Annotated in this window: 52 protein-coding genes, 2 tRNA genes and 1 pseudogene (1 of these 55 running past the window's edge); 29 read left to right on the forward strand and 26 right to left on the reverse strand. The window is 52.7% G+C overall.

Annotated elements, in window-relative coordinates:
• Positions 1–249: 249 nt before the first annotated feature.
• The 6 genes from H5T67_02560 to H5T67_02585 all read right to left on the reverse strand — a co-directional run bounded on the left by H5T67_02560 (position 250) and on the right by H5T67_02585 (position 8,603).
• The gene (locus tag H5T67_02560) at positions 250–660 is read right to left on the reverse strand and encodes a hypothetical protein (GenBank protein MBC7244203.1); all 411 of its coding nucleotides are present in this window, start codon (positions 658–660) and stop codon (positions 250–252) included.
• Positions 661–679: 19 nt separating this feature from the next.
• The gene (locus H5T67_02565) at positions 680–2,125 is read right to left on the reverse strand and encodes a pre-peptidase C-terminal domain-containing protein (protein ID MBC7244204.1); all 1,446 of its coding nucleotides are present in this window, start codon (positions 2,123–2,125) and stop codon (positions 680–682) included.
• 68 nt (positions 2,126–2,193) lie between these two features.
• Complete coding sequence (locus H5T67_02570; GenBank protein ID MBC7244205.1) at positions 2,194–3,873, reverse strand: serine/threonine protein kinase; 1,680 nt, start codon at positions 3,871–3,873, stop codon at positions 2,194–2,196.
• A gap of 63 nt (positions 3,874–3,936) precedes the next feature.
• On the reverse strand, positions 3,937–5,688 hold the full coding sequence (locus H5T67_02575; protein ID MBC7244206.1) for a serine/threonine-protein phosphatase: 1,752 nt from the start codon (positions 5,686–5,688) through the stop codon (positions 3,937–3,939).
• 128 nt (positions 5,689–5,816) lie between these two features.
• Complete coding sequence (locus H5T67_02580) at positions 5,817–7,400, reverse strand: VWA domain-containing protein (protein ID MBC7244207.1); 1,584 nt, start codon at positions 7,398–7,400, stop codon at positions 5,817–5,819.
• 669 nt (positions 7,401–8,069) lie between these two features.
• Positions 8,070–8,603, reverse strand: a complete 534-nt coding sequence (locus H5T67_02585) for an isoprenylcysteine carboxylmethyltransferase family protein (GenBank protein ID MBC7244208.1) — start codon at positions 8,601–8,603, stop codon at positions 8,070–8,072.
• Between the two features lie 385 nt (positions 8,604–8,988).
• On the opposite strand from H5T67_02585, the gene H5T67_02590 reads away from it, so the two are divergent.
• Positions 8,989–9,981 carry an integron integrase gene (locus tag H5T67_02590; protein MBC7244209.1) on the forward strand — a complete coding sequence of 331 codons (993 nt, stop codon included), beginning with the start codon at positions 8,989–8,991 and terminating at the stop codon, positions 9,979–9,981.
• Here H5T67_02590 and nadB read toward each other — a convergent pair.
• From nadB to nadC, 3 genes and pseudogenes are all read right to left on the reverse strand, one after another.
• A complete protein-coding gene (gene nadB, locus H5T67_02595; GenBank protein ID MBC7244210.1) occupies positions 9,978–11,549 on the reverse strand; it encodes an L-aspartate oxidase in 1,572 nt (523 codons plus the stop codon). The genes H5T67_02590 and nadB overlap by 4 nt on opposite strands.
• A gap of 1 nt (position 11,550) precedes the next feature.
• Positions 11,551–12,618, reverse strand: a complete 1,068-nt coding sequence (gene nadA / locus H5T67_02600; protein ID MBC7244211.1) for a quinolinate synthase NadA — start codon at positions 12,616–12,618, stop codon at positions 11,551–11,553.
• Between the two features lie 12 nt (positions 12,619–12,630).
• Positions 12,631–13,473: pseudogene (gene nadC, locus H5T67_02605) on the reverse strand (carboxylating nicotinate-nucleotide diphosphorylase).
• 361 nt (positions 13,474–13,834) lie between these two features.
• Between nadC and H5T67_02610 the strand changes: the two are divergent.
• The 6 genes from H5T67_02610 to H5T67_02635 all read left to right on the forward strand — a co-directional run bounded on the left by H5T67_02610 (position 13,835) and on the right by H5T67_02635 (position 22,127).
• Positions 13,835–15,217, forward strand: coding sequence for an amidohydrolase (locus tag H5T67_02610; GenBank protein MBC7244212.1), 1,383 nt, complete (start codon positions 13,835–13,837; stop codon positions 15,215–15,217).
• Positions 15,218–15,360: 143 nt separating this feature from the next.
• Entirely contained in the window at positions 15,361–15,753 is a 393-nt protein-coding gene (ssb, locus tag H5T67_02615) for a single-stranded DNA-binding protein (protein MBC7244213.1), read from the forward strand.
• A gap of 221 nt (positions 15,754–15,974) precedes the next feature.
• Entirely contained in the window at positions 15,975–16,913 is a 939-nt protein-coding gene (locus H5T67_02620) for a MoxR family ATPase (protein MBC7244214.1), read from the forward strand.
• Entirely contained in the window at positions 16,913–18,133 is a 1,221-nt protein-coding gene (locus H5T67_02625) for a DUF58 domain-containing protein (protein MBC7244215.1), read from the forward strand. Before H5T67_02620 ends, H5T67_02625 begins: the two co-directional genes overlap by 1 nt.
• Positions 18,130–19,659 (forward strand): DUF4129 domain-containing protein, encoded by a 1,530-nt coding sequence (locus tag H5T67_02630; protein ID MBC7244216.1) that lies wholly within the window; start codon positions 18,130–18,132, stop codon positions 19,657–19,659. Before H5T67_02625 ends, H5T67_02630 begins: the two co-directional genes overlap by 4 nt.
• Before the next feature lie 59 nt (positions 19,660–19,718).
• Complete coding sequence (locus H5T67_02635) at positions 19,719–22,127, forward strand: hypothetical protein (protein ID MBC7244217.1); 2,409 nt, start codon at positions 19,719–19,721, stop codon at positions 22,125–22,127.
• Positions 22,128–22,196: 69 nt separating this feature from the next.
• Here H5T67_02635 and H5T67_02640 read toward each other — a convergent pair whose 3' ends face one another.
• Complete coding sequence (locus tag H5T67_02640) at positions 22,197–22,475, reverse strand: 30S ribosomal protein S20 (protein MBC7244218.1); 279 nt, start codon at positions 22,473–22,475, stop codon at positions 22,197–22,199.
• A gap of 247 nt (positions 22,476–22,722) precedes the next feature.
• On the opposite strand from H5T67_02640, the gene H5T67_02645 reads away from it, so the two are divergent.
• The 5 genes from H5T67_02645 to H5T67_02665 all read left to right on the forward strand — a co-directional run bounded on the left by H5T67_02645 (position 22,723) and on the right by H5T67_02665 (position 26,390).
• Complete coding sequence (locus tag H5T67_02645) at positions 22,723–23,628, forward strand: methyltransferase domain-containing protein (GenBank protein ID MBC7244219.1); 906 nt, start codon at positions 22,723–22,725, stop codon at positions 23,626–23,628.
• 9 nt (positions 23,629–23,637) lie between these two features.
• Entirely contained in the window at positions 23,638–24,720 is a 1,083-nt protein-coding gene (locus H5T67_02650; GenBank protein ID MBC7244220.1) for a phosphoesterase, read from the forward strand.
• Positions 24,717–25,499, forward strand: a complete 783-nt coding sequence (locus H5T67_02655; protein MBC7244221.1) for a DUF429 domain-containing protein — start codon at positions 24,717–24,719, stop codon at positions 25,497–25,499. Before H5T67_02650 ends, H5T67_02655 begins: the two co-directional genes overlap by 4 nt.
• A 301-nt stretch (positions 25,500–25,800) precedes the next feature.
• Positions 25,801–25,897 (forward strand) — tRNA-Sec (locus H5T67_02660).
• Between the two features lie 154 nt (positions 25,898–26,051).
• Positions 26,052–26,390, forward strand: coding sequence for a hypothetical protein (locus tag H5T67_02665; protein MBC7244222.1), 339 nt, complete (start codon positions 26,052–26,054; stop codon positions 26,388–26,390).
• Between the two features lie 55 nt (positions 26,391–26,445).
• Here H5T67_02665 and H5T67_02670 read toward each other — a convergent pair whose 3' ends face one another.
• The 5 genes from H5T67_02670 to H5T67_02690 all read right to left on the reverse strand — a co-directional run bounded on the left by H5T67_02670 (position 26,446) and on the right by H5T67_02690 (position 29,664).
• Entirely contained in the window at positions 26,446–26,811 is a 366-nt protein-coding gene (locus H5T67_02670) for a hypothetical protein (GenBank protein MBC7244223.1), read from the reverse strand.
• Positions 26,812–26,875: 64 nt separating this feature from the next.
• Positions 26,876–27,346 (reverse strand): 50S ribosomal protein L9, encoded by a 471-nt coding sequence (locus H5T67_02675; GenBank protein ID MBC7244224.1) that lies wholly within the window; start codon positions 27,344–27,346, stop codon positions 26,876–26,878.
• Between the two features lie 20 nt (positions 27,347–27,366).
• Entirely contained in the window at positions 27,367–28,416 is a 1,050-nt protein-coding gene (locus H5T67_02680; protein ID MBC7244225.1) for an SPFH domain-containing protein, read from the reverse strand.
• 94 nt (positions 28,417–28,510) lie between these two features.
• Positions 28,511–29,038 (reverse strand): hypothetical protein, encoded by a 528-nt coding sequence (locus H5T67_02685; GenBank protein ID MBC7244226.1) that lies wholly within the window; start codon positions 29,036–29,038, stop codon positions 28,511–28,513.
• Between the two features lie 110 nt (positions 29,039–29,148).
• Positions 29,149–29,664, reverse strand: a complete 516-nt coding sequence (locus H5T67_02690) for a hypothetical protein (GenBank protein ID MBC7244227.1) — start codon at positions 29,662–29,664, stop codon at positions 29,149–29,151.
• 153 nt (positions 29,665–29,817) lie between these two features.
• Between H5T67_02690 and H5T67_02695 the strand changes: the two genes are divergently transcribed.
• Positions 29,818–30,261, forward strand: a complete 444-nt coding sequence (locus H5T67_02695) for a CoA-binding protein (GenBank protein ID MBC7244228.1) — start codon at positions 29,818–29,820, stop codon at positions 30,259–30,261.
• On the forward strand, positions 30,258–30,920 hold the full coding sequence (locus H5T67_02700) for a DUF2085 domain-containing protein (GenBank protein MBC7244229.1): 663 nt from the start codon (positions 30,258–30,260) through the stop codon (positions 30,918–30,920). The genes H5T67_02695 and H5T67_02700 overlap by 4 nt, the downstream gene beginning before the upstream one ends.
• A gap of 121 nt (positions 30,921–31,041) precedes the next feature.
• On the opposite strand, the gene H5T67_02705 is transcribed toward H5T67_02700, so the two are convergent.
• The 7 genes from H5T67_02705 to groES all read right to left on the reverse strand — a co-directional run bounded on the left by H5T67_02705 (position 31,042) and on the right by groES (position 37,006).
• Entirely contained in the window at positions 31,042–31,422 is a 381-nt protein-coding gene (locus H5T67_02705; protein MBC7244230.1) for a hypothetical protein, read from the reverse strand.
• A gap of 2 nt (positions 31,423–31,424) precedes the next feature.
• Positions 31,425–31,739, reverse strand: coding sequence for a hypothetical protein (locus H5T67_02710; GenBank protein MBC7244231.1), 315 nt, complete (start codon positions 31,737–31,739; stop codon positions 31,425–31,427).
• A 192-nt stretch (positions 31,740–31,931) separates the two neighbouring features.
• A complete protein-coding gene (locus H5T67_02715; GenBank protein ID MBC7244232.1) occupies positions 31,932–32,096 on the reverse strand; it encodes a nucleotidyltransferase domain-containing protein in 165 nt (54 codons plus the stop codon).
• Positions 32,097–33,162: 1,066 nt separating this feature from the next.
• Positions 33,163–33,996: a CPBP family intramembrane metalloprotease gene (locus H5T67_02720; protein ID MBC7244233.1), complete on the reverse strand. Its 834-nt coding sequence runs from the start codon at positions 33,994–33,996 to the stop codon at positions 33,163–33,165.
• 177 nt (positions 33,997–34,173) lie between these two features.
• The gene (locus tag H5T67_02725; GenBank protein ID MBC7244234.1) at positions 34,174–34,536 is read right to left on the reverse strand and encodes a hypothetical protein; all 363 of its coding nucleotides are present in this window, start codon (positions 34,534–34,536) and stop codon (positions 34,174–34,176) included.
• 500 nt (positions 34,537–35,036) lie between these two features.
• The gene (gene groL, locus H5T67_02730; GenBank protein ID MBC7244235.1) at positions 35,037–36,665 is read right to left on the reverse strand and encodes a chaperonin GroEL; all 1,629 of its coding nucleotides are present in this window, start codon (positions 36,663–36,665) and stop codon (positions 35,037–35,039) included.
• Between the two features lie 38 nt (positions 36,666–36,703).
• Complete coding sequence (gene groES / locus H5T67_02735) at positions 36,704–37,006, reverse strand: co-chaperone GroES (GenBank protein MBC7244236.1); 303 nt, start codon at positions 37,004–37,006, stop codon at positions 36,704–36,706.
• A 229-nt stretch (positions 37,007–37,235) separates the two neighbouring features.
• Here groES and H5T67_02740 point away from each other — a divergent pair, with 229 nt between their 5' ends.
• From H5T67_02740 to H5T67_02800, 13 genes are all read left to right on the forward strand, one after another.
• Complete coding sequence (locus H5T67_02740; protein MBC7244237.1) at positions 37,236–38,249, forward strand: peptidylprolyl isomerase; 1,014 nt, start codon at positions 37,236–37,238, stop codon at positions 38,247–38,249.
• Positions 38,250–38,260: 11 nt separating this feature from the next.
• Complete coding sequence (locus H5T67_02745) at positions 38,261–39,034, forward strand: AAA family ATPase (GenBank protein ID MBC7244238.1); 774 nt, start codon at positions 38,261–38,263, stop codon at positions 39,032–39,034.
• Positions 39,035–39,180: 146 nt separating this feature from the next.
• Positions 39,181–39,819, forward strand: a complete 639-nt coding sequence (locus H5T67_02750; protein ID MBC7244239.1) for an MBL fold metallo-hydrolase — start codon at positions 39,181–39,183, stop codon at positions 39,817–39,819.
• Positions 39,820–39,859: 40 nt separating this feature from the next.
• Positions 39,860–40,861, forward strand: a complete 1,002-nt coding sequence (locus H5T67_02755) for a tetratricopeptide repeat protein (protein MBC7244240.1) — start codon at positions 39,860–39,862, stop codon at positions 40,859–40,861.
• 44 nt (positions 40,862–40,905) lie between these two features.
• Positions 40,906–42,174: an insulinase family protein gene (locus H5T67_02760; GenBank protein MBC7244241.1), complete on the forward strand. Its 1,269-nt coding sequence runs from the start codon at positions 40,906–40,908 to the stop codon at positions 42,172–42,174.
• Between the two features lie 127 nt (positions 42,175–42,301).
• Positions 42,302–42,375, forward strand: a tRNA-Val gene (locus tag H5T67_02765).
• Positions 42,376–42,541: 166 nt separating this feature from the next.
• The gene (locus H5T67_02770) at positions 42,542–44,194 is read left to right on the forward strand and encodes a cyclic nucleotide-binding domain-containing protein (GenBank protein MBC7244242.1); all 1,653 of its coding nucleotides are present in this window, start codon (positions 42,542–42,544) and stop codon (positions 44,192–44,194) included.
• A gap of 316 nt (positions 44,195–44,510) precedes the next feature.
• A complete protein-coding gene (locus H5T67_02775; protein ID MBC7244243.1) occupies positions 44,511–45,659 on the forward strand; it encodes a BMP family ABC transporter substrate-binding protein in 1,149 nt (382 codons plus the stop codon).
• A gap of 125 nt (positions 45,660–45,784) precedes the next feature.
• Positions 45,785–47,287 (forward strand): ABC transporter ATP-binding protein, encoded by a 1,503-nt coding sequence (locus tag H5T67_02780; protein MBC7244244.1) that lies wholly within the window; start codon positions 45,785–45,787, stop codon positions 47,285–47,287.
• Positions 47,284–48,372: an ABC transporter permease gene (locus tag H5T67_02785; GenBank protein MBC7244245.1), complete on the forward strand. Its 1,089-nt coding sequence runs from the start codon at positions 47,284–47,286 to the stop codon at positions 48,370–48,372. The genes H5T67_02780 and H5T67_02785 overlap by 4 nt, the downstream gene beginning before the upstream one ends.
• Positions 48,373–48,380: 8 nt before the next feature.
• Positions 48,381–49,292 (forward strand): ABC transporter permease, encoded by a 912-nt coding sequence (locus H5T67_02790; GenBank protein ID MBC7244246.1) that lies wholly within the window; start codon positions 48,381–48,383, stop codon positions 49,290–49,292.
• A gap of 291 nt (positions 49,293–49,583) precedes the next feature.
• On the forward strand, positions 49,584–49,889 hold the full coding sequence (locus tag H5T67_02795; GenBank protein ID MBC7244247.1) for a hypothetical protein: 306 nt from the start codon (positions 49,584–49,586) through the stop codon (positions 49,887–49,889).
• Positions 49,886–50,074, forward strand: coding sequence for a hypothetical protein (locus H5T67_02800; protein MBC7244248.1), 189 nt, complete (start codon positions 49,886–49,888; stop codon positions 50,072–50,074). Before H5T67_02795 ends, H5T67_02800 begins: the two co-directional genes overlap by 4 nt.
• Here H5T67_02800 and H5T67_02805 read toward each other — a convergent pair.
• Both H5T67_02805 and H5T67_02810 read right to left on the reverse strand, forming a co-directional pair.
• Positions 50,071–50,967, reverse strand: coding sequence for a DUF4349 domain-containing protein (locus H5T67_02805; GenBank protein ID MBC7244249.1), 897 nt, complete (start codon positions 50,965–50,967; stop codon positions 50,071–50,073). The genes H5T67_02800 and H5T67_02805 overlap by 4 nt on opposite strands.
• Before the next feature lie 81 nt (positions 50,968–51,048).
• Positions 51,049–51,777: a metallophosphoesterase family protein gene (locus H5T67_02810; protein ID MBC7244250.1), complete on the reverse strand. Its 729-nt coding sequence runs from the start codon at positions 51,775–51,777 to the stop codon at positions 51,049–51,051.
• Between the two features lie 155 nt (positions 51,778–51,932).
• Here H5T67_02810 and H5T67_02815 point away from each other — a divergent pair, with 155 nt between their 5' ends.
• Positions 51,933–52,823 (forward strand): alpha/beta hydrolase, encoded by an 891-nt coding sequence (locus tag H5T67_02815; protein ID MBC7244251.1) that lies wholly within the window; start codon positions 51,933–51,935, stop codon positions 52,821–52,823.
• Positions 52,820–54,097 carry an MFS transporter gene (locus H5T67_02820; GenBank protein ID MBC7244252.1) on the forward strand — a complete coding sequence of 426 codons (1,278 nt, stop codon included), beginning with the start codon at positions 52,820–52,822 and terminating at the stop codon, positions 54,095–54,097. Before H5T67_02815 ends, H5T67_02820 begins: the two co-directional genes overlap by 4 nt.
• A gap of 181 nt (positions 54,098–54,278) precedes the next feature.
• Here the strand turns inward: H5T67_02820 and H5T67_02825 are convergent, their stop codons facing one another.
• Together H5T67_02825 and H5T67_02830 are read right to left on the reverse strand one after the other, a co-directional pair.
• Positions 54,279–56,963, reverse strand: coding sequence for an ATPase (locus tag H5T67_02825; GenBank protein MBC7244253.1), 2,685 nt, complete (start codon positions 56,961–56,963; stop codon positions 54,279–54,281).
• Between the two features lie 84 nt (positions 56,964–57,047).
• Positions 57,048–57,671, reverse strand: partial view of a hypothetical protein gene (locus H5T67_02830; GenBank protein MBC7244254.1) — the 3' portion only. The gene runs 177 nt beyond the window's last position; 624 of the gene's 801 nt are visible here — the last part of the coding sequence; its start codon lies beyond the right edge, outside the window — the gene reads right to left on this strand; it ends in the stop codon at positions 57,048–57,050.

Here is a 57,671-nt window from a genome sequence, read left to right on the forward strand (position 1 = left end):
AGCTCCTCTTGCAAGGCAGCTACTTGTGCGCGCAAAGTATTGTTCTCAGCACGGAGGGCAACGACTTCTTCTTCCAGTGTCATGTGCTCAGTATACCACAGCTAGCCCTAATCTGAACAATTACAAATTTTCGCACTGAATGGGTGCATTTCAGTTCTGGGGCAAGAAGCACCTGAAGGCGGCCAGAAACCGGGTTTCTTACCCCCGGACATGACCATCCATGTAGCGGGAAGCAGGAATTTCAACGACTTAGAAACCCGGTTTCTTAACCTGCCCCAAAATTGAAATGCACCCCACCGCCACGCCACTGGGATACCAGAACTGCCCGTCGCCAACGCCAAGGGAGCCCCACTTGCCCAGGAAGGCCCCCGTAGCGCTGAAGCGCTGCACGCGGTGGTTGCCCGTGTCCGCCACGTAGAGCGTGCCATCGGGCGCCACCGCCACGCCACTGGGATACCTGAACTGCCCCACGGGCGCCTGCGCACCAATGGCAAACTGGAACTTGTCCGGCAGGGGAGCTTGAGCTCCCACGCCTCGGCCTCGTGGCAGCAAAGCAAGAGCAATGGCGGCCACAAGGATACTCCCAATCCCATGCCGATAGGCGCTTCGGCAAGCAACAAGCAGCAGCTCCTCTATCCCCTTTGCTCTGCTTTGCACCATCCCGCACATCCTCCCCCAACTAGTACTCCACGCGCAGTGCATAGGGCACGTGCGCATGCCAGCCCTCAATGCGTACCACTAACAAGTAATAGCGCCCAGCAGGCAGCGGCCCCCACGAGATGTGCTCATCCTTGTTGCCTGGCTGAGCCGAACTGGTGAGGTGGTTCCCAGTGGGGCCCCGCAGGTACAGGTCATAGTCACAACCAGATGGGATCTCCCTCAGCCACGCCTCAATGGTGTGCGCTACAGGCATGTCGAAGTAGAACCAGTCGCACTCATCGCTGGACGAGGAAATGTAATCGCGATACACCTGCCCAGAAAGCAGCGGCCCACACGCTCCCTCGCGACGATCGTTGTCCGGCTCGCGGCATGCCACTGACGCACGCTTTATCACAGGCAAAAACTCTCGCCATGGCCCCAACTGCGTCCAGCGTAGCTGCAGCGCCGCACTCCCTCCCGCCTCGTAGTACTCCAGCAGCAGCCGATGGTACCCCGCGCTGAGCGAGATCTCTGCCGCGTAGCTGGCCACCTGCTCCTGCCATTGCTCAATCAGCAGTGTGTCATCCACCCACAGACGCACGCCATCATCGGCAAAGACGGTGAAACGATAGCGGCTAGCCGCAAAGGGCACGTAGCGCTGCCAACGCGCCGAGAAGTTGTCCGCAGGCACGCCACTGCCTGGCGAGCCTGTGCCCCACTGGAAGTCTAGCGCAGCGTCCTGGCGGATGAGGATTGGCCGCTCAGCCAACCAGCGGTTGGCAAAGTACTCACCCCGCCAAGTGGTGGGGTAGGCAATGCCAAAGGCTTGGATGCGATCGTTGCCCGTGTCCGCCACGTAGACCGTGCCATCGGGCGCCACCGCCACGCCACAGGGATACCAGAACTGCCCGTCGCCAGCGCCAGGGGAGCCCCACTTGCCCAGGAAGGCCCCCGTAGCGCTGAAGCGCTGCACGCGGTCGTTGTCCGTGTCCGCCACGTAGAGCGTGCCATCGGGCGCCACCGCCACGCCACAGGGAAACCAGAACTGCCCGTCGCCAACGCCAAGGGAGCCCCACCTGGCAAGAAACGTGCCTGGAGGCGTGATATAATCGTAGTACCAAACCCCAGTTAGCAGTGGGCCGCATGCACCCTGACTGGTTTCATTGGCTGGTTCTGCACATTGCCACGGAACTGGCACAGGCACCGTACGAACGCTGCGAAGTGCCACCGGGACAAAGAGCCTGTTCACAGCTGGGGCCGTATCTGCTCCTGACACGGGGCTATGCACTATGAACCCCAGCATGAGGGCCAGCACGGTACCTGTGCAAACGAATCCTTTCCATCTTCCCAAGTCTCCAATATGCGCACTATTGCTCTGCATCGGCTGCTGTATTCTCTGCCACTGCCATGTTACCGCTGTGCCGGCATGGTTTTCATGCCAAGACCTGTTGTGACGAACGGTGCTGGCAGACTGCTCCATCATCATGCAACTCAGCTTGGGTCACCAGGCCAGCCTCTGCATGAAAGGATGCTGCCGCACTTCCTGAGCATACCCTAAATCTTTGGTGTGCGGGTTGGTGTTGGTCGAGGCCCTGGCGCTGGCGCACCAGCCTCGAGCTTCCAGGTGAAGAGGCGCTCTTCGCTGCGCGGGCTGACTGCACTGCCCGTGATCTGGCCTTTGTCGTTCATGCCTGGGTTACGCATGACCACCACATACCAGCCATGCTGCCACCCCAACCCTCGGTCCGCCAGGACATCGCTATCGTACAAGAACGGATTGAGCTGCCCCTGCCAGCGTGTACTCTTCGTCGTAGCTTGCAGATAGGGGTACCTGTGGCCATCGCGGTGCAGGAAGGTGATGACCAGAGCGTAGTACTCATCTGCAGCTAACTGCGGCGCTACCGGTTGCCAGGAAAACTCCATCGTCACGTAGCCAGTGAAAGTAGCGTCCTTGGCTGGAGTCGACAACGGCGGAGCAGGATATTTGTAGGGACTGGGTGTGCGTGTGCTGGTTGGCTGCACCACAGCAGCCTGGGCAGTGGCCGTGTGCATGGCAATAGCAGTACTTGTCGCCTTCGCTGCGGCAGTGCTTGTTTGCTTTGCAATAGCAGTTTGTGTGGCCTGCAAAACGGCTGTCTGCGTAGCTTTGGCCACAGTGGTTTGGGTTGCCTGAGCAGCGGTGGCAAAGGCAGTCCGCACCCTTGTCACTGACATAGTGGGAGTCAAGGTCAACACACGGATGATTGCCGTCAAAGTCGGATGCGCCGCTTCCAACACCGTGGCTGAAGGAGTGCGCATATGAACAAGCATACTAATGGGCAAAGAGCTATTGCAACTTGGCAAGAAATAACTAATGACCAACAGTACAAGCACTATGATTGCCACTGCTAACAATACTAATGGCCAGCGAGAAGTTGGAAAAAGCGCCGCGCGCAGATCCCTCGCCATCTGAGAGGCGCTTGCATAACGCTTTTCTGGCTCCTTGGCCAAAGCTCGTAAAACAACACTATCAACACCCCTGGGCAAGCCTGGACGTTTTTTGCTCGGTGGCGGCGGGAGTTGCGTCAAGTGGGCTTCTTTAATTTCCCTACTGCTGCCACGTTCAAAAGGCACTTTTCCTGTTAACATCTGGTACAAAACAATGCCTAATGAATAGATGTCTGAATAACCATCCAGCTCCTTGCCCTGTACGTGCTCAGGCGACATATACCATGGCGAACCAACTGAGCGCTTTGGTTCTTCTTGACTACGCTTTACCCTTGCTCTCGCACGCGCTATGCCAAAATCAACGAGCTTAACCCGCCCGTCCGTGTCAACGAGGACATTGCTAGGCTTGACATCACAATGGATAATACCCTGTGCATGGGCATAATCCAAAGCTTCTGCTATCTGATCGAACAGCGTGCAGACCTTCTCAGGCGGCAACCAGCCAAATTCCTGAATCATTTTGCGCAAATCCAGTCCCGGTACATATTCCATGACAATATATGGAATGCCATTATGCTCATCTACGTCGCTGATTTTGACAATGTTGGGATGATCCAATCGGGCAGCAAGCCGCGCTTCTCTAACAAAGGCTTCCACAAACTCCCGGTCATTGCATTTCTCGGGTTGGGGCACCTTAATCGCTACTGCCTTGCCAAGCACAGGATGCCAAGCCTTATACACCTTTCCCATGCCCCCTTCGCCGATCTCCCCTTGAATTTCATATTTGCCTAATGTTTGACTAATCATTTCACCCATCCTCGTTGTTCCGAGCGGAAATCTTGGTACATGGTAGACCACGAGACTCGATTCTCAGCTAGCACTGATTGCAGAGATGGTTCCAATGCTTGAATTGGCTGTGACTCTGGGGGCATCCGTTGTGGCGGCCGTTGGCACTGGCGTGGCCGTTGGCACTGGCGTGGCCGTTGGCACTGGCGTGGCTGTTGGCACTGGCGTGGCCGGTGGCACTGGCGTGTCCGGTGGCACTGGCGTGGCTGTTGGCACTGGCGTGTCCGGTGGCACTGGCGTGGCTGTTGGCACTGGCGTGGCCGTTGGCACTGGCGTGTCCGGTGGCACTGGCGTGGCCGTTGGCACTGGCGTGGCCGGTGGCACTGGCGTGGCTGTTGGCACTGGCGTGGCTGTTGCCGGTGGCACTGGCGTGGCCGTTGGCACTGGCGTGGCTGTTGCCGGTGGCACTGGCGTGGCCGTTGGCTCTGGCGTGGCCGTTGAACAAACCTCTTGATAAACAAAACTGCCCGTCTGACTCCATTCGCTGCGCGGCGTCGGCTCCGCCTGCCCTTGCTCCATTTGCACAATGCGCACTTTCCAGCAATAGACTCCTACCCCACCAGGGGGAACAATAAAGCCGTCGCGCGCTTTCCCTTGGAATATCGATAGACGTTGTTCTGCTTTTCCTTGCAGCCACATCCATAGATCAAAGTACTCGTTATCCTGCAGCGTGCCCTCGAAACGCCACCGCACACGAATTTCTTGTCCACACATCGTGGCCCCATTGGCAGGTTCCTGCAAAGCAGGCGCTACGTAAGGTACAAACGTAGCAGTGGGGCCGCGCACCTCTGTCGCTGTTGCGGACGCAGTGGATATCAACGAATAACTTGGGGATGGTACAGGGGGAGCTATAGCTTGCTCAGTGGGTGTCGGTGTCAGCCGAAGTCTATTAATAATAGGGGGTACTAGGGTAGCCATAAGAGCCATGACGGCAATCAGTAACAAAACCTTTGGCAACTGGAGCGATACCCTAGTACTTGGAGTTACATCCACCGTTTTTGTGGGAGATGTTTTGCAGACCTTCACAACGATGACGCTGATGTTATCTATGCCTCCTCGAGCATTGGCCTGCTGCACCAGTTTGTTCGCAGCCTCTTGGGCTGGAAATCGTCTCACGATGCGTTCTATCTCCTTCTGGCTCAGTGGTTCCCAGAGGCCATCTGAACACAGTACCAGCACATCGCCTGGCTGGAGTTTCTCCGGCCGAGCTAGTTCGACTTTCACACCGGGGGCCTTTCCCAGGCGGCGTGTAAGCTTATGGCGATCCGGTGAACGCTGTGCTTCCTCCGCGCTTAGTTTTCCCATACGCACCTGCTCAGCAACAAGGGTGTGATCCACACTTAGTTGGCGAGGTGGTTTACCAGGGCGGAAGAGCAAAGCGCGACTGTCACCAACATTGGCAACATACAACTCATCGCCACGCACCACAGCAGCCACTACTGTCGAGCCCATTCCGCTCCAGATTGGCCTCTCTGCCATGAAGCGAAGGAGCTCAGCATTAGCAGCTTCAATAGCGTAAGTCAGGCTCTCAGCCGGATCAGCCGTCAGCGAATAAGAATAGTAGGCATCAATCACCTTAAACACAGCGCGATGACTAGCAATTGCGCCTGCTTCCTGACCTCCCATGCCATCGGCAACGAGATAAAGACACCCCTGCTGAGCTCGCTGACTTTGATCCTGGGGCTCAGAAACTTCTAATGTATCCTCATTCTCAAGACGTTTGCGTCCGCGATCGGTGGCTTTTCCCACCTCATAATAAAAATTCCCAGCCGCCATGCTCGCTCCTTTTCACTTAGTCACTAACGAGTTATGCCATCTTACTTGTTGTAAATAGCCCCTTATCTCCTTGCTTGTCCTCATTAGTCTGAGCTAAGAAGCCTTAGCATTGAGCCTCCCGATCCTTCCTATGTATCTGTATCTTGAGTTTCCTCCCCAGTTTCGGAAATATCTCCGGTCCCGGAAGTAGTTAAATAATTAAAACGCAATACCGTTTTCGTCCCCAATTGAATAAGGTCACCGTCGTGGAGTTCTCTGCCCTTATCAGTCAACTTCTCATCGTTTATCCTTGTCCCGAAGGTGCTGTCTTCATCATAGAGATACACCCTCCCATGCTCATACTGCAATCTCGCATGATAGCGCGAAACTGGGTTGTCATCTATGATTATATCGTTGTCCTCATGGCGTCCTATGGTCACTTTACCTTTCTGTAATTTATCTCGGGGAATCGTAAGCGATTCACCTTCTCTCATCTTGACGCTCTTAACTACGGTGAATTTAGCCACTTCCTCTGTATCGTCTGTATCGATGGTGATGGTATTGCCTTTTTTATCACGTGACGGCCTCTGTGCCTCGTACGTAGGTTTGTATCGTGCTCGCAGGAGCATCCATAGGGAGAAAATGATGACCACAACCGTGAAGCCTATTGCCAATAGACGCCAATTCTCTATAACCCTCACCATAACACTCGCATGCTCACCAGGGTAAGGAGTTGGAGGAGGAATCAGAGTTGCAGGAGGTGGCTGGGAGCTAGTCGGTTCGGGCGTTGCGGTTGCTACGGGTTGGGGTACAACAAAATTCTCGCTATCAGGCTTTTGTTGACCTTGATAGTTTACCTCAACCACCAAATAATGATTACCCACTGCAGCACTCGTTTCGTACCTAATCACATACTGGCTGCGCAGCAGTTCTGCAATCTGGCGATAAACCTCTGTCAGATCTTCAGGTTCAGGTGCCGACCAATAAGCTCCACCTGTTTTCTGAGCGATGCGCCGGAGCACCGATTCATCCACCTTGCGCCCAAAACCTACCGTATAGACGGGAACTCTATGCTGGTAAGCCAAATTAATAACATCATCTACCGAGACCTTACTACAAGGCCTTCCTGCACGGTCATCTCTGCCATCGGTCATAACAACTACAGCGCGACGCCCTTGAACAACCTGCATAGCTTTTTTCACTGCCGTATCAATGGCATCGTACAGACACGTCCACCTGTCTACTAACTCCAATTTATCTACGGCATTATGTACTTTACCATGATCTTGTTCGAAATCAGATAATAGCCTGGTTTCTTCCTGAAATTCGTACAGTGCTATATAATCTTGTGCGGGCATGCTTCGTATAAACTGCTTAGCCGCGTCTTTAGCCCATGCAAGCCCTGTAGTACCCATGCTTGTCGTAGTGTCCATCAATAAGACGATCCATAACGCCTCGCTGGCTTGCTGCACTTCGAATTGCGCTACCCGCACTCCATCTTCGAAAAGTACAAAAGAACCAGCTTCCAATTGCTTGATGGGGAAACCATCCAGGTCAGTCACTGTGATATACGCTTTGACCACACTTTGCACATCAGAAAGCCGCGATACTTCAATAAAGTTGATATTCACATCCCGAATGAGTTGTTGCGCCTTTGCTGCGAATAACGCAAATGTCATTACAACTGAACAAGTTACCACAACCACTAGAACAAAACGCCATCGGTAATTCATCTTGTTGCCCCTCCATTGTTCGTCAGAACAGAATTTTGGTCCGTTATCGACTGAGCGTTCTCCCCCAACTACAAGGACAAGTAAACAGCGGCCAGCAAGATGCTAGCACGCGCAAATTATTGCAACGAGCATATTGGCGACTTATGCGGTAATAAGAACGAGGTACGAGACTACAAATAGCAGGAATAAGTCCATTACCCGCTAGTAATTGCCCAATAAGCCTCATCGCTGTGAATGATAGTGAGGCAAAAGAAGGGGAAGATACTCGACGGCACAGAGAACCTTGCCTATTAATCATCGTTAAATCGGAAACTCTCGTTTGAGCCATTGTTCTACCCCTTTCACCACGCAAACAACCCTTCGCTCTTTTCACGCCACCTGACTATGGACTAGGTTGAATCCATCAGTATAACTGCCTATATCTTGCACATGCCCATTCATTGATGCAAAAATCGGGCAAATGCTAAATATTGCATCAATTACGGAAACCTTCAGCCTAAACTGCAAGATCTTGACAAGTCAGCCAATGGTGACGTGTAATCATTCTGTAAATATTATAAACATGATTAATGGAAGCTGTCAAGCCTATGACTCAAACGGAAAAGCTCAGCCGCCCCGCGTAGCAAGCGAAGCGGAGCGGCGTCGGGTGCAACGCGGTGTTGGGCGGCACTACCTGGCTTTGCAACGAAAACGAGGTATCCAAGCTGGTACACGCCTAACGTATGCATCCCAATGCTCACCGAATTCCATTGCCAGCGCTTGTTCTTCCCGTTTGGCACGGATGATCAAGGCCAAGAAGTTCACTGTGACAAATACAAACGTCCAGGTGCGATAAAGCAACAATCCCCCAACGGCAGCAACCTGGAGTCCCAGGTACAAAGGATGGCGCACCAAGGCAAAAGGCCCGTGAGTAACTAGTCGGTGCTCGACATTCAACTGCACTCCAAAACCGCTAGAGGCTTTGTACATCTCCCCCAGTGTCCTAGCTCCCCATAAGTACAATGCCAGACCGAGGAAATAGAGCAGTGTACCGAGGCTCAAAGTCGCGACACGAGCAGAGATAGTAAGTGTGACTGGAACTGGTTGCCACAAGATGAAGCACAGACCAATCCAGAGTGCGCCAAATAGCAGTTGGAGTGGCACGTGCAACACCCTGGCTGCTGCGCCTGTTGTCCTCCCGAAGGACGTTGTAATCCTTGCCATACTGCCCGCCACAGCGCGATTGCCAGGGTCACAAATCCCACTACAGCTCCGATCCAGCTTATCCATCTTTCAATGACATCAAGTATCATTTCTGGTGTTGTCCTGTTCGTAGAGTGCCGCATAACGGCGCGGCGGATGGAGTCGCGCCATTAGCGCGGACGCGCAGCGTCCGCGCTAACTATTGAGTAGACCGAACTATTTCGGCCTAGCTACCCCGATTCCTAGACAGAATCAGTTCGGTATAGCATTCTAAAAAGTTGACTTATGCCAGTTTCGGCTATAATACCTGAAGTCTTGACTGGGCAATCGGGTTAACGATGCAGGTCCGACGACGCCTGCATTATGCAAAACAAATCTTTTCTTGTCAAGTTCGAGGAGACAATCTATGGAGGAGCAGCGCCCGAAAAAACTCTTGGACCAAGTCCGCGACGCCATCCACCTCAAGCACTATTCTATCCGCACCGAACAGGCCTACGTCGGCTGGATCAAGCGCTACATCTACTTCCACGGCGTGCGCCACCCGTCCGAAATGGGCGCTCCCGAGGTCGAAGCCTTTCTCACCTACCTGGCCGTCAAGGAAAACGTCGCTGCTTCGACACAGAACCAGGCCCTCAGCGCCCTTCTCTTCCTCTATCGCGAGGTACTCCAACAGGACCTGGGTCCCGTTGACGCCCTGCGCGCCAAGCGACCCAAGCGGCTGCCCACTGTCCTGACCAAAGAAGAAACCCTGCGTCTGATCGGCTGCCTATCGGGCACACACCAGTTGATGGCCAAATTGATCTACGGCAGCGGTCTGCGTCTGATGGAATGTCTACGCTTGCGCGTCAAAGACCTGGATTTCGAACGGCGGGCCATTATCGTCCGCGACGGCAAAGGGGAACAGGACCGGGTGACGGTGCTGCCCGACAGCCTCATCCCGCTGCTCCAGGAACACCTGCAGCGGGTGAAAGCCCTGCACGAGCGGGATCTGGCTCAAGACCTCGGCTCAGCCTATTTGCCCGATGCCCTGGCGCGCAAATATCCCAACGCCGACAAGGAGTGGGGCTGGCAGTACGTCTTCCCCGCCAACCGCCTATCTCAGGATCCTCGCAGCGGCGTCACGCGCCGCCACCACCTGCACGAGAGCAGCCTGCAAAAGGCGATCAAGGAAGCAGCCCGCCTGGCGAGCATCGTCAAGCCGGTCGGCCCCCACACCCTCCGCCATTGTTTCGCTACGCACTTGCTGAAAGGGGGCTATGACATCCGCACTGTGCAAGAACTCCTCGGCCACAAAGACGTGCGCACCACCATGATTTACACCCACGTCCTGCAGCGCGGCGGAATGGCCATACGTAGCCCTCTGGATAAGATGCACAGTTTGACTTCGCAGATTTCCTAATCCTCGCGATAGTGGCAGCCGCGGCTGACCTTGTTCTCCCACGCCGCCTGAGCCACGATGAGTGCGGCTTGCACGGCATTGCGCAGACCAATCAAGCCATCCGAGAGTTTGGTCGTGCTGTAGAAGCGCGTGATGTCTATCTGCAAGTTGCGCAAATCGCTGATGGCGCGATCCAGCCGCCGCGTCGAACGCACCAGCCCCACATAGTTCCACATGATGTGCTGAATGGTAGTCATGTCCTGGCGGATCAGCGCCGGGTCAGCGACTTCCGTCAGTCCGCCGTTATACCACGGCGGGATGTCATCCGGGTCGCAGCCCAGTTCACCCAGGTTTTGTGCGATATCATGCGCCGCGCGGACGCCCCACACCAATCCCTCCAACAACGAGGCACTGCCCAGCCGGTTTGCACCGTGCACCCCTGTACAGGACACTTCGCCAATGGCATACAGGTTGCGGATGCTGGTCCGTCCATATTCATCCACCCATACCCCGCCGCAGTGATAATGCGCGGCGGGCACGACTGGAATCAAGTCTTTGGTGATGTCCACGTCGAATTCTAGACACCTCTGGTAGATAGCCGGAAAGTGGGCTTTGATCTCATCCGCCGGGAGGTAGGACTTGATATCTAGATAGACACATTTGCTTCCTGTAGCCAACATCTCTTGATGGATGCTCCGCGCCACTACATCGCGAGGGGCCAGATCTTTCCATTCCGGCGCGTATTTCTGCATGAATGGTCGTCCACGATCATCTACTAGGCGCCCTCCTGCACCACGAACTGCCTCCGTGATCAGGAATCGTGCCTGGTCGCGGTAGTAGAAGGCAGTAGGATGAAACTGCACGTATTCAGCATTGATGATACGTGCGCCAGCGTTGTAAGCCATAGCCAACCCATCCCCACGCGCCGTGGGTGGGTTAGTGCTGTACAGGAAGATGCGCCCCAAGCCGCCGGTAGCCAGGATAGTCTTTTGGGCCAGGTAGGCATCTACCTCACCCGTGGCCTGGTTGAACACATACGCCCCAACACACGAAAGCGGGTCATATACCGACAGGCGGTTGCGGGAATGGTGGGAAGGTGTCAGCAGATCCACCGCAGTGTGCTGGGTCAAAAGTTTGATATTGGAGCAAGCACGCAGTGCTTCCACCAGTTTTTCTTGGATCGCGCGCCCCGTATAGTCGCCAACATGTAAGATGCGCTCCGTGGAGTGCGCCGCTTCTTTGATGCGCTCCAGTGCATTGTCGGGCATCCGGTCGAAAGGCACACCCAACTCTTCCACCAGGAACTCGCGCACCAGTTGAGGACCTTCTTCGGCTAAGATACGCACAGCGCGGAGATTACTCATGCCCGCGCCGGCGCGCTCGATGTCCTCGCTCAGCAGCTCTGGGGAATCGTCGTCGCCACGGTAGATGATACCACCTTGCGCATAGTATGTGTTCGATTCGCGCGGATCCTCTTCTGAGGTAACGACAGTAATGCGCAAGGCAGGATTCCTAGCCAAATGCAAAGCAGCCGTAGCACCCGAAATGCCACAGCCTATGATGAGGACGTCCGTTTGGATATGAGCCATATTATTTCACCGCCAGCATTTTCTCCAATGCGATATTCGCCCAGCGTGAAATTTCCGGCGGAACTCGCACCACGTTCACCGGGTCACCTGTCCGCAGGTGGTCGAGCGTGTAACTGAGGTTGTACGGATTGATGCGGTACATTGCTCCACACAGCGACCTGGCCAGGGGTACAATAGTTTTATCAGGATTCTCCTTGGCCAGCCTAGCCACTAGATGGAGCTCGGTGCCGATAGCGAAGGCTGAACCTGGTGCGGCTGTCTCCACTGTACGTACGATAAAGGAAGTGGAACCATTTAGGTCAGAGCGGGCAACAACTTCTATAGGGCATTCGGGATGCACAATAACCTGGATGCCAGGATACTGACGGCGCACCTTTTCCACGTGCTTAACGGTGAAGAAGGTGTGCACGAGACAGTAGCCCTTCCAAACCACAACCGTAGCCTGTCGGGCCGCTTCGCGACTGGCCTCAGGATCAGCAGGGTCCCAGACGGCGATCTCTGCCGCCGGGATGCCAATAGCTAGCGCTGAATTGCGCCCCAGGTGCTCATCGGGAAAGAACAGCACATGCCCCTTCTGTTTCAATGCCCAGCGCAGGATAGCCTGGGCATTGGCTGAGGTGCACACAGCGCCACCTTTTTGCCCGCAGAAAGCCTTGAGTGTGGCATACGTATTCTGATACGTCACCGGGAGGAGGTCATCGCCCCACAGCGAGGTCAGGTGTTGCCAGGCCAGTTCTGCCTGCTCTACATCAGCCATTTGCGCCATGGGGCACATGGCAGAATGCGCCGGCAAGCAGACGATTTGTTCAGGCGCGCAGAGCATGGCCGCCGTCTCGGCCATAAAGTCCACGCCGCAAAAGACGATATACTGTGCATTGCTGGCCTGCGCCGCCACGCGTGACAACTCCAAGGAGTCGCCACGGTAGTCCGCAAATTGGATCACCTCATCGCGCTGATAGTGGTGTCCCAGGATCACCAAGTCACCGCCGAGATCCGCCTTTGCTTCGTGTATTCGAGCAAGGATCTCCGCCTCTGGGAAGGTCTGATAATCCGCCAGAGTACCGAGCACTTCCGCTTCAGCTTCCAGGCTGATGTCCAGTGCCGGAGCTGAATGGGTCAACGCCCCTACACTAATGTAATCCACGCCAGTTTTGGCTATCTCCGCAACATTGTCCAGGTTGATGCCGCCCGAAGCCTCCAGCTCAACGCGTCCACCGGTTAAAGCCACTGCCTGGCGCATCTGCTCCAGATCCATATTGTCTAGCATAATGCGGTCTACGCTCAGTTCAAGTGCCTCGCGCAACTCATCCAAATTCTTGACCTCCACTTCGATGGGCAGGGCAGATTGGTTGTGCTCCCGTACCTGTTGCACTGCGGCAGTAATGCTGCCCGCAGCTGCAATATGGTTGTCTTTGATCAGCACCATATCATACAGACCAAAGCGGTGATTCCTGCCACCGCCGAGGCGCACGGCCATCTTGTCCAGTATACGCAAGCCCGGCGCAGTCTTTCTCGTATCCAAAATCACTGCTTTGGTGCCTCTGACTGCCTCGACATAACGATGGGTAAGCGTAGCGATGCCCGACATGCGCTGCAAGAAATTCAGTGCCACTCGCTCAGCGCCCAGTATGCTCCTGGCCGGACCATGCACCGTCGCCAGCACATCGCCGCGCGAGACAGGGGTGCCATCCGCTACACGGCTCTTGAAGGTGATGCGCTCATCCACGGCTGCAAATACCCGGCGCGCGACTTCTAGGCCAGCCACAACGCCAGAGGCTTTGACCACGATCTTGCCGCGCAGACGCAGATCGGCAGGCAAAGTCCAAGAGCTGGTTACATCTCCTGGACCGATGTCTTCTGCCAACGCGCGGCGGATGATTTCCTCAATTTCTGCTGCTTTTGTAGAACTCGTCCATATCTTCATATTCACTTATATCCTGTTGGTTTGTTGAACATAATCCACAAGTACACTAACATGCTTGATAGCGTGGCTAGCTCTTCTTTAACCCAAAGCACTATGCTCTCTGCTCAGTGATTTTACTCCTTACAAGGATATTAGTCAATCTTCTGTCTTCTACAGTGCTGCGGCATAACTGATTCGGGTGTGATTGTGAGCAGAACACAGAGCCACCACATTGTTTGGAGATCCTCCACTCTATTCAAGCTAACCATCCATAGCCTTCAACGGTTCCGACCAAACCTCGTTCGGGTTTTTCACGGAAGCACTCTCGTGTATAATACATCTGAGAACAAGGGCGGTAGACCAAAAGGAGAAGGGATCTATGATGATCTATGAGCACGGAACGCTGATTACTATGGATGCGCAACGACGCATCATCACCGACGGGGCAATGGCCGTAGAAGGCAAGAAATTCGTAGCGATTGACAAAGCCAAAGTACTACGCGAACAATTCCCCACCGAACCACGCACTGATCTAAAAGGCAAAATCGTCATTCCCGGATTAATCAACACCCACGTGCATTTGGCACAAGCCATGATCCGCGGCTGCGCAGATGATATGGAGCTTCTTGATTGGCTTGGCAAACGTGTTTGGGTGCTGCAAGGCAATTATACGGAAGAAGACGGCCGGGCCAGCGCTGAGCTGTGTATCCTTGAGATGCTCAAATCAGGCACCACCGCTTTTGTCGAGTCCATGCTGGCTGAGCGGTACGGTTTCGATGGCATTGCCGAAGTTGTGCTGCGTTCGGGCATCCGCGCCGCCCTGGCCAAGATCGTCATGGACATCGGCACCTATGCCACAAAGGACAGTTGGATGCATCCTGGCATGATCGAAGATCGTGAAACGAGCCTCAGAAACACCTTGGCGATGCACGACAAATGGAACGGCGCTGGCAATGGACGCCTGTTGGTCTGGTTTGGACCACGCACCCCAGGTGGTGTCACGCTAGAACTGTACCGCGAGATCAGCGCGTTGGCCCGCGCGCGAAGCATGGGCATTACCGTGCATCTGGCTGAAGTACAGGCAGACCGCATATTCTTGCAAGAAAAATACGGCAAGACACCCGCACAATTTGCAGAGGATGTGGGGCTCGTTGGCCCTAATGTGCTATTAGTGCATACGGTATGGATGGATGCCAATGACATTGAGATCCTGGCCCGCACGCAGACGCACGTATCACATAACCCCGTGTCCAATGCCAAGTTGGCTTCAGGCATCGCACCTATCCCTGAGATGCTTGCAGCAGGTGTCAATGTGGCTCTGGGCACCGATGGAGGCCCCAGCAACAACACTTACGACATGGTACGCGATATGCGCTGGGCTTCCTATATTCATAAGGCGCGCACGCTCAACCCCTTGGTCATGCCGGCCGAGACAGTGCTGGAAATGGCAACCATCAATGGAGCAAAAGCCATGGGGCTGGAAAAGGAAATCGGCTCGCTCGAAGTGGGTAAACAAGCAGATTTCGTCGTTTTTCATCTGGAGAAGCCGCACTTAACTCCCAGCATGGATCCTGTTTCCATCCTCGTTTGTGCTGCCACCGGCGCAGATGTGGACACTGTCGTGATCAGTGGACAGGTAGTGGTACAGAATGGACATGTGCTCACCATGGATGAGGAGCGCATTCTACGCGAAGCCAGCGAACGAGCAGCGGCCGTATGGAAACGCGCCGGCATCGAAAGAAAACCCCGCTGGCCGGTTCTATAGGCTCAATGTGAGAGAAGTGAGTCGCCGTGTTTGCAGGTCGGGCTGACCACGACCGCATGTTTTGACAATATAACCAGTGTGCGATAGAATGCAATCACTAATCCGCAGTGCCGAATTCAATCCGCGAAAAGGGAGGATATACCATGTATCAAAGTACTGTGGTGGTGGGGCATTTGGGCCGTGATCCTGAGATGCGCTACACCCCAGATGGTACGCCAGTGACAACTTTCAACATCGCTACCACACGCAAATGGGTGAATGCTGACGGTCAGCCCCAGGAAAAAACAACCTGGTTCCGTGTAACTGCATGGCGGAAACTTGCTGAGACCTGTAACCAATTCCTGGCAAAGGGGCGGCTGGTGCTGGTTGAAGGGGATATCGATGTATCCACTTGGAATGACAAGACCACTGGCGAACCCCGTGCCATGCTGGAACTCCGTGCCCGCACCGTGCGCTTCTTAGGCGGTAGAGGTGAAAAGGCTGAGGTTCCTGAAGAAATCGCTCCTGAAGCTGAAGAGGAACTTCCCTTTCTCTAATTCCATACGACTAACGAGAAACAGCGAACGAACTTGGGCGTCTGCAGGATAACGGAACGCATATTCAATGCTGCCATACAGCGACCTCGAGCCGATTTCGGGGTCGCTTTGTTTACCGCTAGAAGCTAACCACCCCAGACCATAGAGGTTTTCAACCAGTTCCCAAGGGCTAAGACCGCGCCAATAAGCCAGCTCAGCGATGAAAGGATACAAAGAAAAAAATGACCATCAAAATGGCCATGGAGCAAGTCATTACCAATATCGAAAAGGTCATCATCGGCAAGAGAGATGTTATTGAATTGACCTTGGTAGCTTTGCTATGCGAAGGACATGTCCTTATCGAAGATGTGCCCGGCACGGGCAAAACCACGCTAGCCAAGGCCATCGCCCGTTCTCTGGGTTGCTCCTTTCAACGCATCCAGTTCACGCCAGACCTACTGCCCTCAGATGTGACCGGCCTTTATTTCTTCAATCAGAAAACGCAAGATTTTGAATTCCGCCCTGGCCCCATCATGGCTCAGATCGTGCTGGCGGATGAGATCAACCGTGCTACGCCACGTACACAAGCAGCCCTGTTGGAAGCTATGCAGGAGCGTCAGGTTAGCATTGATCTGGAAACCAAACCCCTCCCTCGTCCATTTCTCGTCCTGGCCACTCAAAATCCTATCGAACTCGAGGGTACCTTCCCCTTGCCTGAAGCACAGGTTGACCGTTTTCTCATGAAAATCAAGTTAGGCTATCCCAGTGAGAAAGATGAAAACGAGATGCTATTGCGTTATGAGCACGAAGACCCGCTGGAGACGCTACAGCCCGTCCTGTCTAGCGAAACCCTGCTACAGTTTCAGACGCAGGTGCGCTCGATCCAAGTGGAGGAATCCGTACGCCAATACCTGGTGCGCATAACACGTGCCAGTCGAGAACATCCCGCAGTTGAACTGGGTGTCAGCCCGCGTGGGACTCTCGCGTTATACAAGACAGCACAAGCCCTTGCTGCACTACGCGGCCGTGATTATGTCATCCCAGATGACATCAAACACCTGGCGCCATCTGTTTTGACCCACCGCATCATTATCCACCCTCAAACACGGCTACGTGGTCGCACGCCTGAGCAGGTTATCGCTGAAATCGGGGACTCGGTGCCTGTTCCTGTGGAAAGATAATGTTTAACGAGAATTGGGTTGCCCTTGCCATATTCGCTGCCCTGCTTGGTCTGCTGTTCCAGCAGAGTGGCCTGCTGGTCATGGCCATTCTGGTGCTGGTGGCTGCTATAGCAGGAAAGGCTTGGAACCAGTATTCCCTGCAAGGCATCGAATACGAACGGTCCTTCAGCGAACGGCGAGCATTTCTGGGTGAAACAGTGGAACTTACCTTGCAAGTCACCAATCGCAAATTGCTGCCGATCTCCTGGCTAAAGATTGACGATGAATACCCTCTTCCGATCACTGTGATGGATGAAGATATACAGCCCTCCAATAAGCCAGAAGTGGGCTTGCTCAGCAGTGTGATGTCCTTGCGCTGGTTTGAACGAGTCAAGTGGCGCTATCGCCTGCGCTGTGACAAGCGAGGGGTCTATGCCTTTGGTCCTGTTCACCTCCAATCTGGCGACCTTTTCGGCCTTTTCAGTTCCCAACAAGAACGCACCAAACTGGATTGGCTCATTGTTTATCCTGAGGTAAAGCCCATAGAGATTCTGACCCTGCCACTGAAGGAACCCTTTGGCGAAGTAAAGACACGGCAATGGATATTCGAGGATCCAAGCCGTGCGGTAGGCATACGCGACTACGGATCCAAGGATGACCTGAAACGCATCCATTGGAAAGCGACAGCGCGTCAGCAAAAGCTACAGGTCAAAGTCTATGAACCCACTACCACATTCCAATTGGTGATCTTTTTGAACATGGTCACGCTACCCAAACCCTGGCATGGATCGATTCCCGAACTATTGGAACAAGCTATCAGCGTTGCGGCATCCATTGCCAGTTACGCTGTAGAAAAGCGCTTTCAGGTAGGAATTCTAGCAAATGGTTGCTGGCCGCACTCGGATCAGGCTCTGAAAGTTTTGCCTGGCCGCAGCCCGGATCAATTGACGCGTATCCTGGAAGCGCTCGCAGCAGTATCTGCCTTGCCGACCATTTCTATCGAAGCGTTGCTCAACAAAGAAAGCGCCCGCCTGCCATGGGGGGCTACGCTATTGGTGGTAACAGCTGTTGTATCGGAAGAACTTCTTGCCGTTATGGCCCGACTGCAGGCTGCAGGACGGCGCATGGTCCTTGTCCGTTTAGACGACAAACCACTGCCTTGCGAAGCGCCGAAATTCCCAGTGCATCGCGTAGTAGATTTAGGCCACGCATTCGGGATCGAGACAGAGGTGCAGCAATGAGCACCGAAGTAGCTACACCGATGCCAACCCAAAATGGAAAAGAGGCGGCAGACAGCGAGCCCCGGCGCGTGAACTGGCGCAAAGAGATGCTCTACCTGGGCCTAGCAGCAATGGAAAGCTGCTGGTTTGCGCCATGGTTGGCGCTCATTTTGGGCTCCGGTTATCGAGCTACGCATATTCCGTTTGCTGCGATATTCTCCACACTGCTTTTGGGAATGTATGCGACTCGTTTCCTAACCTACCGAGAAATCTCGCTGCGTATGCAGCGCGTAATCACCATATTATTGGCAGTTCTCAATTCCTTGGCGCTGCTTAGGTTGTTTATTTATATAAACTACAAGGGACACGACTTTTCCTGGCTGGGCTATTTTGTATGGCAGGTTGGCAACATCTTCCAGTCCATTCCGCCCGCACTGATCGTTTTCTTAGCCAATCTCCATCTCTGGGCACGAGGGATTAACCTTGCACAGCGCGATCTAAGCGTCGACTCGCTGGGTTTTTCCTTCCGTGTGGGCATTATTGCTTTCTTCTGGTTCTTCCTGGTCAGGATATTTGGAGCCCCAGTGGATGCAATCCCCCACGCATTTCTATACTTCTTCCTTGGATTAATCGTCGTAGGCCTTGGACGCATCGAAACGGTGAGTCGCACCCACCTGGGTATTCGCTCTCCTTTCACTGCTTCGTGGATGGCCATCCTCACCAGTGCAACACTGATGGTTTCTGGGCTGAGCATTGCGCTCGCAACACTGCTCTCGCTGCGTAATATCTCACTCATCCTAAAAAACCTTGGAATGGTCATAGCGGCATGGTTGGGCAAGGTTGTTTCACCCCTTCTGGCCATCCTAGCTTTCCTCCTCGATTTGTTCATTACTTCCTTGATTTATCTCTTCCGCAACATCTTTGGCGCGGAAAGCAAGGAAGTCGCGCCCTTTATTCGCATAGTCGAAGGATTGCAGTTATTCCAGCCAACTGAGCCAGCACAAGGCGTATCGCTGTTGATCCTACAGGTGCTCAAATGGGGTTTCCTCAGCCTCCTCTTTCTCATTGTGCTGGCAATCCTGGCTGTTTCGGTAGGCCGTGCTCGTCAAACACTGCTGGGAGGTCGGTCAGGACAATATGAAACAGTCTGGGATAGAGACAACGTGGCTAAAGAGGTTCATGATGCTGTCGAAAACCGCTGGCGAAAGCTGTTTGCAACATTACAAGCGCATCTCGCCAGGTTTCGTGGCAGGGAATATGCATTGACCACGATCCGCCAGATTTATGGCAGCCTGGTCAAATTGGCTACTGCCACTGGCTTTCCCCGCCGTGAGGCAGAGACTCCTTATGAATATCTTGCGACGTTGCGTAAGGCTTTTCCTTACAGTGAAAAGGAGGTTAGGCTGATTACTGAAGCTTACGTACGTGCACACTATGGTCAAAGGTCTTTCTCCCCGCGGTACGTGCAGCGTGTGCGCGATGCATGGTTGGCCATTCGGGATCGTCAGGAACAAGAGGAAAGCGGGAACCAACACCCCAGGCCATGATGAAAGCAAAGCAGGAAGCAAGGCGCCGTCAGCATCAATGGGTTGCGATAGGAATACTGATGCTTCTCGCACTTTGGGCTACAGGTTGCAAAACCTACGTCCAAGATTTGGATATCACACAGGAGCGTCTGGATGCAGCCACGCCACCACTGGATGGCTCGCACATGCTTGTCCAATCATTTATCAGCCAACATCCGAACCTGTGCGAAATCGAATTGTTGCCCGCTGTCTATCAGACACCGGGCCAAGGTACGCTGACTGTGTGCCTACAGGGAATTGGGCCGAACACCACTCCTTTGGTCAGACAGTGCATTGATGTGACCTCGATTGCGCATAATGTGCCTTTGCGTTTAGCGTTTCTACCGCAAAAGGATTCAGCAGGAAAAGCGTACAAATTGGTACTGGAAGGATCGCCCGGAGTGCGCGTAGGTTTCTGGTATAGCAGCGTGGACGCTTATGGCAATGGAGAGCTGCTACTGGATGGCCAAGTTTCTGGGGATCTCCGCTTCAGTACGCATTACCGCTACGATCTAGCAGCAATGGGGCACGATATCGGTAAAGGACTGCGACAAAGCGGGTGGTTGTTCATTCCCTTTTCTTTGCTACTCTTGCTACCAGGCTATGTGCTGTGGTACAGCCTGGGACTGGCAAAGCCCAACGATCCCATCGCCAATCTGGCTATGTGTCTAGCTATTAGCCTAGGTCTCATACCGATAGCTCTCCTCTGGAGCACGGTCGTAGGTCTGCGTTGGGATCGCATCTCTTGTGTGGCAGCACTTATCGTACTGGCTTTGTGTGCAGCCACGCGTCTGCTCCGCACGAAGTTCAGCGACCTTGTTCCCTGGACCACAGAGAGAAACCGTCCCACTGCCCTGCTCACTGGGGTGTTGTTCGCCCTCACTTTGCTCGTACGCTTTGTACAGATTCGCAACCTGATTGTACCAGCATGGGTAGATTCCCCACAGCATGCACTGATTACGCAATTGTTCGTTTTATATGGTCAGGTGCCACAGTCATACGAGCCGCTATTGCCCATCAAGGACTTTGTCTACCATTTTGGTTTTCACGCCGACACGGCGCTATTCCACTGGCTCTCTGGGCTGGCTATCCCTCAAGCAATGCTCATCCTGGGACAAATCTTGAATGCCGTCAGCATGCTAATGGCCTATCTCGTGACATGGCGCCTTGTCCAACGAAAATTATCCGCGATTACAGCAGCTCTCATCGTGGGTTTGGTTTCCTACATGCCCGCCTACTACGTTTCCTGGGGGCGATATACACAGCTCACTGGCATGTTACTGTTGCCTGCAGCCATGGTAACGGCCTTGGACTGGCTAGAAACCCAAAAGCGCGATTACCGCCTTCTTTTGATGGCGGGGTTGATACAATCTGGGCTATTCCTGACCCATGTCAGAGTAACTGTTTTTGCCATCTGCTTCTTGAGCGCTTTCATGCTATGCGAAAGCATTGGCCAACTACGCGCCAGGAACAAGGACGCACTGCTAGAGCTCTGGAGCCGAGCGGGATTGTGCATCTTAGCAACATTGTGCATCAGCGCGCCATGGTTGGTACGGATGATCACGCACCTCCATGTTTTCCTGCCCGACCCCACTACTCTAAGCACGCATGTTGTCCCATCCTCTAGTTCTCCTTATGGGCTCTTGTTCATTACCCGCAATCGTGAATTGATGTCGTTAGCAGCTATAGGCGGGCTTTGTGGACTGCTAAAACGTAAAAAAGAGAGCATTTGGATTCTGGCCTGGTGCATGCTAGTGGCTCTGTTGACCTACCCGAGATTGGTAGGCTTATTGGCAGCTAATTTACTGAACCCTTCTGCGGCAGTGATCGCGCTTTTTCTGCCCATGGCTATTTGGGGTGGACAGGCTGTCGCTTGTATCTGGGATAGCATCCAGCCAATCTTGAGCGCTTTGCTCCGAAAAGTTGGCGCGCAGCGCAATACAACGATATTGCTACGATCTATTTTAGCCGTATTACTCCTGGGCACTGCACTGTGGAACGGCTGGGGGATAATCCAGATCATCAATCCTATCACTGTTCTGGCCACGCATGAGGATTGGCAGGCAATGGACTGGATTGAGGACAACACGCCTCCTAACGCACTATTCTTAATCAATGCCCGCCACTGGCAATACGGAATTTACACAGGCACGGATGGTGGCTACTGGATTGCGCCTTTGACAGGACGCCGTACTTTGTTGCCCACGCTTCCTTATGCCTATGGTTCGCCCGACTATGTACAACGAGTGAACGAGATGGCCAGGATTGTAGCAGAAACGAAGGATGTCAATGAATTATCTTTTCAGACCCTTTTGGCGCAGGAAAAAGTAACGCATATCTACATCGGTGCAAAAGGCGGACCGCTGACACCCAAGATGTTTCTGGGAAACGCTCGCTATCGGCCTGTTTACAACAGCGGAGCGGTGTGGATCTTTGAGGTAGTCAGGTAGAAAAAATAGGGCATTGTTTGATACTACACACAATGCCCTGTTGATAGATCCGAAGCGGAGTGGTGCAAGCTAAGCTGCTACACCTTGCATGGCTTGGTTCAACTTGTGCATCAAGCGCGATTTGCGTCGTGCAGCATTGTTTTTGTGAATAATGCCCTTTTCTGCAGCCTTATCCAGAGCGCGAATGGCATCAGCGACGCTTTTCTTTGCTTCTTCCAATTGTCCCGCTTCGATCTGCGCCCTGGCCCTTTTGATATACGTGCGAGCTTGCGTTCGGACCCTGCGGTTGCGCAAACGCCTCTTTTCAGAGGAGCGCACGCGCTTGAGAGCTGATTTTGTGTTTGCCAAGAACAACCTCCATCCTTTTCAGAATATTGATGATTGCCAATCAGATGCGATCAACGTATCCTTTGACAGCGATTAATCCATGCTCTACAATTAACTTGAATTAAGAACGAAAATATTGTAATGAATCTTACGCAGAGTGTCAAACGAACCGCTGCGCCCACAAAATGTTTCACGTGGAACATTGCGCCCCTCAAAATCGCGCTAAAAGATGTTCCACGTGAAACGTTGAGTTAATTGAGGAGAGACCTTGGTCAATAATTTCAATAGCCCACAGCCTCGCTTTTGCGACTATGAGGGCAGCGATTACCGCACCGCCTTTTGGGAAGGTCACGGCCGCGAATACGAGGACCTGGCGGAACGGATCGCCTTGCAACAATTGCTTCCTCCTGCGGGAGAACGCATCATTGACATCGGCGGAGGTTTTGGTCGCCTGGTGGACCTGTACCATGGATACAAAGAAATTGTGCTCATGGACTATTCCAAAACCCAACTCGAGGATGCCCAACAGCGCCTGGGGGAAGGCCCCATCATCTACGTGGCGGCAAATCTCTATGAAATGCCCTTTGTTGCCAGAGCATTCGACACTGCGGTCATGGTACGGGTCCTGCACCATCTATCCGATGTACCAAGCGCATTGCGCGCAATACACCGTATTCTGCGGCCAGGAGCCTCCTTTATCCTAGAATACGCCAACAAGCGCCATTTGAAAGCAATTATGCGCTATTTGCTACGTCTCCAGCGGCACAATCCCTTCTCTTACGAACCTTGGGAATTCGCTGAGCTGCACTTTGATTTCCATCCTACGTACATCGAGCGCAATCTGGCAGAAGCAGGCTTCTGCATCGAGCGAGAGCTTTGTGTATCCCACTTTCGCATCCCATTTGTCAAACGCCTTGTCCCTGCGCATATCTTGGCTAAAGTAGATGGCTGGCTGCAACAACCCACAGCACGGCTTAAGTTAACACCGAGCATCTTCCTACACGCCCGAACTTTAGCCCAAGAAAACCAGCCTGTGCCGTTCTCCATTTTTTGCTGTCCGCGTTGTGGCAACAGCGCGTTGACACAAGAAGGTACAGCGCTGTACTGTGCAGTCTGCGGCTCTCGTTGGAGCACGGCTGGTGGAATCTATGACTTCAGATGTTCCCTGAAATAAAGAAGGTAGATGATGAGTACAGAACGACCACCCGGATTTAGCTCTGCACTAGCGGCTTTTAAGGGATTCCTGCAACATTTGGATCTTGCTACCCCCATAACCATTCTCTGTCATAGCGACGCGGATGGCGTGGCTGCCGGCGCTATCCTATATCGTGCTCTGCAACGTCTGGATTTCTCGCTCCTGACCATACTCGTCACAGGCAAAGGAGCAAACGCTTACACCCCACAAACCAAACAACTCGTTGCATCTACACGCCCGAGCGCTCTTTTTGTGCTGGACCTGGGCTGCTTGCAAGCATCTGTCCTCCCCGGCGTCCCTACCTGTTTTATTGACCACCACCGACCACTCGGAGTGCCACCCGAAGGCACTTTGATCAGCAGCTATACTTGGCAGCCCATTCCCAATACTGCATTGCTGGTGTACTGGCTATGTTCTGAATGCGTGTCCTGCGAAGACATGCTGTGGACTGCAGCTATAGGTACGCTCAGCGATCTGGGAGACAAAGCGCCTTTCCCCATTATCGCTCAAGCCAAAGCGGTATACAAAGCGAAATGGCTACATGAAGCCACAGCACTAATTAACGCAGGACGCCGTTCGGCAAGTGGTGATGCCGAAACTGCTTTGCGTGCTATCCTGGCTGCGCAACATCCACGCGAGATCGTGGAAGGGGCCAGTCCAGAAGCCAGAAAGTTGGCTGAATACCGCAGCGAGGTCACCGCCGCTCTGGAAGAGGCGAAAAAAGCGGCGCCAAAATTCAGCGGTCAGGTAGCATTAGTGCGCGTGAACAGTCCTTGTCAGATACACCCTCTGATCGCTCAAATTTGGCGCACACGCTTGCCTAAATACATCGTGTTGGTGGGCAACGAAGGTTACCAGCCAGGCTATGTCGCCTTTTCCATGCGCACCGCCACCGATGTAAACCTGCTGGACTTGCTCTCTGGTGTGGAAGTAGACGTCGCCGAGGGCTACTTTGGCTACGGCCACGACCAAGCCACTGGCGGAGTGCTGCCCATAGCATCCTGGAATCAATTGCTGCACCACCTGGGCTTTTCACAGGAGGTGTGGGCTAAAACGGAGGCAAACCGTTGACGACGCGCTTCATCGGTCTAGATCTGGCTTGGTCGCCCCGGAACAACTCGGCAGCCGTAGCCCTCGAAGCAGAGGATGACTGCGCTTGGTGGGTTGCCTACAGAGAACAATTGGGCAACAATGCCGAAGTGCTGGCCTTTCTACACGAAATCGCAGACAGTGGCCCAGCGTTGATCGCCATAGATGCACCGCTGATTGTACCCAACGAGAAAGGAGCCAGGCCTGTAGACCGCCAGATTACGCGCCTTTTTGGTCGCTATGGCGCTGGTTGCTATCCCGCGTACCGCAACCGACCGGGCAGTTGCACGCGCGGTGAGGAAATCGTGGTTGCATTAGCTCAGTGGGGGTTTGCACAGAACCCTTACATACCTCAAAAAGCAGCCGCTCGCAGCGTCTTCGAGGTGTATCCCCATCCAGCTATGCTCTCTCTTTTTCATCTGGAACGAACCATCCCATATAAGGCTCGTCCCAGTCGCGGTCTGGATTCACGGCGCAGTGCGTTAGCCCGCTTGCGCGACTCTATTGCTAGTTTGGAACAACAGGAACCTGCCATGCGCAGCCCTTCTGGGGTCATGAATCGCGACCTAAATGGGCTACGTGGCATTGCGCTCAAGCATTATGAGGATCTACTAGATGCAGCCATCTGTGCCTATATCGCCTACTATGCCTGGTATTGGGGCCCAACTGGGTACCAGGTCTACGGAGACACCATTCAAGGCTACATCTTGGTACCCATGACCGACTGGATGCGTCAGCGTCTGGCACAGTATACGCTCTAGCTATGGCCTAACATTGTATTTAACATAACATGCAAAGGATTTATTTCTGAGTTTGATAAAACGTTCCTATTTCATATTGAAGTTCTGCCCTGAGCAGAGCACCAGCGAGAAAACTATACATAATCAAGGTTGCTCCTCGAGTTCCACCTGAACTCCTCTGTGGGCTTAGGCAAGGCTCTTCATGTTGTTCAGGATGAGAAAAGAGAGCAGCCCCGCTCTGCGAAAAAGGAATTACACTCGTGCTTCTCTAACTTTTTGTATCTTTACCATATTTGTGGTATCATTTCTGCAATAGGCTTGTGGGGGTGGTTGAGTCCCGGTGGACTCCGCGGTCTTCAAAACCGTCTGAGGGGTGCTGCAAAAGCGGCCCTGGTGGGTTCGACTCCCATCCACTCCCGTAGATAGGCCTTTTTATTTGCTTTCGCTTTTCTCAATTCCGCTCTAAAATTTCGCTAAACATAATAATTATCAGCCGTGAAGCCTCATGATGCGTTCGCAGCTCAAATCAGCCTATGACATCATAGTGAGCAAAACTTAGAAAGAAGTGCTAGCATGAAATCTAAAGCGTCGCTCTATGGAACCTTGAGTGCTGGGTTATTACTGATCGGCATGGGTATCATCTTTCTCTTAAAACAGCCCCTATTTCCTGCTATCCTGGCCGTAGTGGGCGTATCATCCATCATCGCAGGATTGTCCACGGGCCGAGGATGGTACAGCATACAGAGTGGCCTATGGCTGATTGGATTATTTTTCCTCTTCTATTTTGACATCCTCTGGCCGGGCATTTTAATCCTGATTGGCCTCTCTGCACTCATCGGCGCTTTGACCCGTTCCATGCTCACATCGCCCAAATTGCCAGAGGAAGACAAGGAGCAATTGCAAAAGCAATAAACGAAAGGGCCGCCTTAGTAAGGCAGCCCTTTGTCCATTCTCCATTTATGTATGCTCAAGCTTCCCAGTTGCGTTTTCGGAATAATTCTTTCATATCTCCATCAAAATCTTGGAGAAAGCGGTGAAAGTCCAGCACCTCATCGGCACTGATTGGTGCACTCTCTGGAAGCTCTGCCCACTCATCGGGTTCTGCTTGCAATAGATCGTGCAGTTCTTGTGCGTCTTTGCTGCGGATAGCTGCCATAATCAACCCTTGCAATCCACAAGTGCTACAAGTTACGGAAGCCAGCCAAATATCGCCACGGCGTTCGTGGATCTGCACGTCACCGGGCTTGTAGCGTCGCCCACAACCGCTACATTGCGTATGAGCCACCACATATCTGATGATCAACGCCTGGACCGCTTTTTCTTCCTCATCCATGGCCCGTCTCCTATTTCACCTATACACCGTGCTTTATCAGCAGTACCCCAACCAACCTTGACTTCTATTTGGCTACTGACTCCGTGCCTGATAATGGCTCGACCATCACTGTGACTTCTGGCACCAGCGAAGACAGCAACTTGATGGGAACTTTGTGCTTGCCTAACAGCCTAAGCGGCTCCTCCAACAGAATCTTGCGCTTGTCAATGGACTGACCGATTTGCTTCTCGATCGCCTCAGCAATATCCGCTGCCGTAACAGAGCCATACAAACGACCTTTTTCGCTCGCTTTTACCTTGAAAGTCAGCGTCAGTTCGGACAAGCGCTCCGCTAAGGCTGCGCTATCCGTGCGAATGCGTTCCTCTCGTTGCTTTGCGATGGCTTTTTGCACCTCAGTGCGCCGAATCGCACCGGGGGTGGCCAACACTGCCAAGCCACGAGGTATCAAGTAGTTGCGACCGTAGCCATCTGCCACCTTCTTGATCTCGCCAGCTTTCCCTAGCCTCTTGACATCCTTCAGCAACAAAACTTCCACAGTGCTTCTCCCCAGACTGATTATCCGAGTTTCGTCCCGCAATTGTTACAGAATTTGGCACCGGGCGGATTCTCATGCCCACAGTTTGGGCAGGCTGCTGTGGCAGCCAGCTTTGCTCCACAATTATTGCAGAACTTGGCTCCTGCTGGATTGGCTGTACCACACTGAGGGCAAGCAATCGCTGCTGCTGTCGTTGTGGGCTGTTCCCGCGCTCCTTTCATAGCCTCAGTGATCGCACCCGCCATTGCTGCGCCAATACCTACTCCGGCCCCCAGACCGACGCCAGCACCAGCCAAAGTCCCAGCTTCGCCCCCTGCTTTCGCCGCATCGCCCATAGCCTGTGCTGCCTTGAACTGTATGTATGCTTGCATGTTGCCGATAGCGCCCATCGCAGCTCGCTCATCAATAGCCTTGGCTGTTTCTTCTGTTGGGCTAATCGAACTCACATACAGAGTTTTGAGTGCGATACCCGTGTTTGCAAAGTCATCCTGTGCCTTTGCTCTAACGCCGGCACCAATCTCTTCGTACAATCTTGGTAGATCAAACAGGGATGTCTGCGTCTCGCCTAGCAGATCGATCAATTTGGAGACGATGATACTGCGCAAGAAATTAGTAATCTGTGTTGTGTCATACAAGCCTTGCGCACCAACGATCTTGTTCACAAATAATTGTGGATCAGCGACCTGCATCGAGTAGGTACCAAATGCTCTGAGGCGAACCAGTCCCAGTTCCTTGTCCCTAAGCGGGATTGGCTCTGGCGTGCCCCATTTCTGATCCAAGAACTCGGTCATGTTCACAAAATACACTTCGGCCTTGAAGGGCGTCTGCCCGCTGAAGGGAATGCTCAGCAAATTCACTAGCAAAGGGATATTGGCTGTGCTAATAGTATGCCGCCCAGGACCAAAGGTGTCCAACGCCTTGCCATCCCGGAAAAAGACCGCCGCCTGGCTTTCGCGCACGATCAATTGCGAGCCCAGCCGAAAGTCACCAGAGCCATGCTCAGGAATGCGATGCACAATTTCGCGACCTGAGGGGTCCAGATACTCAATCACATCAAAAATTCGCGCCATTTTTCTCCTTTCAGAAATAGAACTATTTTTCAACTATCCCAAAAACCTTGCCGAAAACCTCTCGTACCAAGCACAAACGCAATCACACGGCTCCCTACGCTTTAGGGACCGCCAAGATAACATCCTGGCGCTTGCTAAAGGTATCATTGACCTCCTCCAATGCCTCGAGCAAGGCATTCCCGGTCTGCACCACGTCGTCATCTTTTTCAGCAGAAGCCACGGCATCGATCAATGTTTTGACTTTCTCCACGCTATCCACCATAGCGGCATCGTAATTGTAGAGTGCGTCCAGCTCCGCTTCTCTCACCTTGACTGCAGCAAAAAGGCCAGCATAGCCATAGCTAGCAGTCTTCAAGCGGTCAATCAGGAATTGCAGTCTCATCAGCGCCCGATCCAGAACCATCAGCACTCCCAATCGGCCTGTATTGGCAAGCTGGGCTTCTATACGGTATAGCCGCCGCCTCTGCTCCTCAAAACCGCGCGCTACTTGTAGCCGCACTAATTTGTCTGCCTCGCGTCGTACCTCTTTGTCTTTGTACCCCTTGTACCCAGGGATTTCCTTCGCCATCTCTTCGATCTTGTTGTAGGCGCTCTGAATACGCTCCACCAAATCACCACTCATTCGTCTAGCCTCCTTATGTTTTTATGGATTCACCGCATGCACACAAGTAGCGCCTATAACACCCCCAGACCAAAGAGCCTGGCCTACTGCGCTGCTCAGCGGATGGGTTTCTATAGGAATAGTTCTGAGCCACAATAAGGGCATTTGACAATACCTTTGCCAACCACTTCGCGGATTCCCCCGCAATTGGGGCATTTCGTAGTCCGCATCTCGGCTGCTTCGCGTGCGTACAGGACACCTTCGTTCCAATTGATGTAGCCAGTAAAAAGACCCTTGCCTACCAAATCGTAGATATGTTCTTTGATCTGATCGCGGGTGAGATTCATTTCCACCGCCAATTCTGGGATGTTCACCTGTCCTTTGGTGCGCACAATGTTCAGAATCTTTTTCGCCTGTGCTGCTTTAGCAAATTGCTGTGCTTCGCTACGACTCCTTGCTAATACAAGCATTCCGCCGCTTAGCAACGGCAACGTCAGTATGAGCACCAGTGCGAGTCCCAGCAGAAAGCCAGAAGCCCTCAACCGACCTTCTGCCAGCCCAGAGGCCAGAAAAAGCCCAGCCACCACGAAAATGACCAAGGCCAAAGCCATCAGAATCAAGCCGCCTATTTTCCCCTGTCCTTCCACGAAAGCCTCCTTGTTCCGCTCAACGCGGCAATTCCTATTGTACAGCACTTCTTTATATTTGTGCAAATTCCAGTTTGACCAGGGTGGAGAATTGCACAATAATATGGCCTGACATCTTCCCTGCCCAACTAAACGCTATGAGGCTGAACAAACATGATGACCCCAGAGAATGAACAAGAAACGATTCTGAAGATACTGCAGGATAGCCGCACGATCGCAGTAGTTGGATTATCCAGCGATCCAGAGCGCCCCAGTTATGAGGTTGCTCGCTATCTGCAACAGCACGGCTATCGCATCATACCCGTGAACCCCAATGAGTCTGAAGTGCTGGGGGAACGCGCTTACCCTGATCTTTTGTCCATCCCCGAACCAATCGATGTCGTGGATATCTTCCGGCGTTCTGAAGCAGTCCCACCCATTGTCGAACAAGCGATCCAAATCGGAGCCAAGGTGGTATGGATGCAAAAGGGCGTGCGCAACGAGGAGGCAGCAGCGCAAGCGCAAAAGGCAGGCTTGCTGGTCGTGATGGACCACTGCATGATGGCTGAAGCCAGACGCTTGATTGCTGAAGGGATTTTAGCGGATAGAAGACAGTGACTCAAGTTACGGACTGGGCATCGAGGATAGCCGCATTCCTCATCCGCATCGTGGCTGTGCTGGCCAGGCACTGGCTGTTGGTCATCAATACAGCATTGGCCATACAAGCGGCTCTGCCCATCCTGGCCCCTGTTCTGATGGCCAGCGGACATCCCGCAGTAGCACGCCTTATCTATACCCTCTACGCGCCGTTCTGCCACCAACTGCCCGAGCGCTCATTCTTCCTGTTCGGACCCCAAGCCACCTATACACTACACGAATTGGAGCGCCTGATAGGCACAGATGTACCTCTACGCTACATTGGCAATCCAACCATAGGGTATAAGGTGGCCGTCTGTCAGCGGGATATTGCCACGTACCTGGCCATGCTGGCAACCGGACTGGCGTTCATTCCACTCCGTCGCCGGCTGCGTCCATTGCTCATCAGAGCCTTCATCCTGTTCTGCATCCCGATAGCCATTGACGGACTGGGACAACTGCTGGCGCTATGGGATAGCACCCCGCTCACTCGCGTTGTCAGCGGTGCTCTTTTCGGAATAGCCTGCATCTGGCTGGTTTTCCCGTACATCGAAATGGGTATGCAGGATGTGGCGCAAAGCATAGGAAAGACCAAAATGGGGACCAACTCAGATATAGATGCCAAATGGACCACTTCCTAGTGGTCACGGCTCTAGTTGGCCAACAACCGAGCCCACCTGGCCGCTACGGAGCGTAGTGGCATAGCGGTCCGGTGGAGTGCCTTGTTAGGTGGACAGATATCCAAAATACTCCTCACCGCTCTTAAAATATCCTTTCGAGGTGCAATAACAGGTTCCTAAATTTTGATGAACCATTAATTTCTTCTATAGCCAAAACAAACTCTGATAGTGGAAGAAAACTATCAGCAGGAGAGAAAAAATATTTATAATGAATCCCTCTTTCACAAACAAACTCAACCAAATTAATCCCATGTGTATTAAGAACATGAGCAAAATTGTTGGCTGACTCCAAATCTTTACTGCTTGGCTTTCTACAATCATAGTAATTTGGATTGGTATTTGGGTGATTATGAAAGATAAGTATTGATGTGTAATTTTCTCGCTTAGCAATGTTGGCAATCTTTTCTACTGACAGATATGGGGAAACCCCTGATCGGTCAAATCCTTTGTTTAGCCAAATCAAGTTTATTTTTTCTGATTTTCAAAAGCAATGCTAATCCATTCGTGCTTTTTGTATTTCAAGAGCGCTGCTGCGATTGATGGAAATTCGAAAAGGCCTTCATTTATCCTATAAAATGTTCCATTTGGATTCATCCGCTTCTTAAACTCTCTGTTAACATCGAACTCTCCTGCGGCGAATGAAAAGTATCCACGAATCTGTTTATTCCTTCTTTTTGTTGCCAATTGGTTGATTTCACCTTCATTTAGTGGACGAAGATGTGTAAATACGAAGACAATGGTAATGAGAAAGATGCTAACTAAAATTAAAATCGGTTCCATTTGGCGATGCTCTCACTTTGCGGAAATGACCGCTTGAATGTTGCTCAAGAAGTCGCTATCCTTTCGCTCACACATATAAAATGCTCCCGGCGACATCTCTGGCTATGCGGGCTATCCTGATTCCTTGGTACCTACCGGCATTAGTACATCTACCACGCGGCCAACCTGTCGTTCAAGGCAATTTCAATAAACCTAAAGCCTATCAGGTTGCTCAAATTTTACAAAAATGTGCACATCGCTATCCTTATCGGGTTGTCCTCTGGCATAAGAGCCAAACAAGCTAATCCTTTTTACCCATACTCGGTGGAAAGACTGGATTGGTTTTGTCTGGGTAAATGCTATAATTTGTTCTTTCATCACCACAAGCCCTTCCTCTAAAGACCTCTTAAGCGGCGGTCAATTATTGATTATGCGGACTCCGCTTTGGCCTCTTTCTATGGTCAGCTACAAGGATTCCGTATACCCTGCTAAATAGTTGACTCTTGAATTGACGACAGTAGAGACTGCTTTGAGCGCAATTTATTGTAATGCCAAGTAACAAAATATCACCTTATATGTAACTGTTCAGATTTGAGGTAAAGAATCTTAAGCGAGCACCCTCGTGTCGCAAGATACAGTAGTGCCACGATAGCTAGGCCCGAATAGTAGAAAACGAGCTGTCCTCCAACTCACCGAACCCAGCCCTAATCTGAACACTTACCCTTATATTTATGCACATTCAGCGCCCAACAGACCTAAGATTGAGGGGACAAAACCTTCTCTGAGTTTGGTTTGCTCTACAGCCGGTAGGGGACACCCCCCATATACCGGACTAGGAGTTAGCCAGGCTCAGGTGCCTAATGGATCTTTCCAAGCATTCCGTGCCCTTTCATGGCTCGGCAGATCTTGGCGTACTCACACCCGCTATTTCGCACGCTCTGCGCTGGCTTCCTATCCCTTAACCTTATCCCTGAGCAAAGCGAAAGAATCGTCGCCATTCACCTTATTACGTCCCAAGATACACCTAAAATCCCTACCCAAAGAAAGTGTGAAACAAGAAAAGTTATTGCTTTCTGCTTGTGGAGATAGGGTAGAATAGCCATCGAATTTTTGAAGTTAGTATCTCAAGGAGGACCACAATACTCTCGACCAGCAATGCAAAAAGCAAGAGGGACAAAGCAACCGGAAGTAGTAAAATACAGCATCCGCTTAACCAGTTAACGGCAGTCTCTGTACTACCACACAATGGACACTTGGCAGAAAGATAACTACCTCTAGGATACCACGTGTAACCACATTTTCGACAAAAATTCTGGAGTCTTTTTGTCTGCTTACCCATTACTATGTGCTACGTAATTATACGCATAAAGCCTCACGTTTCACTGCGCCGCGAAGCGCAGCGGAGCGGCGTCAGGTGCAAGCGCGTGTTGGGCAGAACCAATCTTTATGCGATTGGCTCACGTCTCATAGGATCCAATCCCCATATCTTGATAATGATCAGTACCGTAACCGCCAAAAAACCAGCCATAAATCCGATGGTAGACAAGTCCATTTTCATATCAGGCATTACTAACCAGATGGACCAATTCATAGCCGTATGTGTCAAAAGAGCGGCCAAAACGCTGCCGTTGGTATTATTGTAAATCCACGTGAATATGATAGATGTCAGGGTAATGACTACCAATAGTGCCAAAAAGACAATAAGATTGTCCGTCATAAACCTACCAGGAATGAAAACCGCTGGCAGATGCCATAGCCACCAGAAAAAGCCCAGTATGACACTAGAAATTAGAGAGTTGAAGCGAGATTGCAAGCGCGGTAATGCGTACCCCCGCCAGCCAAACTCTTCCTGGAGAGGGCCACCGGTGAACAAGATGACGAAAAAGGCAATCAAAGCATAAGGCGGATTGGAAATTATTGCTAGATCCAACGGCCTTACGCCTGCCAATATCGAAGCAAAAATTGAACCGCCGAAAATCACAACCGGAAGAAGCAAGATTGCTATCAGCCAGATTTTCTTGAAACAAAAGTCAATTCCCCGTTTTAAGAGTTGGAGAACGCCTTTTCCGCCGTGCTGGAGAAAAGTTAGCAACAAGGCGGCAAATAATGGGCCAAAGGCGGCCGGGTTAAGAGGCCCAGTGATGAAATTTACCATCCTGGCAGGCAAGGCAAAACCATTTACAATCAAGGCATTGGGTATCCAGAAGATCCAAGAAAAAGCGCAGGTAATCATAAAGTACAACCACAAATTTTTGCTGTCATCAACTTTGACTGTCATTACATTTTCTCCTGTTTTGTTCTGCCCAACGACTAGCGTCAGCCGCACCGCGACTTCTCCGAAGGGCGCCTCAATTCGAAGCACGTCACATAACCCAATTGCGCCCCGATACCAGACCGCGGAGCGGTGTCGGCTGCACGCACTTGTTAGGTGGCCTGTGCCCAACGCCAACTGGCATCACATATTGTGCTTGGGTGTTCTGGTACCTAACCATACAAAGAGCATAACGGCCACGCATACCACCAGAGCCACCCCAAAATACAAGTAGTAGGGAATGAGATGGTCAAGTAAGTTGTAAACAGCCAGCACTTGGGCCTGATCCTGATATATGTTCATCATCTCAAGCACCATGCCTCTCATCATCCACGAGGTGACACACCCTCCAAGAGCAAACCCAGTTACAAGCAGTAAGATCGATAGCAAGGACGTTCGCTGTCGATATAGCAGTTGCCATGGCTTCTTTTCTGTCATTACCTGATCCTGGCTTTCAATCAGTCCACGCGACGACTTTGCATCCGCCATATTTGTTGTTATTGACATTTAGGGTTTTCCTTTGCTGTTCCCAACCGTGCTGACGTGATGGACTACCATATTCGCCTTTATGTTTTCCCTTGTGCCTTATTGCAGGAAGGCCGCCTAACGGCGCGGCGGATGAGCCGCGCGTAGCGGAGGCGCGTCAGCGCCGATGCGAGTGTCGGCTCCATCCGCTTGTTAGCCGGAGGCGAGCGTCAGCGAGCCGAAGGCTAGCAAGCGGACGAAGTCCGCCGCGTCGTTAGCGCGGACGCTGCGCGTCCGCGCTAACTACTGATTATACGGAATCCGTATATCCCTCCTCCTCTACGTATGGTTGGCTTTGTCAAATTCATAGTGATAAATAGCCAAGCCCAATTTTATTATAACGCCAAGCAACAAAATGTCAACTTTGACCAAAGAAACAGCAGTGAAACTTGGATACCCTGGTTATTTGTGCGCCAAATCGAAAGTGCGCCAAAAAACAAGAGCCCCTCGTGCAGAGGGGCTCTTGGGAGTCTAGTCTACTTTTAGTACTCAGGCATGGGTGGCGCGGCGGGTTCCTTCTTCTCCGGGATGTCGGTAACCAGCGCCTCGGTGGTGAGGATCATCGCCGCAATGGAGGCTGCGTTCTGTACTGCGGAGCGCGTCACCTTGAGCGGGTCGATGATGCCCTTCTCGTACATGTCGCCAAACTCATCCGCAATCACATCGTAACCGATGTTGGAGTTCTTCTTGGTCTTTTGCTGGCGTCGCACTTCTTCGACGATTACGGCACCATCCTTGCCCGCATTCTCCGCAATCATGCGCATCGGGGCCTCCAGCGCCATGCGTACGATGGACACGCCCGTATTTTCGTCAGGCAACTCCATCTTGACGTTGTCCAGAGCGGGCATCGCATTGATCAGAGCCACGCCACCGCCCGGCACTGTGCCCTCCTCCACAGCAGCCCTGGTGGCCGAGAGGGCATCCTCCACGCGGTGCTTCTTCTCCTTGAGTTCTACCTCAGTGCCTGCTCCAACGCGGATGACCGCCACACCGCCAGCCAACTTAGCCAGGCGCTCCTGCAATTTCTCGCGATCGTAATCGGAGGTTGTGATCTCGATCTGGGCCTTGATCTGCTCGATGCGTCCCTTGATATCCTTCTCGGAGCCCTTGCCCTCAATAATAGTGGTCTCGTCCTTGGTAGCAACGACCTTGCGCGCCCGACCCAGATCATTGATGGTAGCCGTCTCCAGCTTGCGTCCCATCTCCTCCGTGATCACCTGGCCACCGGTCAGGATAGCGATGTCGCGCAACATCTCCTTGCGCCGATCGCCAAAGCCAGGGGCTTTGATCGCGATGCAGTTCAGCATGCCACGTAGCTTGTTCAGCACCAGGGTGGCCAGCGCCTCGCCTTCGACATCCTCCGCGATGACCAACAGTTCGCGCTTGCCAATTTGTACTAGTTTCTCCAGAATGGGCACGATGTCGGTCACGGCGGAGATCTTTTTATCCGTGATCAGAATGTAGGGATCTTCGAGCTCAGCTTCCATGCGCTCGGGGTTCGTGACAAAGTAGGGCGAAATGTACCCACGGTCCAGTTGCATCCCCTCGACATACTCGGTCTCGAAGGCCAGTCCCTTTGATTCCTCGACGGTGATGACGCCATCCTTGCCGACTTTGTCCATCACCTCGGCAATGAGCTCGCCGATCTCCTTATCTGCGGCCGAAATGGCAGCCACGTGAGCGATGTCGCTCTTATCCTTCACTTCCCGGGCCATCCCTTTGAGGGCCTCGACGACGGCTTCAGTAGCCTTCTCGATGCCACGCTTGATCAGCATGGGGTTAGCACCAGCCGTCACATTTTTCAGACCCTCGGTCACAATCATGTGTGCCAAGAGAGTAGCTGTGGTGGTGCCATCGCCCGCCACGTCGTTGGTCTTGGTAGCTGCTTCCTTGAGCAACTGAGCCCCCATGTTCTCATACGGATCCTTAAGCTCGATTTCTTTCGCTACGGTCACGCCATCGTGGGTAATCGTAGGCGCGCCGAATTTCTTGTCCAATGCCACGTTGCGACCCTTGGGGCCCAGGGTCGTCACGACCGCATTGGCCAACATATCCATGCCGGACTTGAGACGCCGCCGGGCTTCTTCACCAAATACTAACTGCTTCGCCATTCTCTTCCTCCTTCAACCTGTGATGTAATTGATCCAAGTTATTTCAGTACAGCGAGTATGTCTTTCTCGCTCAGAATAAGGTACTTTTTGTCGTTCCGCTTGATCTCGGTGCCCGCATATTTCGCGTAGATTACCCTGTCGTCGACCTTAACTTCCATTGGCGCTCGCTCGCCATTATCGAGCAAACGGCCAGGGCCAACGGCCAGGACAACCCCCTCCTGCGGCTTTTCTTTCGCCGTTTCGGGCAGGACGATGCCGCTTGGAGTGGTTTCTTCCTTCTCGATTGGCTCTACGAGCACACGATCGGCTAAAGGCTTGATGTCTTTGAAGCTTTCCACCATCTCTGCAACCTCCCATTACCAGTTTTTGATTTTAAAATTAGCACTCAAACACCTAGAGTGCTAATCGCGCCTAATATCATAGCAAAATGTCTCAAAAAGTCAAATTTGCATACCAACCCTTTCTACATGGTCAAAATCAGACTGCGCTTGCGCGTTTGCCATTTCCGGGTATAATACCAAACGTCCTATCCGTGTTCCATAACCAAACATCTTCACAACGAGGGAAAAGATGAAAGATACCACCTTAAAATATCGTGCCTTAATTGCTACATTACTGCTTATCTTTTCAGCAGCCTGTGCAAAAGAGGCAACTCCTACTTTGCCGGCGCCAACCAGCCCTTCCTACCCGCCTGCCAATACGCCCATGGCTGCAGCAACGCCGACGCAAGCCCAGGGGCAGATGGCTACGCCGGTATCGAGTGCCCCTGCGCAACCAACGGATACGCCCGTCCTGGCTATCGCTGCAGCAGCCATCGTCAACGAGCAACTGATCCCCTTGCAGGAATACGAAGCGCAGATTGCTATGGCAATCAATGCCCTTAGCCAGCAAAGTGCGGGTTCCCAAACGGAGGAGGAAAAGGCAGCTTTGTTGCTTCAGCTCCGTCACCAGATACTGGATGCACTGATTGATCAAGCCTTGATCGAGCAAGCCGCGGCGCGTGAAGGCATCTCCATCTCTGACGAACAGGTAGAAGCTGAAATTGCGCGTTTGATTGGCAATGACGTGGCCAAATTCGAGGAATGGCTCAAAGAAAACGGGATGACCCGCGATAGCTTCAAAGTTCAGTTACGGCAGCAATTGCTGAGTGCCGCTTTTCAGGAACATGTGGTTGGCTCTCAGTCGCCTATCGTGGAACAGGTACATGCCCGCCATATTCTGCTGCTAAGCGAAGCAGAAGCGCTGGATGTGTTTCTTAAGCTGCGTGCTGGTGAAAGTTTTGCCGCTCTAGCCAAACAATACTCGCAGGATACCAGCACCAAAGAAATCGGTGGAGACCTGGGCTTTTTCCCACGGGGTGTCATGCCCACCGAGATCGAAGCGGTGGCTTTTGGGCTAAACCCTGGGCAGACTGGCATTGTGAAAACGAGCTTTGGCTACCACATTGTTGAGGTAGTGGAAAAAGACCCTGCACGCCAAGTCCCTGACGAGATGTTAGCCACCTGGCAACAAAAGAAGTTTCTGCAGTGGCTGGCAGAACAAAGAGCAAGGGCTAAGATACAGTACCTCGTTCCAATAGAATAAGGAGAAGAAATATGCCCAAGCTTGCGATCACAGGCAAAGGTGGCGTGGGGAAAACTACGCTAGCCGCATTGCTTGCTTACATCTATGCCAGCGAGGGCAACAAAGTCCTGGCCATAGACGCAGACCCTGATGCCAATCTGGCTTCTGCTCTTGGTATACCAAAGGATGTTGCCCAGCAGATTACGCCCATTGCCCAGATGGGAGACCTCATCGAAGAACGCACAGGTGCGCGATCTGGACAGATTGGTGGCTTCTTCTCCCTGAATCCCAAGGTGGATGACATCCCAGACCGCTTCTCGGCCACCCACCGCGGGATCAAACTATTGGTGTTGGGTACTGTGCAGCGAGGGGGTGCCGGTTGTATTTGTCCAGAGAGCGCATTGCTCAAAAACCTCGTGCGTCATCTATTTGTTGGACGATCCGAAGTAGTTATCCTGGATATGGAAGCTGGCCTAGAGCACCTGGGGAGAGGCACAGCAGGTGCCGTGGATGCTTTTATCGTGGTCGTGGAGCCCGGGCAGCGCAGCCTGCAGACTGCCCAGGCTGTCAGGCAACTGGCGGCTGACATTGGCATCCACAAGGTATACGTAGTGGGCAATAAAATACGCAGCGAACAGGATCAGGCATTCATCTTAGAGCGCCTGCCCGGCGATGAGGTACTGGGCTTTTTGCCCTTTAGTGAGAAGGCCATTGAAGCAGATATGCAAAACATCGCCATCTTCGATGCTGATGAAAAGTTGCTCGCTGCAGCCAGAAAGATCAAAGAAAAATTGCCTGTTGCCTAACGCAGCCATTGGATTGACGAAGATCACGGAGCAATGCGCTAGACACGCAGGGATCAAAGATATTTCGCGTAGGACTATCAAACGCAGACGATCTAGACAGCATGGGAGAGCCAAGGTAGTCCACTATACTGTCCATGGAGGCTGTTATGGAAATTATCTGGTATGGCCAGTCTTGCTTTAGATTGAAAACACGAAGCGCCTGCGCCGTTACCGACCCATGTAGCAAAGAGGTTGGCTACACGATACCGCGACTCCGCGCAGACATGATAACGATTAGCCACGATCACCCAGATTACAGCAACTGCGCCTTGATCCAAGGTGATGCCAAAGTCATTAACGGCCCGGGTGAATACGAGGTCAAAGGAGTATTTGTTACTGGCATCGCAACTGGCCTGAAAAAAAGCAAGGGCCCAGAGCGCTTAAGGAATACCATCTATCTGTTCGATTTCGATGGCCTTACCGTGTGCCACCTTGGTGTTTTGGACCACATCCCATCGCAGACCCAGCTACAAGCACTTAGCGATGTGGATATCTTGTTGATCCCAGTGGGCGGAGTGACGACGATCAATGCAAACCAGGCTGCAGAAATGATCGGTTTATTGGAGCCAAAGATCGTCATACCCATGCATTACAAGACCAAGATGGTTAAGGCAAAACTGGACCCGGTGAGCAAATTCCTCAGCGAGATGGGCTTGCCCGAGCCAAGTTCTCTAGAAACCTTGGAAATTGACAAAAGCAACCTGCCATCGGAAACGCAAATAGTGGTACTCAACCATAAAGGATGAAATAACTGACTTTGGAAGCGATATTGGCGGGAGAGAACAAGTGGCCAGAATAGCGAATTACTACCGAATCCTGCAAGTAGACCCAGATGCAGAACAGGAGGTCATAGAGGCAGCCTACAGACGACTCGCGCAAAAGTATCATCCCGACACCTACAAGGCTGCGGATGCAACGGAACGCATGAAAAAGATCAATATCGCATATGAGACGCTTCGTGACCCTGTCAAGAGGGCAGCATATGACCAACAGCGCGCGATGATGAAGAAAACTGCCGCGCAGAAATCACGTACAATGGCTGCCCCAGGGACCACGATTGCAGAGGTTATAAAGAAGCCTCCTCTCACAGAACAGGTCGCGAAAACCCCCAGCCGCAGGATAGTTATCCTCCTGGCTGCGCTTGTCCTCGTGATCGCGAGCACGGCATTGATAGCCCACCTTTCGCGCAAAGGTACCGAAGTAGCGTCCCCTACAACACAAGGCGATGCGGCCACACATGTGGCGCAAGGACGGCGATACCTAGAGCAAGGCAAGTTCAACGAAGCCATAGCGGAATTACAGTCAGCAATCCGCATAGACCCCAGTTCTGTAGAAGGGCATTTTCACCTCGGAAACGCTTACTTCCAACAGGGCAAGCTGGAGGACGCAACCAAAGAATTCCAAAAGACGCTGGAATTAGATCCGGAAAACGTGGATGCACGCTCCAACTTGGGTGCCGCCTACTATGAATTAGGCCAGTTTGAGAAAGCCGCAGCCGAGTTCAAGAAGGCAATCAGCTTAAAACCCGAAGATGCAGACATCCATTACAATCTAGGCGCTGCCTATGTACAACAGTTCCAATTCGACGCAGGGATAGCGGAATTTCAAGAGGCACTACGCCTCAATCCCAATCTCACACGAGCCTACTTCGGCCTGGGCAATGCTTATAAATTACAGGGCAACAACCAAGAGGCTATTCGAGCGTTAGAAAAGTTCTTATCTGTTAGCAGCGAAGCAGATTTGCGTACTATAGCGGAATCTCTCCTGGCAGAGCTGAGAGGGCAATAACCCCCTAGCATTGCGCAACAATTCTACTCAACAAGGGAATGAAGATGTATTACAAAACTACTTTGGACAACGGCCTGCGCATACTGACCACGCCTATGCCCCATACTCGGTCAGTCAGTGTTGCTATCTTTGCTGGTGTTGGCTCGCGCTACGAATGTGAAGAGGAACGGGGCATTTCCCACTTCATCGAACATATGATGTTCAAAGGTACTGAGCGCCGCCCCACAGCCCAGCAAATCGCCGAAGCCATCGAAAGCCTGGGCGGAGTGATGAACGCAGGCACAGACAATGAATTAACTGTTTACTGGGCCAAAGTCGCGCATCATCATTTATCCATTGCCCTAGATGTGTTGCTGGATATGTTTCAGCACTCAAAATTCGACCCCGAAGAAGTGGAAAAGGAACGCCAGGTCATCCTCCAAGAGATCAACCGTATGATGGATATGCCTGAGACCTGGGTGCATGTCCTAATTGCAGGATTGATTTGGCCTAACCATCCCGTGGGCTGGGAAACCGCCGGAACCAAGGAATCAGTATCCGGCATCACTCGACAAGATATGCTGGATTATATCGCGCGAAATTACACTGCACGCAATACTGTGATTAGCCTGGCCGGCAACCTAGAGCATGAATCCGTCATCGAACAACTCACCACCTACCTAGCGCAATGGGATGAGAAGACAAAGCCCTCTTTTCTGCCCGTAACAGACGAACCCATTGGCCCAAATCTGCAGATTGAGTTCAAAAAGACGGAGCAGGCACACTTATGCGTAGGATTGCGCGGTTTTGCCCTTGGCGACCCGGATCGCTTCAAGCTGCGTGTGCTAAATACCATCCTCGGAGAGGGCATGAGTTCAAGGCTCTTTCTCGAAATTCGCGAGAAACGTGGCCTGGCTTACAGCGTGGGGTCCTACACGAATTACCTGCGCGATACTGGAGCAATTATTCTCTATGCCGGCGTCCCTCCTCACAAAGCGGCGGAAGTAGTCAGCGCAATGATGGAACAGCTCGATCTATTGCGCACCAAAGAAGTACCAGAGGAAGAGCTGGAAAAGGCTAAGGAATTCTCCAAAGGACGTCTCCTACTGCGCATGGAAGACACCTTCGCCAACGCGGAATGGATAGGGCACCAAGAAGCATTGGATCAAGCAGTTCTGACCGTAGATCAAGTCATCGCGCAAATAGATGCGGTCACCGCTGCTGACGTGCAGCAAGTAGCACGGAGATTGTTCACCACTGAGAAACTAAACCTGGCTATAGTGGGGCCATTCAAGAAGGAAGAGCCCTTTAGAAAGTGCTTGGAATTACCGTAGAATCTTGATATACATAACAAAAGAAAAACCGTTTCCTTTAAAAATATGGATAAAACATAATACCTAAGCATATTCCAGAAGCATCTGCGATTTGCCAAAATCAATTTTTCGGGTATAATATAGCTAAGGGCAAGTAGCTCAGTTGGTCAGAGCGCCACGTTGACATCGTGGAGGCCGTAGGTTCGAGTCCTATCTTGCCCACTAGTGAGGTAGCAAAGTCGCTAGGCCTACGCCCAGACGCAAGCGTGGGCCTTTTTCTTTTTTGTTCACGGCAACACTCGCGCTGCCCTTGTAAGGAGACTGTCCCTTTGCTCACTGTTGAAATCTATGATACAATACAAGCAGCATCTGCAAAGGAATGGGTCGCATGGATACGCGGTCGCGCCTGAAATCTGTGCCTCTCTTTGCCGCTCTCTCGCCAACAGACCTGGCGTTGGTGGCTAAGATAGCGACCAGACGCTACTATCCCAAAGGCAGTATTCTCTGCCGACAGGACGAATTCGGTGAGACATTGTATGTCATTGACTCCGGTGAGGCTATCCTACGCCAAACGGACCTGCAGGGTGTAGAGAGGCCAGTGGGATATCTACGCGAAGGTGACTCCTTCGGTGTGGACGCTCTCTTTTTGGGAGACGCTTATGGCTCATGCGTCCAAGCTACTGCGCCCCTCGAAGTATTGTGTATCCGAAAGCAGGATTTTGACCAACTGTTGATGGAGCATCCCCATATTCAAAGACAACTGATCCTCCCGCGTTTGATTCGCGAGCGCTTGCGCCTGCGTTCCATACCTTTGCAGGACAAGGATGAGCCCTGGCTGCTCCTTCGTAGAAGGCACTGGATCGTACTGGTGCGTAGTATGCTGTTGCCTATCCTCATTCTGTTCGTCTTTGGTATAGGGGTGGCTAGTCTGAATGGGCTGAACGCGATCACGCGGATGCCTTTTATCACTCTACCCGCAGCAGGTATTATCGCGATTCTCGTGCTTTGGTACTTCATAGATTGGCGAAACGATTTTTATCTAGTGACAACGAAGAGGATCCTTCACCGGGAACAGGTCATCCTCCGTTTCGAGACTCGCGACGAGGCCCCGCTGACCAAAATTCAAAACATTAACATCAAACGCGGGTTCATAGGCAAGTTCCTCGATTATGGCACCATGGAAATCCAGACCGCCGGTGCAAAGGGGGGGTCAATCGTACTAGACTACCTGCCTGACCCGGAAAGCATGAAGCAGGTCATTTTCAAACAGATTGGTTATCTCAAATCAAGACAAAAACAAGAAGAACACGAAAAAATCCGCCAAGAACTCGCTCACCAAATCCAAAAGGATAAAGTGGAAGAGGAATTGCCTATTCCTCCCTTGCCCCCACAGGAGCCACTCAAGAAACGCAGCTTTCTGGTACGTATTGCGCCCTCACGACCTTTGCTGAGAGTTCGTTACGAACAAGCAGATCGATTTACGTGGCGCAAGCATTGGATTTTCCTGCTGAAACGAATTTATCTGGCCCTGCCCGCTTTCGTCCTGATCACTATCTCCATCACCATCATTAGTCTTTCCGGTGGGCTTGGTCAGTATCGTTTTCCTATCTTGCTCGCTGCCCTGGTGCTTTGGATAACATCTGTTTTCTGGTTGTGGTGGGAGTGGGAAGATTGGAGAAACGACGAGTATATCGTCACCAAACGCTCGATTGTTGACATCGTGAAAAAGCCTCTCTTCTTCGACGAAGTACGCAAAGAAGCCTCGCTGGACATGATCCAAAACGTTTCGCTGAAGAAACCAGGGCCTCTGGCCGCTCTCTTGGATTATGGGGATGTCTTGATCCAGACAGCGGGACCTGGCGGCACATTTACTTTCGCTGGTGTCCATCGTCCTGCGGAAGTACAACGGGAAATATTCCGCCGCATCGAAGCGTATGAGGAGGAGCGCAAGCGCCAGGAAAAAGAACAAAGGAAAGCAGAATTGTCATCCTGGTTCAAGATCTACCATGAGATGGAGCAGCAAAAGAAGACCGAATCCTAGGATAACTGACTTTGGACTGCATCTGCGCTGGCTTTGCATAGCCGAATTGATTTGTTCTGTACTCGACCTGGCTCACTCGCAAAGATTCAAAATCTGGGTTGATTGATCTTAAGGAAAGGGGGTGATCTACTTTAAGTATCTGATCTGAGTTTTTCCGTGATAAAGTTGTGCTTCGATTATATTGAAAACTAAAAGGAGGGGAGCTGTGTTGAGAAATAAGAGACTTTGGATAATTACCACATTCTTATTACTGGCGACAATATTGCTGTCCGCGTGTGCTCCCACGGCCACGCCAACGCCTGCAGCGCCAGCACCGGTGAAAGAAGTCACACGTCTTGTAGAAGTCACCCGTATAGCCCCGGCCCCGGAGAAGAAACTCAAGGTTGGCTTCATCTACGTTGGGCCTATCGGTGACTATGGCTGGACCCATGCCCACAACCAAGGCCGCCTCTACGTGCAAAACAAATTTCCATGGCTGGAAACGGTCTATGCCGAAGCAGTGCCCGAGGCAGATGTTGAGCGCTTCCTGGATCGCTTCATTGTGGAAGAGAAATGCGATGTGGTCTTCACCACCAGCTTTGGTTTCATGGATGGAACTCTAGCAGCGGCACTGAAATACCCAGACAAAATCTTCTTCCACTGCTCCGGTTTCAAGCGCGCACCCAACTTGGGCACTTACATGGCCGATTTCTACCAGATTTATTATCTGAACGGCCTGATGGCTGGCGCATTAACCAAGACCGGCAAGGTTGGCTATGTAGGCGCCCATCCAATCCCCGAGGTGGTGCGGCATATCAACGCCTTCACCCTAGGCGTTCGCGAGGTTAATCCAAAGGCCACGGTAGATGTGCGTTGGCTGTTTTCCTGGTACGATCCCGCCAAGGCCCGCGAAGCGGCTGAGGCTCTCATCGCTGCAGGCTGCGATACGCTGGCCTTCACCGAAGACTCGCCAACCGTGCTTCAGGTAGGCCAAGAGTACACGCAGAAGGGCCAGCCAGTTTACACCTTCAGCCACTATAGCCCTATGGAAGAGTTCGGTCCTGATTCCTGTGTCAGTGGCCAGCTTGTGGACTGGGGCATTATCTATGAAGACATATTGACCAAGGTTTACCTGGGCATCTACAACAACCAGAACCTGGAGAACGTGGACTACTGGTGGTTACTACGCGAAAATGCGGTAAAGCTCGGTGGCTCCTTCGAACACCCCATTAACCCCAAGTTCGTGGATGCGCTCAAAGCAGTGAAAGTCACCGATCCTTTCCTTGGCCAGCTCACCGTGTATGATTTGGTCATGAAACGCATGGAGCAGATGAAAGATCCGGCCATGCTCTTCGATCCCTTCAGCGGTCCTATCAAGGACCAGGCTGGCGTGGAACGCGTCAAGGCAGGCCAGCGGCTCTCCATTGGCGAATTGCTGAGCATTGACTGGTTCGTGCAAGGGAACATTGGCACCATCCCGCGCTAACCGATCATCGCCACAAAACAACTGAAAGACGAAGCAGGGGACACCAACATGTGTCCCCTGCCCCATTCTTATGTGCAAGGAGACCTCACGTGCCCCATTCATCAGGAACGCGTATCGCAGTAGCTATGCATGGCATTGTCAAACGCTTCCCCGGTGTGCTGGCAAACGACCATATCTCTTTGGAGGTGCGTGCCGGCGAAATTCATGCCTTGTTGGGCGAAAATGGTGCTGGCAAAACTACCTTGATGAACATTTTGTACGGGATTTACCAAGCGGATGAGGGTGAGATCTATGTGAAAGGACACCGGGTGCACATCCGCTCACCGCGTGATGCAATCCGTTTGGGCATCGGGATGGTACATCAGCAGTATCGGTTGGTAGCTAACCACACTGTGGCCGAAAATGTGGTGCTGGGGCTACCAGGTAACTTTCTCTTTCCTGAACGAGCCGCGCGACAAAAATTGGAGGATTTCTCCAAAAAATACGGCCTGAGCGTAGACCCCAATGCACGTATCTGGCAGCTATCAGCAGGAGAACAACAACGCGTTGAGATCATCAAAGCCCTCTACCGTGGAGCCGATATCCTGATCCTGGACGAACCCACATCGATGCTGACCCCGGGTGAAATCGATGAACTGCTGAGCATCATCCACCGCATGGCTGCCGAGGGACATACCATCATTTTTATCACGCACAAGCTCGATGAGGTTTTTGCTATCAGCGAGCGAGTAACGGTGCTGCGCCAGGGAAAGGTAGTGGCTACACTGGAAACAACGCGCACGGACAAGCCGAGCTTAGCGCGGCTCATGGTTGGGCGGGAGGTTATCTTTCGTCTGGAGAAAAAACCGGCTCCAGTGGGTGAGGTAGTACTTCGCGTAGAGGACTTGCATGTGTTAAATGACAGAGGGTTGCCGGCTGTGAAGGGTGTCTCTCTTATTGTTGCGGCTGGCGAAATCCTGGGCATTGCTGGAGTAGCTGGTAACGGTCAGCGCGAATTGGTCGAAGCACTGGTTGGGTTGCGACCCAGCCAACGGGGGCACGTATTTCTCAAAGGTCGGGATGTAACCAATCAGCCGCCACGTGCCTTGATCGGGTGCGGAGTCTGTTATGTCCCTGGTGAACGCATGATTGGGTTAGCCCCCGGTCTGAGTGTGGCGGAGAATCTTGTCCTGAAGAGCTACGAACAGAAGCAGTTCAGACAGGGAGCATTTCTCGACTACGCGGCCATCAATAGCCATGCAAGCCGCTTGATTCATCAGTACTCTGTAACGACTCCAAGTCCCACAACGCCAGTCAAACTGCTTTCTGGTGGCAACATCCAACGCGTGATTCTCGCCCGCGAGACATGCCAGTCCCCCACTTTGCTCATCGCAGCGCATCCCACCAGTGGCTTGGACGTGGGAGCCACAGAGTACATTCGACAGCTCATTTTGAAACAACGCGACCAAGGAACAGCAGTGCTGCTGGTCTCCGAGGACCTAGAGGAAATCCTACAACTCAGCGACCGCATTGCTGTGATGTTCGAAGGCGAGATCATGGGCATCTTGCCCGCACATCAGGCAGATTTAGGGACAATCGGCGCAATGATGGCTGGCATACAGAGGATACCTGTGCCGGAGGCAATATGAGCGATTGGCCACACTTCCGCATTGAAAAACGCCTAAGCGTTTCACCTTGGTTAGAATTCCTCACCCTCGCTACCTCCCTATTTCTGGCGTTTGTGGTAATTGCAGGGCTTTTCCGCATCCTGGGTGTCAACCCGATTATTGCCTATCAGCGCATCTTTCGTGGCGCCTTTGGCAGTCTCTATGGACTTTCTGAGACCATCGTCAAAGCCATCCCGCTCATGCTGTGCGGCGTTGGGTTGAGCACAGCCTTCCGCGCGCGGGTATACAACATTGGTGCAGAAGGGCAACTGCTCGTGGGGGCAATATGCGCGACTGGCCTGGCCTTGGCTCGACCCAATTGGCCATCCTGGGCTCTGCGTCCTGCTATGTTCTTGGTTGGCTTCATAGGAGGGGCGCTCTGGGCATTGGTCCCCGCTCTACTCAAGGTCCGTTTTCGAGTTGATGAAACGCTTAGCAGCCTGATGATGGTGTATATTGCCAGCGACCTAGTGAATTATCTGGTATATGGCCCGTGGAAGGGAGCCAAAGAAATGGGATTCCCTTATACAGACAAATTCTCGCCATCGGCTCAACTTCCGCGTTTGTTTACTACACGCATCCATTACCCAACCCTTATCTTGGCACTAATTTTAGCCGGGCTGATATACGTACTTATCCAGCGCACTAAGTGGGGATTTGAGATCCGCGTTACTGGCGAGAACCCCGATGCAGCACGCTATGCTGGCATGAATTATCTCACTACTGTCCTCCTGGTCATGCTACTCAGTGGAGGATTGGCCGGATTGGCTGGCGTAGGCGAGGTTGCGGGTATCCACTATCGGCTGCGGTACCCACAGGGCATTTCCCCCGGCTATGGCTTCACTGCTATCATTGTTACCTGGCTGGCCCGCCTCAATCCATTGGCAGTTGTCGTGACCTCTTTTCTGCTCGGTGGGCTGCTGGTAGGTGGCGATGCCATCCAGGTGGCAATGGGACTGCCAGTAGCAACTATCTATATCTTCAACGGCGTGATTCTGCTCTTTGTGCTGGGGAGTGATCTCTTCACACGCTATAGGATCCGCCTGGACTGGAGGCGACAAAGGTGATTGACTTCATCCTACTGGTACTGAAAGCTGCAATCCCTGCTGGAACACCACTCCTCTATGGCACCCTTGGTGAGGTCACTGCCGAACGCTCTGGGGTGCTGAACCTAGGCGTGGAAGGAATGATGATTGTAGGAGCAGTGACCGCCTTTGGTGTGACGCACACTACTGGCAATATCTGGTTTGGTCTGGCTGCAGCAGCGCTAGCCGGAAGCCTACTGGCATTGGTGCATGCCTTTGCCAGCATCACTCTGCGCGTCAACCAGGTCGTCTCTGGCCTGGCTTTGACCATGTTAGGACAGGGCCTGAGTGGGCTGGTTGGCAAACGGTTCATCGGCATGCCACCGCGTGTGCGCTTGTCTCCATTATCTATGTCGGGCTTGAGTGATCTGCCTATCATTGGCCCGCTGTTCTTTCGCTATGATCCCATGGTGTACCTGGCGATCATCCTGGCATTTGTTCTGTGGTTTACCATGTACAAAACTCGTTGGGGCATTACCCTGCGCTCGGTAGGCGAAAGCCCAGCTACCGCTGATGCTTTAGGCGTTAATGTTTTCCTGGTGCGCTACCTGGCAGTGTTCTTTGGCGGCCTGATGGCGGGGCTTGGCGGGGCTTACCTCTCCGTAGTCTACACCACTGCCTGGATCGAGGGCATGACCGCTGGGGCTGGCTGGATCGTAATCGCTTTGACCATCTTTGCCATGTGGGACCCAGCACGCGCCATGTTGGGAGCTTACCTCTTCGGTGGCGTGCGCGTCCTGCAGTATCGCTTGCAGCCTCTGGGCATCTCGCCCAATCTGCTGAATATGCTGCCCTTTATTTTCACCATCCTGGTGCTGATGCTCAGCACGGGTGAAGTGATGCGCCGGCGCGTTGGTGCCCCTGCAGCGCTGATGCAGCCATATGCCAGGGAGGAACGATAGATCAAAAGGCCTAGATCACAGAAACGATAGGGGGACAAAATGACTGAACCAGAACCTACGCTCGCTGAGTGGAGCAAGCTCTATTCAAGCAGCGGGACATGTGAAGGAAATCGCACCTTGGCAGTGGATGGAGGAGACGGATATCTTTGGCGTGCAGGACCCAGAAACGGGGAAGTTGGGTTTTTGCTAGCGTGATGGGAGCATTGGGAAAGCACCTGGCTATCGCCGTCTACCTTGGCCCAGAAGGGCTATACAGTCTTATTGGATACCGAAGATGAGGAAAGCTAATTGGTGCGCGTACCACGGGAGGAACATGGCGAACTGATGTGGGAAGGACAGGTACTGGCGGTACTGCCGCCTAAGCCCACACCTATTTCACTCATTATGGACCTTGACCTGCTGGGAAAACTGAAGCAACTATCGCAGAGCCAACTCTTGCTCGAGGTGGATCTCCTCATGATGCCAACTCCCATAGGAGAGAAAGGGGAACGCCCTTTCTTCCCTTACATGCTATTGTTAGTTGACAGCAACAGCGGCATGATCTTAGGCAGCGAATTGCTCATTCCAGAACGAGGGCTGGAAGCGATGTGGGGGTGATCCCATTCACACTGGTCTATCAACTTGCCCAGGCTATGGTTGTACCAAGACGGATCAAAGTGCGTTCGCTGCTGCTTAGCCAACTGCTCCAACCAGTGGCTGAGGAATTAGGGATTGAAATTAAAACAACCACATTGCGCAGTCTGGATCGGGCCAAAAAGTTCTTGCTAGAGCGATTTACTTAGGGTATTGAATCCTTGCTGCTCCCTGCAGGGACTTTTCCCTTTTTCCGTCGCCAGAACGACCAGAGCGCAACGAAGGGCAGCGATACCAGGATTGCCACAGGCAAAATGTACAAAACCACCCAAATGGCGGCATCTACCAGGAAGCGTAGCGTCTGCACCAGAGTACGTAGCGCTCCGACCACCGTTTCAGAAGGCCGCCAACCAGTGCCAGCAATAGGTCTGGCCAGCACATCAGGGATCAATTCGATAGTTACTGCCGACATAGCAGAAGTTCTTTCCAGATACTGCATACGTCCCTTAAGTTGCTCAATCTGACCCCGTATCTGTGTCAACTCGCGATATACTGCCAGAATATCCTCTGCCTTGCCCGTCTTCTCGCGAACTGTGCGCAGTAGTTCGAGCAGTTCCTGCTCCGTTGCCTCCAGGTTGCGTAGTTGGGCACTCAGGTCAGTGTATTCCTCGGTCACATCCCGGCTGCTACCACTCTCGCGCTCCACCTTTACAGCAAGAGCCTTGAAGCGTCCCAAGGCTTCATCTAACGTCTCAGCGGGAACACGTACAGTGATGGAACCACGCAGTTGATCCTGATCGCGCCACAGTCTCACATCCACAACATAGCCGCCCAGCGTACTGACAATGCTCTTGATCTGGGCTACGCTTTCCTCTGTGTCTTTGACTACCAGGGATAACTCTGCTGTGCGCACGATCATCCGCTCTTCGCTGACCCCCACTGAGCTGGGTACCGCACCTGCACCTTTTCCGCCTTCTGCACTGGTGGAATAGAGAGCCGGTGCAGAAGTAGGGACAATTGGGCTGCTTCTAGGAGCACAAGCTGTAATAAGCAGCGCTAAAGATGAGATACAAACCCCACATAATACCTTACTAATCTTCATAACCCTATCCTCCTGTCTGGCATTGCAATGTGCCGACACCCTCAAGACGTAGACGATGAAGGCAAAGTTCCATACCATTAGTCACCAGCCAAATGACAGGCGGGTGGCCAAGCGCGGTGGCAAACGCAGGGCAGCCATCAAACGTTGTGTTTCTTCGATAGGATAGTCTACCTTCCTTAATTCAATGGTCTTCGCTTCCTTATCGAAGATCATATAACTGGCGCGCGGATCGCCATCCCGGGGCTGCCCTACTCCACCCGGGTTGATCAACAAACGCTCCTCCCCAAGGGGTGTAGGCTCACCCGGCATCAGAAGAAACGCATCGCAGTTTCGCGGCGAGCCAGTGAAAGCATAGACAACAGGCACATGCGTGTGTCCAAACAGGCAGTACGTGGTGTCAAAGTGAGCAAAATTCGCTGCTGCCACAAATTGGTGCGAGATGTATTCCCAAATGGGATGGCGCGGGCTGCCATGGACAATGGTAAAGTCATCCTCAACCAGCCTCTCTGGCAAGCTCTCAATGAATTCCCGATTGCTCGGCGTGAGCTGTTCTCCCGTCCAAAGGCATGCCTGGCGCGCATCGGGATTGAAGGAGGAGATATCGAGCCTATTGATCGATGCCCAGTCATGGTTGCCAGCTACACAAATGTGAGGTAACTCCCTCAGCCGCTCAATGCACTCGTTGGGCTGCGGCCCATAGCCAATCACATCACCCAAACACCATACTTTGTCAAACTGACCCGCATCAGCCAAAACTGCCTCAAAAGCAGCCAAATTGCTGTGAATGTCGGATAGAATGAGATAGCGCACAATCGTATCCCTTCCAGATGCAATCAAATGATTTTTCCAATATTACCACAATTCACTTTTTACACCAAAGTTGCGAAAAATTCCTGTAGGTATTATATAATATACCTATGTCTGCAGCCTGCATTGCTTTACTGACAATGGGTGTTCTCCCCACCTTGGCACTCGCGTGGATAGTGCTATATGGCGCGCTCCATCTGACACATCCAAAACGTACCACTATTGGAGGAACGCCATCTGATTTCGGATTGCCTTACGAAAGCATCTCGTTTCCTAGTTTGGATGGAATCACCCTCCATGGGTGGTTTATCCCAGCTCAAAACCCTCGTGGTACCGTGATCTTCTGCCACGGCTACGCTGGCAGCAAGGCGCCAGATCTGCAATATGTACCCCATTTTCGCACACATGGATATAACACTTTGCTCTTCGATTTCCGCGCTCATGGCGAAAGCGATGGCGACAAAAGCTCGTTAGTCTATTACGAGCGCCAGGACTTGTTGGGCGCCATCGTGTATCTGCAACAGCGCGGCATAAACCGGGTTGGATTGATGGGCTTTTCCATGGGTGCAGCGGTGGCCATGGCTACCGCACCGCTGAGCGAGGCAGTGCGCGTCGTGGTCGCCGACAGTGGATTCGCCGAATTGAAAACTATCCTCAACGCGTACCTACAAAACCGAGGGATACCCCGCTCGATTGCTTTTGTTATGTCTAATTTAATTATTTGGACAGCCGGGCAGCAATTGGGCTGTTCGTTGCCCGAAAGCGACCCAATTCGTTGGGTGGGTCGCCTTGCCCCAAGGCCATTGCTCATCATCCATGGCGAGCGGGATCGCAGTATCCCTGTGAGTGACGCTCAGCGTCTGTACAAAGCAGCTCGCCAGCCTAAAGAACTATGGATCGCGCCAGAAGCGGACCATCGCTGCGTAGACCAACTTTATCCCGATGAGTACATAACCAAAGTGCTTGACTTCTTCGACAAATGGCTTGGCTCACTACCTACTGCGTGCACGGAACACGTAAATCAGTTAAAGGAGGACTCCCCACAATGAAAAAGATCCGTTTCCTAGACTACTTCAATCTGAGTGCCTATTGGTTTGCCCTCTCGTACCTATGGAACAGCATGGGGCCCATCATCTTACCCAATTTGATTTCACCGCCGATGGTAGCCGATGAAATCAAAGGCTCTGCGTTAGGGTTGCTCAGCGCGGCTGGACTGGTCATTGCCATTATCGTACAACCTGTAGCCGGATACATCAGCGATCGGAGCACTTCGCGCTTTGGACGGCGACGACCCTACCTCCTGGTTGGAACGCTCTTTGACTTGATCTTCCTGTTGGGTATCGCTCTCTCCAAACAATATTGGTTCTTGTTCCTCAGCTACATGCTGCTCCAAGTTTCATCCAACGTAGCTCACGGCCCGTACCAAGGTCTCATCCCGGATCTGGTTCCCGAAGAACGCCGTGGTACAGCTTCAGGCGTGAAGCAATTCGCAGAGATTGTGGGCATCATCGTTACCTCCTTGGCAACAGCAGCATTGATGGGCCGGGGTCAGACCCTGTTGGCGATTGCCGTGATCATGGCCGTGCTCACCATAACGATGCTCATCACCATCATCGGGGTTCATGAAGAACCACTGAGGGACACGCCCAAGCAATCCTTACGCGAGACCGTGTTAGATACCTTTAAAGTGGATCCACGCAGATATCCAGACTACTTTTGGCTGCTCCTATCGCGCCTGTTTGTCCTCATGGGCATGAACCTGGTGCGCAATTATGTCCTATATTTTGTCGCCGATGTGGTGATCGGGCCTGGTGTGCCCTATGCGGAGCGCCTGGCGCAGGCCAACAATCTGAGCGGCAGCCTGTTGGCCATCATTGCCGTCGCCATCGCTTTCACTGCCCTGCCCACGGGCGTACTTTCTGATCGCGTGGGGAAAAAGCTGCTCGTGCTCATTTCCAGCATCCTGGGGGCAATGGGTGCGTTTCTCATGGTCTTTGCCAACGGTCGTACACTGCTGACACTTGGAGGCTTCCCGCTCATGGACATCCTTATCTTCGGTAGCCTCATTGGCCTGTCTGCAGGCATCTTTCTCAGCGCAAACTGGGCATTAGCTACAGACCTTATTCCAAAAGAAGAAGGGGGACGCTACCTAGGCATCTCCAACCTGGCCACAGCCGGAGCAGGGGTACTCGCCGGCATCGGTGGCCCCATTCGCGACTTTCTGGGGTACACGGCATTGTTTTTGAGCGCCTGCCTGTGCTATATGCTGGGGACTTTGCTGCTGGCTAAGGTGCATGAGCACAAGAGACCGCTGACCACATGAGTTGCATCCCGATAAATAGTGCTAGCAACACAAGCAACATCGCCCAGGGCAACTAGGCTCATGCAACAGACTCGCGATCTTTCGTCTCCGGCATCTTGGTTCCCATTCTCTCCTTCCCTTCCCTTCGGCGCCACTATCTTGAACGACAGCGTATAGCTCAACCGGCAGCCCGGCCCGGTAGTTACCATCTAGCCCCCTCACCCTGTAGCTTGACAATAGCATAGCCTGCCCTGACCGCAATCTGTGGGATGGCACGCACCAGAGCGCGGTCCTTCTCCTTTTCTTCCTCAGAGAGGGGTTCTTCGCCAATCGCTGCTGCCACGTCGGGCTCAAGCTGTGCACGCTCTGCAGGGGAGAGGCGGTGCCAAGGGAGCATGGCAGGATTAGTTTTCTCTACATCATCGCGCTTAGTGCCATAGCGCCAACCTGTGACGATCTTGGCGCGCAGCCAGCGCTCATGCTCTATCTCCGCCAATCTCTCCAGGTCTGCCTCCGAGAAGGCAAACGTCGCTATGCTACCGCGTACTGGGATCATAACACAACCGATGAAAGCCAGCTTGCGCATAATGTCCAGCACATTGTCACGGTTCTGCTGCTTGAGTTGCACAGACAACTGTTCATACGGTATGGACGCTGCATCAGGCACATCTGGCTTGCCTTTTAGGCTTTGCGTATAGACCTCATGGACCGCTGCAGCCAGTTTCTCCAGTAGTTCACCTGTCAGTTCAGGCTGCTGCACAAGCGCCAGAAATTCCAATCCGTTCACATGTAGGTTGAGCTGCGCCTCGGAAGGTAGGCAGGAGCGCTCGAAACGGCTTCTGCCCGCCAACATGCTCATGGCGATAATGGATTCCATGGAACGCACACCGTGTTTGTAGCTGCTGACGTGCAGAAAAGCGCGTAGAACGCCAGGATCTATGTTTAATCTCCCCTTGCCATCCGGTTCTGTAAACAGATAACCGGCGTTCCGTTCAAAAAGGTTACGCAGGATAATCGCCCGGCGGATCAGGAAGTATGGATCACCAGCGGGGTATTTGAGGTCCAGCGGGTTAGGCCCCATGATGTTCACGTACCCTTTCAAGCGGCTCAAGAAGTCTGGGCCCTTAGCATCCCTCGCATTTATCGCAATTCGGGCAAAGTCTTCCATACTGGCAGATGTGCCTCCGGCGAAAACAAAGATAGCCTGGCCAATGGGGTGGGTGACCTGCCCCTCCTGGAAAGAGCCATCCTGCATTGGCGAGAGGAAATAACGCAGCCAGCCAAGCACCTGCCCGTCTAACTGACTGTCGAACTCGTCCCAGAATACCAACGGCATCTTGCCTGAAAGTACCAAGTCCCTGACCTGGTGCAAAGCACTTATCAGATCCGCGGGCGTCCGGAACTGGGATAGGTTAAAAGTGCGTATCTCGATGGCTTCCGGGTCATCTGGCCGGATGGACTTGGCCACCTGTTCCACGCCAAACGATTTGCCTGAGCCAGGCGGGCCAAAAACAGCAATGGATATGGGGCGTTTCTGTGTACGACTGCAATATTCTGCGAGAACGGCGCGAATGCTGCGATAACTCTCGATCTCACGCCGATCTAGCGTCAGTAGTTTGCCAAACTGCCCTATTGGCACTCCTTGCAAAGCAGATTCGACACCCTCTTCTACTACTTTACGCGCCACCTCGTCCAGGTTTTCCGGGTAACGATCCTGTAAAATGGTCCAGAATGGTGATAACGACTTAACGCCATATCCATGCTTTTCCACCAGGAAGGAGATGGGGTTTGGGACCCTGATAGACGCTAGGGGTGGTTTCCCCTCTTCATCCGTGAGCTTGTTCGCCACTATGTCTATAGGGAATGCCAGCCTGCATGGATCCTCAGCAGTATTTGGGCCGAGATAGCCGACTTGGTGTAAAAGTCGCATCCCCGCCACGCCGTTTTGGATGGCTTGTGCCAGATTGGGCTCAGCCGGATTGTGCAGAATCTGCCAGGCGATACCCGCAGTTAGGCAGGTGGTATAACCAATGACTCGCCCGGGATACTGAACGTTCCAACCGCCTTCGGTAAACCTGGGGTCAAAGAACAGCGTGCATTCGACTTCGCCACTTTCCAGATGTGAGAGCAGCAACGCTCCTGCCGTGTCGAGGGAAATGACCACGTAAGCACAATCCGACAGGCTACTAACATGTGGGTTATTAGTCAGCTCCCAGAATAGATCCTGAGCTGTGCGTTCCCAGGACAATTCGCGGCTAATCTGCACTTGCGTCAGGCGCAGATCATCAATGGTCATCACCATAATCAAACGCTGAGCGAAGGTATCGTGCACGTGCTCCCACAGTGGGCCGCGTGCCACAGGACGAGCCATCTTGACCAAAACCCACCCCCGGAAGTTTTCGTGGGACAAAGCACGCGGCCATAGTTCAGGCCAATGACGAAAACCCAGGTCAGCATCGTCGAGCACAACCAAAATGGGATCAGCCCGGTCATCGCGCACTTTCTGCCATAATGCTGGCGCTGCCATAGGGCTGGGATCCAGCCCCAAAGGATCTTTTACACGCCAGGCCATATCATGGCCTTTTCCGCCCTTGAACTGATCCCATAGGGCATAGGAGTGATGGAAGCGTTCATCGCCGGGATGCACAGGATCCCGTGGGGCATCCATCTGGTGGACGATATAACCCAATGGCTCTGCAATCACACTAATAAGGTCAGCAAGCATCGCCGCGCCACCGCGATGCCAGCAGGCCTTGGTGCGGTCGCCAGCCCACCATGCGTGCAAAGTTGTATCATTCCTGGCAATGCGAAAGCGCGCCAGATTCCAATCCATCGTTACATCTCCCGTAACGATAACCTCTCCTGGCTTACCTTTTGTTTTGCTCACGATTCCTCCATTTATCTTGCGAATGCTCTTGCAACGCTATAGGATTTGCCCACATGGTTCTCCCTGAATTGATTACCCATCAGATCACTCATACACCCCTGCCCCGAGCACACTTACACCTTCCATATCCAGCAAAGTGTCCCGTCGGCAGATCTCTCCACGAACGAGCACCCACAGGGTATGCCGCTTGTCCGCAATGTCCACGCCAGCAGGTAAAGCAGCTTTGATCTGCTGGATAAGTGGGGAGCGGGTAGCCGCCAGGCACGCTGCACCGGTGCCCAGGCTATGCGGCCCGGCCAGGACCATGGCGAGACGTCCCGGATAGTCGGGATGCGGCCCGCGGACGATAATCCCGTGATCCATAACGTGGATAAGTGCTCCTTCCGTACCCAGATACTCCGTCCTACCTTCAACTATCTCCGTTTGGCCATTCCTTGTTCGATAGAGAGCAGTCAGATAGTCCCCCTCCTCCTTCTCGCCGGGAGTTGCTCCGAGGGTCCAATTGGGTTCGCGACCCTTTTGTAGGCGTTGCAGCATCTCTCGAACGGGTGGGTTGCTCTTCGGAGAGCCAATGAGATAGAGATTCAAGGGTCGGCTTAGCAAGTCTGGAGGGCTATACTGCCCTGATACCAGCTCCACACCTCTGCCCTCGCCCATAATGCACCCAAAAGCAGAGATGAGACCCAGAACTCCCAAGTTGTCACCAAA

The sequence above is a fragment of the Chloroflexota bacterium genome (genome assembly GCA_014360905.1).
GTDB lineage: Bacteria > Chloroflexota > Anaerolineae > UBA2200 > UBA2200 > JACIWX01.

Bases quoted from the DNA above. Each gene is read 5' to 3' on its own strand.
- H5T67_02560 (MBC7244203.1), bottom strand. From the start codon at position 660: ATGGTGCAAAGCAGAGCAAAGGGGATAGAGGAGCTGCTGCTTGTTGCT.
- H5T67_02565 (MBC7244204.1), bottom strand. From the start codon at position 2,125: ATGATGATGGAGCAGTCTGCCAGCACCGTTCGTCACAACAGGTCTTGG.
- H5T67_02570 (MBC7244205.1), bottom strand. From the start codon at position 3,873: ATGATTAGTCAAACATTAGGCAAATATGAAATTCAAGGGGAGATCGGC.
- H5T67_02575 (MBC7244206.1), bottom strand. From the start codon at position 5,688: ATGGCGGCTGGGAATTTTTATTATGAGGTGGGAAAAGCCACCGATCGC.
- H5T67_02580 (MBC7244207.1), bottom strand. From the start codon at position 7,400: ATGAATTACCGATGGCGTTTTGTTCTAGTGGTTGTGGTAACTTGTTCA.
- H5T67_02585 (MBC7244208.1), bottom strand. From the start codon at position 8,603: ATGGCAAGGATTACAACGTCCTTCGGGAGGACAACAGGCGCAGCAGCC.
- H5T67_02590 (MBC7244209.1), top strand. From the start codon at position 8,989: ATGGAGGAGCAGCGCCCGAAAAAACTCTTGGACCAAGTCCGCGACGCC.
- nadB (MBC7244210.1), bottom strand. From the start codon at position 11,549: ATGGCTCATATCCAAACGGACGTCCTCATCATAGGCTGTGGCATTTCG.
- H5T67_02610 (MBC7244212.1), top strand. From the start codon at position 13,835: ATGATCTATGAGCACGGAACGCTGATTACTATGGATGCGCAACGACGC.
- ssb (MBC7244213.1), top strand. From the start codon at position 15,361: ATGTATCAAAGTACTGTGGTGGTGGGGCATTTGGGCCGTGATCCTGAG.
- H5T67_02620 (MBC7244214.1), top strand. From the start codon at position 15,975: ATGACCATCAAAATGGCCATGGAGCAAGTCATTACCAATATCGAAAAG.
- H5T67_02625 (MBC7244215.1), top strand. From the start codon at position 16,913: ATGTTTAACGAGAATTGGGTTGCCCTTGCCATATTCGCTGCCCTGCTT.
- H5T67_02630 (MBC7244216.1), top strand. From the start codon at position 18,130: ATGAGCACCGAAGTAGCTACACCGATGCCAACCCAAAATGGAAAAGAG.
- H5T67_02635 (MBC7244217.1), top strand. From the start codon at position 19,719: ATGCTTCTCGCACTTTGGGCTACAGGTTGCAAAACCTACGTCCAAGAT.
- H5T67_02650 (MBC7244220.1), top strand. From the start codon at position 23,638: ATGATGAGTACAGAACGACCACCCGGATTTAGCTCTGCACTAGCGGCT.
- H5T67_02665 (MBC7244222.1), top strand. From the start codon at position 26,052: ATGAAATCTAAAGCGTCGCTCTATGGAACCTTGAGTGCTGGGTTATTA.
- H5T67_02670 (MBC7244223.1), bottom strand. From the start codon at position 26,811: ATGGATGAGGAAGAAAAAGCGGTCCAGGCGTTGATCATCAGATATGTG.
- H5T67_02680 (MBC7244225.1), bottom strand. From the start codon at position 28,416: ATGGCGCGAATTTTTGATGTGATTGAGTATCTGGACCCCTCAGGTCGC.
- H5T67_02685 (MBC7244226.1), bottom strand. From the start codon at position 29,038: ATGAGTGGTGATTTGGTGGAGCGTATTCAGAGCGCCTACAACAAGATC.
- H5T67_02695 (MBC7244228.1), top strand. From the start codon at position 29,818: ATGATGACCCCAGAGAATGAACAAGAAACGATTCTGAAGATACTGCAG.
- H5T67_02710 (MBC7244231.1), bottom strand. From the start codon at position 31,739: ATGGAACCGATTTTAATTTTAGTTAGCATCTTTCTCATTACCATTGTC.
- H5T67_02715 (MBC7244232.1), bottom strand. From the start codon at position 32,096: ATGAAAGAACAAATTATAGCATTTACCCAGACAAAACCAATCCAGTCT.
- H5T67_02720 (MBC7244233.1), bottom strand. From the start codon at position 33,996: ATGACAGTCAAAGTTGATGACAGCAAAAATTTGTGGTTGTACTTTATG.
- H5T67_02725 (MBC7244234.1), bottom strand. From the start codon at position 34,536: ATGTCAATAACAACAAATATGGCGGATGCAAAGTCGTCGCGTGGACTG.
- groL (MBC7244235.1), bottom strand. From the start codon at position 36,665: ATGGCGAAGCAGTTAGTATTTGGTGAAGAAGCCCGGCGGCGTCTCAAG.
- groES (MBC7244236.1), bottom strand. From the start codon at position 37,006: ATGGTGGAAAGCTTCAAAGACATCAAGCCTTTAGCCGATCGTGTGCTC.
- H5T67_02740 (MBC7244237.1), top strand. From the start codon at position 37,236: ATGAAAGATACCACCTTAAAATATCGTGCCTTAATTGCTACATTACTG.
- H5T67_02745 (MBC7244238.1), top strand. From the start codon at position 38,261: ATGCCCAAGCTTGCGATCACAGGCAAAGGTGGCGTGGGGAAAACTACG.
- H5T67_02750 (MBC7244239.1), top strand. From the start codon at position 39,181: ATGGAAATTATCTGGTATGGCCAGTCTTGCTTTAGATTGAAAACACGA.
- H5T67_02760 (MBC7244241.1), top strand. From the start codon at position 40,906: ATGTATTACAAAACTACTTTGGACAACGGCCTGCGCATACTGACCACG.
- H5T67_02770 (MBC7244242.1), top strand. From the start codon at position 42,542: ATGGATACGCGGTCGCGCCTGAAATCTGTGCCTCTCTTTGCCGCTCTC.
- H5T67_02780 (MBC7244244.1), top strand. From the start codon at position 45,785: ATGCATGGCATTGTCAAACGCTTCCCCGGTGTGCTGGCAAACGACCAT.
- H5T67_02785 (MBC7244245.1), top strand. From the start codon at position 47,284: ATGAGCGATTGGCCACACTTCCGCATTGAAAAACGCCTAAGCGTTTCA.
- H5T67_02805 (MBC7244249.1), bottom strand. From the start codon at position 50,967: ATGAAGATTAGTAAGGTATTATGTGGGGTTTGTATCTCATCTTTAGCG.
- H5T67_02820 (MBC7244252.1), top strand. From the start codon at position 52,820: ATGAAAAAGATCCGTTTCCTAGACTACTTCAATCTGAGTGCCTATTGG.